General features: G+C 59.7%; 54 protein-coding genes (1 of these 54 only partly in view). 26 read left to right on the top strand and 28 right to left on the bottom strand.

Going from position 1 to position 57,370, the window contains the following annotated elements:
* Positions 1–56 precede the first annotated feature (56 nt).
* Positions 57–1,217 (top strand): Do family serine endopeptidase AlgW, encoded by a 1,161-nt coding sequence (gene algW, locus KW839_RS23075; RefSeq protein WP_060542994.1) that lies wholly within the window; start codon positions 57–59, stop codon positions 1,215–1,217.
* Between the two features lie 129 nt (positions 1,218–1,346).
* Here algW and hisC read toward each other — a convergent pair whose 3' ends face one another.
* The 10 genes from hisC to KW839_RS23125 all read right to left on the bottom strand — a co-directional run bounded on the left by hisC (position 1,347) and on the right by KW839_RS23125 (position 9,286).
* On the bottom strand, positions 1,347–2,399 hold the full coding sequence (hisC, locus tag KW839_RS23080) for a histidinol-phosphate transaminase (RefSeq protein WP_218425611.1): 1,053 nt from the start codon (positions 2,397–2,399) through the stop codon (positions 1,347–1,349).
* A gap of 2 nt (positions 2,400–2,401) precedes the next feature.
* Entirely contained in the window at positions 2,402–3,727 is a 1,326-nt protein-coding gene (hisD, locus tag KW839_RS23085) for a histidinol dehydrogenase (RefSeq protein WP_218425612.1), read from the bottom strand.
* Between the two features lie 125 nt (positions 3,728–3,852).
* Positions 3,853–4,488: an ATP phosphoribosyltransferase gene (hisG, locus tag KW839_RS23090; RefSeq protein ID WP_060542991.1), complete on the bottom strand. Its 636-nt coding sequence runs from the start codon at positions 4,486–4,488 to the stop codon at positions 3,853–3,855.
* A 127-nt stretch (positions 4,489–4,615) separates the two neighbouring features.
* The gene (murA, locus tag KW839_RS23095; RefSeq protein ID WP_060542990.1) at positions 4,616–5,881 is read right to left on the bottom strand and encodes a UDP-N-acetylglucosamine 1-carboxyvinyltransferase; all 1,266 of its coding nucleotides are present in this window, start codon (positions 5,879–5,881) and stop codon (positions 4,616–4,618) included.
* A 22-nt stretch (positions 5,882–5,903) separates the two neighbouring features.
* Positions 5,904–6,143: a BolA family protein gene (locus tag KW839_RS23100; protein ID WP_007912386.1), complete on the bottom strand. Its 240-nt coding sequence runs from the start codon at positions 6,141–6,143 to the stop codon at positions 5,904–5,906.
* A 114-nt stretch (positions 6,144–6,257) separates the two neighbouring features.
* Positions 6,258–6,563 (bottom strand): lipid asymmetry maintenance protein MlaB, encoded by a 306-nt coding sequence (locus tag KW839_RS23105; RefSeq protein WP_060542989.1) that lies wholly within the window; start codon positions 6,561–6,563, stop codon positions 6,258–6,260.
* The gene (locus KW839_RS23110) at positions 6,560–7,201 is read right to left on the bottom strand and encodes a phospholipid-binding protein MlaC (RefSeq protein ID WP_060542988.1); all 642 of its coding nucleotides are present in this window, start codon (positions 7,199–7,201) and stop codon (positions 6,560–6,562) included. Before KW839_RS23110 ends, KW839_RS23105 begins: the two co-directional genes overlap by 4 nt.
* 11 nt (positions 7,202–7,212) lie before the next feature.
* On the bottom strand, positions 7,213–7,680 hold the full coding sequence (mlaD, locus tag KW839_RS23115; RefSeq protein WP_060542987.1) for an outer membrane lipid asymmetry maintenance protein MlaD: 468 nt from the start codon (positions 7,678–7,680) through the stop codon (positions 7,213–7,215).
* Complete coding sequence (mlaE, locus tag KW839_RS23120) at positions 7,680–8,477, bottom strand: lipid asymmetry maintenance ABC transporter permease subunit MlaE (RefSeq protein ID WP_060542986.1); 798 nt, start codon at positions 8,475–8,477, stop codon at positions 7,680–7,682. The genes mlaD and mlaE overlap by 1 nt, the downstream gene beginning before the upstream one ends.
* Positions 8,477–9,286 carry an ATP-binding cassette domain-containing protein gene (locus tag KW839_RS23125; RefSeq protein WP_060542985.1) on the bottom strand — a complete coding sequence of 270 codons (810 nt, stop codon included), beginning with the start codon at positions 9,284–9,286 and terminating at the stop codon, positions 8,477–8,479. Before KW839_RS23125 ends, mlaE begins: the two co-directional genes overlap by 1 nt.
* Positions 9,287–9,563: 277 nt before the next feature.
* Between KW839_RS23125 and KW839_RS23130 the strand changes: the two genes are divergently transcribed.
* From KW839_RS23130 to KW839_RS23175, 10 genes are all read left to right on the top strand, one after another.
* A complete protein-coding gene (locus KW839_RS23130) occupies positions 9,564–10,538 on the top strand; it encodes a KpsF/GutQ family sugar-phosphate isomerase (RefSeq protein ID WP_060542984.1) in 975 nt (324 codons plus the stop codon).
* On the top strand, positions 10,538–11,062 hold the full coding sequence (locus KW839_RS23135; RefSeq protein ID WP_060542983.1) for an HAD family hydrolase: 525 nt from the start codon (positions 10,538–10,540) through the stop codon (positions 11,060–11,062). The genes KW839_RS23130 and KW839_RS23135 overlap by 1 nt, the downstream gene beginning before the upstream one ends.
* 7 nt (positions 11,063–11,069) lie before the next feature.
* Complete coding sequence (lptC, locus tag KW839_RS23140) at positions 11,070–11,642, top strand: LPS export ABC transporter periplasmic protein LptC (protein WP_060542982.1); 573 nt, start codon at positions 11,070–11,072, stop codon at positions 11,640–11,642.
* A complete protein-coding gene (gene lptA / locus KW839_RS23145) occupies positions 11,629–12,177 on the top strand; it encodes a lipopolysaccharide transport periplasmic protein LptA (RefSeq protein WP_060542981.1) in 549 nt (182 codons plus the stop codon). The genes lptC and lptA overlap by 14 nt, the downstream gene beginning before the upstream one ends.
* Positions 12,177–12,902, top strand: coding sequence for an LPS export ABC transporter ATP-binding protein (gene lptB / locus KW839_RS23150; protein ID WP_007970262.1), 726 nt, complete (start codon positions 12,177–12,179; stop codon positions 12,900–12,902). Before lptA ends, lptB begins: the two co-directional genes overlap by 1 nt.
* Before the next feature lie 184 nt (positions 12,903–13,086).
* Positions 13,087–14,580 carry an RNA polymerase factor sigma-54 gene (locus tag KW839_RS23155; protein WP_060542980.1) on the top strand — a complete coding sequence of 498 codons (1,494 nt, stop codon included), beginning with the start codon at positions 13,087–13,089 and terminating at the stop codon, positions 14,578–14,580.
* 74 nt (positions 14,581–14,654) lie between these two features.
* Positions 14,655–14,963, top strand: coding sequence for a ribosome hibernation-promoting factor, HPF/YfiA family (hpf, locus tag KW839_RS23160; RefSeq protein WP_060542979.1), 309 nt, complete (start codon positions 14,655–14,657; stop codon positions 14,961–14,963).
* A 12-nt stretch (positions 14,964–14,975) separates the two neighbouring features.
* Positions 14,976–15,440, top strand: a complete 465-nt coding sequence (gene ptsN / locus KW839_RS23165) for a PTS IIA-like nitrogen regulatory protein PtsN (RefSeq protein ID WP_060542978.1) — start codon at positions 14,976–14,978, stop codon at positions 15,438–15,440.
* 2 nt (positions 15,441–15,442) lie between these two features.
* Positions 15,443–16,300, top strand: coding sequence for an RNase adapter RapZ (gene rapZ / locus KW839_RS23170; protein WP_060542977.1), 858 nt, complete (start codon positions 15,443–15,445; stop codon positions 16,298–16,300).
* 15 nt (positions 16,301–16,315) lie between these two features.
* Positions 16,316–16,588 carry an HPr family phosphocarrier protein gene (locus KW839_RS23175; protein ID WP_060542976.1) on the top strand — a complete coding sequence of 91 codons (273 nt, stop codon included), beginning with the start codon at positions 16,316–16,318 and terminating at the stop codon, positions 16,586–16,588.
* Positions 16,589–16,732: 144 nt separating this feature from the next.
* Here KW839_RS23175 and pmbA read toward each other — a convergent pair whose 3' ends face one another.
* Entirely contained in the window at positions 16,733–18,079 is a 1,347-nt protein-coding gene (gene pmbA, locus KW839_RS23180; RefSeq protein WP_060542975.1) for a metalloprotease PmbA, read from the bottom strand.
* A gap of 108 nt (positions 18,080–18,187) precedes the next feature.
* Between pmbA and yjgA the strand changes: the two genes are divergently transcribed.
* Positions 18,188–18,712 (top strand): ribosome biogenesis factor YjgA, encoded by a 525-nt coding sequence (gene yjgA / locus KW839_RS23185; protein WP_218425613.1) that lies wholly within the window; start codon positions 18,188–18,190, stop codon positions 18,710–18,712.
* 122 nt (positions 18,713–18,834) lie between these two features.
* Here yjgA and tldD read toward each other — a convergent pair whose 3' ends face one another.
* From tldD to mreB, 8 genes are all read right to left on the bottom strand, one after another.
* Complete coding sequence (gene tldD, locus KW839_RS23190; protein WP_218425614.1) at positions 18,835–20,277, bottom strand: metalloprotease TldD; 1,443 nt, start codon at positions 20,275–20,277, stop codon at positions 18,835–18,837.
* 12 nt (positions 20,278–20,289) lie between these two features.
* Positions 20,290–21,144, bottom strand: a complete 855-nt coding sequence (locus KW839_RS23195) for a carbon-nitrogen hydrolase family protein (RefSeq protein ID WP_218425615.1) — start codon at positions 21,142–21,144, stop codon at positions 20,290–20,292.
* A gap of 197 nt (positions 21,145–21,341) precedes the next feature.
* Positions 21,342–25,145 carry a YhdP family protein gene (locus tag KW839_RS23200; RefSeq protein WP_218425616.1) on the bottom strand — a complete coding sequence of 1,268 codons (3,804 nt, stop codon included), beginning with the start codon at positions 25,143–25,145 and terminating at the stop codon, positions 21,342–21,344.
* Positions 25,146–25,221: 76 nt separating this feature from the next.
* Entirely contained in the window at positions 25,222–26,679 is a 1,458-nt protein-coding gene (gene rng / locus KW839_RS23205; protein WP_060542970.1) for a ribonuclease G, read from the bottom strand.
* Between the two features lie 67 nt (positions 26,680–26,746).
* The gene (locus KW839_RS23210; protein WP_060542969.1) at positions 26,747–27,334 is read right to left on the bottom strand and encodes a nucleoside triphosphate pyrophosphatase; all 588 of its coding nucleotides are present in this window, start codon (positions 27,332–27,334) and stop codon (positions 26,747–26,749) included.
* A gap of 85 nt (positions 27,335–27,419) precedes the next feature.
* Positions 27,420–27,911: a rod shape-determining protein MreD gene (mreD, locus tag KW839_RS23215; protein ID WP_060542968.1), complete on the bottom strand. Its 492-nt coding sequence runs from the start codon at positions 27,909–27,911 to the stop codon at positions 27,420–27,422.
* On the bottom strand, positions 27,911–29,032 hold the full coding sequence (gene mreC, locus KW839_RS23220) for a rod shape-determining protein MreC (protein WP_218425632.1): 1,122 nt from the start codon (positions 29,030–29,032) through the stop codon (positions 27,911–27,913). The genes mreD and mreC overlap by 1 nt, the downstream gene beginning before the upstream one ends.
* Positions 29,033–29,175: 143 nt before the next feature.
* Positions 29,176–30,213, bottom strand: a complete 1,038-nt coding sequence (mreB, locus tag KW839_RS23225) for a rod shape-determining protein MreB (protein WP_002555108.1) — start codon at positions 30,211–30,213, stop codon at positions 29,176–29,178.
* Positions 30,214–30,424: 211 nt separating this feature from the next.
* On the opposite strand from mreB, the gene gatC reads away from it, so the two are divergent.
* The 6 genes from gatC to KW839_RS23255 all read left to right on the top strand — a co-directional run bounded on the left by gatC (position 30,425) and on the right by KW839_RS23255 (position 35,722).
* Positions 30,425–30,712, top strand: a complete 288-nt coding sequence (gene gatC / locus KW839_RS23230) for an Asp-tRNA(Asn)/Glu-tRNA(Gln) amidotransferase subunit GatC (RefSeq protein ID WP_007976465.1) — start codon at positions 30,425–30,427, stop codon at positions 30,710–30,712.
* Between the two features lie 16 nt (positions 30,713–30,728).
* On the top strand, positions 30,729–32,180 hold the full coding sequence (gene gatA / locus KW839_RS23235; RefSeq protein ID WP_218425617.1) for an Asp-tRNA(Asn)/Glu-tRNA(Gln) amidotransferase subunit GatA: 1,452 nt from the start codon (positions 30,729–30,731) through the stop codon (positions 32,178–32,180).
* A gap of 10 nt (positions 32,181–32,190) precedes the next feature.
* Complete coding sequence (gatB, locus tag KW839_RS23240) at positions 32,191–33,636, top strand: Asp-tRNA(Asn)/Glu-tRNA(Gln) amidotransferase subunit GatB (RefSeq protein ID WP_060542965.1); 1,446 nt, start codon at positions 32,191–32,193, stop codon at positions 33,634–33,636.
* A gap of 225 nt (positions 33,637–33,861) precedes the next feature.
* Positions 33,862–34,233: a septal ring lytic transglycosylase RlpA family protein gene (locus KW839_RS23245; RefSeq protein WP_060542964.1), complete on the top strand. Its 372-nt coding sequence runs from the start codon at positions 33,862–33,864 to the stop codon at positions 34,231–34,233.
* Positions 34,234–34,283: 50 nt separating this feature from the next.
* Entirely contained in the window at positions 34,284–35,345 is a 1,062-nt protein-coding gene (locus KW839_RS23250; RefSeq protein WP_060542963.1) for a calcium/sodium antiporter, read from the top strand.
* Positions 35,342–35,722 (top strand): carboxymuconolactone decarboxylase family protein, encoded by a 381-nt coding sequence (locus tag KW839_RS23255; protein WP_060542962.1) that lies wholly within the window; start codon positions 35,342–35,344, stop codon positions 35,720–35,722. Before KW839_RS23250 ends, KW839_RS23255 begins: the two co-directional genes overlap by 4 nt.
* Positions 35,723–35,877: 155 nt before the next feature.
* Here the strand turns inward: KW839_RS23255 and KW839_RS23260 are convergent, their stop codons facing one another.
* From KW839_RS23260 to kdgD, 5 genes are all read right to left on the bottom strand, one after another.
* Positions 35,878–36,819: an AEC family transporter gene (locus KW839_RS23260; RefSeq protein WP_218425618.1), complete on the bottom strand. Its 942-nt coding sequence runs from the start codon at positions 36,817–36,819 to the stop codon at positions 35,878–35,880.
* A 185-nt stretch (positions 36,820–37,004) separates the two neighbouring features.
* Positions 37,005–38,558, bottom strand: a complete 1,554-nt coding sequence (gene garD / locus KW839_RS23265; protein ID WP_218425619.1) for a galactarate dehydratase — start codon at positions 38,556–38,558, stop codon at positions 37,005–37,007.
* An 11-nt stretch (positions 38,559–38,569) separates the two neighbouring features.
* Positions 38,570–39,937: an MFS transporter gene (locus KW839_RS23270; protein WP_218425620.1), complete on the bottom strand. Its 1,368-nt coding sequence runs from the start codon at positions 39,935–39,937 to the stop codon at positions 38,570–38,572.
* Positions 39,938–40,103: 166 nt separating this feature from the next.
* Complete coding sequence (locus KW839_RS23275; RefSeq protein WP_218425621.1) at positions 40,104–41,549, bottom strand: aldehyde dehydrogenase family protein; 1,446 nt, start codon at positions 41,547–41,549, stop codon at positions 40,104–40,106.
* Between the two features lie 60 nt (positions 41,550–41,609).
* Positions 41,610–42,521: a 5-dehydro-4-deoxyglucarate dehydratase gene (gene kdgD / locus KW839_RS23280; RefSeq protein WP_060542957.1), complete on the bottom strand. Its 912-nt coding sequence runs from the start codon at positions 42,519–42,521 to the stop codon at positions 41,610–41,612.
* A 383-nt stretch (positions 42,522–42,904) separates the two neighbouring features.
* Here kdgD and KW839_RS23285 point away from each other — a divergent pair, with 383 nt between their 5' ends.
* Complete coding sequence (locus KW839_RS23285; protein ID WP_060542956.1) at positions 42,905–43,261, top strand: hypothetical protein; 357 nt, start codon at positions 42,905–42,907, stop codon at positions 43,259–43,261.
* A gap of 25 nt (positions 43,262–43,286) precedes the next feature.
* Here the strand turns inward: KW839_RS23285 and KW839_RS23290 are convergent, their stop codons facing one another.
* From KW839_RS23290 to KW839_RS23305, 4 genes are all read right to left on the bottom strand, one after another.
* A complete protein-coding gene (locus tag KW839_RS23290; protein ID WP_218425622.1) occupies positions 43,287–44,036 on the bottom strand; it encodes a FadR/GntR family transcriptional regulator in 750 nt (249 codons plus the stop codon).
* Positions 44,037–44,182: 146 nt separating this feature from the next.
* Entirely contained in the window at positions 44,183–45,910 is a 1,728-nt protein-coding gene (locus KW839_RS23295) for an ABC transporter ATP-binding protein/permease (RefSeq protein WP_060542955.1), read from the bottom strand.
* A 97-nt stretch (positions 45,911–46,007) separates the two neighbouring features.
* Positions 46,008–46,568, bottom strand: coding sequence for a response regulator transcription factor (locus tag KW839_RS23300; protein WP_060542954.1), 561 nt, complete (start codon positions 46,566–46,568; stop codon positions 46,008–46,010).
* A complete protein-coding gene (locus KW839_RS23305) occupies positions 46,561–47,823 on the bottom strand; it encodes an ATP-binding protein (protein ID WP_060542953.1) in 1,263 nt (420 codons plus the stop codon). The genes KW839_RS23300 and KW839_RS23305 overlap by 8 nt, the downstream gene beginning before the upstream one ends.
* 410 nt (positions 47,824–48,233) lie before the next feature.
* Here KW839_RS23305 and KW839_RS23310 point away from each other — a divergent pair, with 410 nt between their 5' ends.
* The 7 genes from KW839_RS23310 to KW839_RS23340 form a co-directional block, all read left to right on the top strand.
* Positions 48,234–48,950, top strand: a complete 717-nt coding sequence (locus KW839_RS23310) for an SIMPL domain-containing protein (RefSeq protein ID WP_218425623.1) — start codon at positions 48,234–48,236, stop codon at positions 48,948–48,950.
* 468 nt (positions 48,951–49,418) lie between these two features.
* Entirely contained in the window at positions 49,419–51,050 is a 1,632-nt protein-coding gene (locus KW839_RS23315; RefSeq protein ID WP_218425624.1) for an ABC transporter substrate-binding protein, read from the top strand.
* A 302-nt stretch (positions 51,051–51,352) separates the two neighbouring features.
* Positions 51,353–52,954 (top strand): ABC transporter substrate-binding protein, encoded by a 1,602-nt coding sequence (locus KW839_RS23320; RefSeq protein ID WP_218425625.1) that lies wholly within the window; start codon positions 51,353–51,355, stop codon positions 52,952–52,954.
* Positions 52,955–53,127: 173 nt separating this feature from the next.
* Entirely contained in the window at positions 53,128–54,561 is a 1,434-nt protein-coding gene (locus KW839_RS23325; protein ID WP_218425626.1) for an OprD family porin, read from the top strand.
* A gap of 79 nt (positions 54,562–54,640) precedes the next feature.
* Positions 54,641–56,236: an ABC transporter substrate-binding protein gene (locus tag KW839_RS23330; protein ID WP_218425627.1), complete on the top strand. Its 1,596-nt coding sequence runs from the start codon at positions 54,641–54,643 to the stop codon at positions 56,234–56,236.
* 72 nt (positions 56,237–56,308) lie between these two features.
* Complete coding sequence (locus KW839_RS23335) at positions 56,309–57,319, top strand: ABC transporter permease subunit (RefSeq protein WP_060542947.1); 1,011 nt, start codon at positions 56,309–56,311, stop codon at positions 57,317–57,319.
* Positions 57,320–57,329: 10 nt separating this feature from the next.
* Positions 57,330–57,370, top strand: partial view of an ABC transporter permease subunit gene (locus KW839_RS23340; protein ID WP_218425628.1) — the start only. 883 nt of this gene lie beyond the right edge of the window; 41 of the gene's 924 nt are visible here — the first part of the coding sequence; the start codon lies at positions 57,330–57,332; its stop codon lies beyond the right edge, outside the window.

Genomic DNA, 57,370 nt, shown 5'->3' on the forward strand with positions numbered 1-57,370 from the left:
ATGCGCGACATTATGAGCGGTCTCATTCCGCCTGCAACTCTCTCAGGACGTGCTTAATGCTCAAGGCGCTGCGTTTTTCCGGCTGGCCGCTGTTGGCCGGCGTGCTTGTCGCTCTGTTAATCATCCAGCGTTACCCGCAGTGGGTCGGGCTCCCGAGCCTCGACGTCAATCTGCAACAAGCCCCGCAAACCACCAGCGTACAGCAAGGGCCGGTGTCTTACGCCGACGCGGTGACCACGGCCGCGCCGTCGGTGGTCAACCTCTACACCACCAAGGTCATTAACAAACCCTCCCATCCGCTGTTTGAAGACCCGCAGTTCCGGCGCTTTTTCGGCGACAACTCGCCCAAGCAAAAGCGCATGGAGTCGAGCCTGGGTTCCGGCGTGATCATGAGCCCGGAAGGCTACATCCTGACCAACAACCACGTGACCAGCGGTGCCGACCAGATTGTCGTGGCGCTCAAGGACGGGCGTGAGACCCTGGCCCGGGTGATCGGTAGCGATCCGGAAACCGACCTTGCGGTGCTGAAGATCGATCTGAAAAGTTTGCCATCGATCACGGTTGGCCGTTCCGACAACATCCGCATCGGCGACGTCGCGCTGGCCATTGGCAACCCGTTCGGCGTCGGCCAGACCGTGACCATGGGTATTATCAGTGCCACCGGGCGCAACCAGCTGGGCCTGAACAACTATGAAGACTTCATCCAGACCGATGCGGCGATCAACCCCGGCAACTCCGGTGGTGCGCTGGTGGATGCAAGCGGCAACCTGACCGGCATCAATACGGCGATTTTCTCCAAGTCCGGTGGCTCCCAGGGCATCGGCTTCGCGATCCCGGTGAAACTGGCGATGGAGGTGATGAAGTCGATCATCGAACACGGCCAGGTGATTCGCGGCTGGCTGGGCATTGAAGTGCAGCCGTTGACCCAGGAACTGGCCGAGTCCTTTGGCTTGTCGGGACGTCCGGGAATTGTCGTTGCGGGAATTTTCCGCGACGGTCCGGCGCAGAAAGCCGGCCTGCAACTGGGCGATGTGATTCTTGCCATCGACGGCGAGCCGGCGGGTGATGGTCGCCGTTCGATGAATCAGGTGGCGCGGATCAAACCGACCGACAAGGTGTCGATCCAGGTGATGCGCAACGGCAAGGAACTCAAGCTGAGCGCGGAAATCGGCCTGCGTCCGCCGCCGGCTCCGGTCAAAGAGAAAGAAGAAAACTGAAGCCGTATACAAGAACCAATGTGGGAGCGGGCTTGCTCGCGAAAGCGGTCGATCAGCCAACATTTCTGTTGAATGAAAAACTGTATTCGCGAGCAAGCCCGCTCCCACATCAGGGTTAGTCGTCGTGGGTTAAAGATCGCCAAGACCGTCAATCAGCGCCTGGTTCTGCTCAGGTGTGCCGATGGAGATCCGCAGGAACTGCGCAATCCGCTCCTGCTTGAAGTGGCGCACGATCACGCCCTGCTCGCGCAGTTTCGCCGCCAGCCCTGCCGCGTCATGCTGCGGATGCCGGGCAAAAATGAAGTTCGCTGCCGACGGCAACACTTCAAAGCCCTTGGCCTGCAACTGCGCGATCACCCACTCACGGCTCTCGATGACCAGACGGCAAGTCTTGTCGAAGTACTCGCGATCCTCGAACGCCGCCGCCGCGCCGACATTCGCCAGACGGTCCAGCGGATAGGAGTTGAAGCTGTTCTTGATCCGCTCCAGCGCCTCGATCAGCTCCGGGTGCCCAACCGCCAGGCCAACCCGCAGGCCCGCCAGCGAACGGGACTTGGACAGGGTTTGAGTCACCAGCAGGTTCGGATAACGGTCCACCAGACTGATCGCGGTCTCGCCGCCGAAGTCGATATAAGCCTCATCCACAACCACCACCGAGTTCGGGCTGGCCTTGAGGATTTGCTCGACCGCGTCCAGTGCCAGCAGGCAACCGGTCGGCGCGTTCGGGTTAGGGAAAATGATCCCGCCGTTCGGCTTGGCGTAGTCCGCCGGGTTGATCTGGAATTCCTCATCCAGCGGCACTGCATCGAACTTGATGCCGTACAGCCCGCAATACACCGGGTAGAAGCTATAGCTGATGTCCGGGAACAGAATCGGCTGCTCGTGTTGCAACAGACCGTGGAAAATGTGCGCCAGCACCTCATCCGAACCGTTGCCGAGGAACACCTGATTGCTCTGCACGCCGTAATACCTGGCGACTGCATTTTTCAGCAGATCGCTGTTCGGGTCCGGGTACAGGCGCAGGTTGTCATTGAGTTCGGTCTGCATCGCCGCCAAGGCTTTTGGCGACGGACCGTACGGGTTCTCATTGGTGTTGAGCTTGACCAGTTTGGTCAGCTTCGGCTGCTCACCCGGCACATAAGGCACCAGATCCTTGACGAACGGGCTCCAGAATTTGCTCATGCTCAGTTCCCCTTCGCTTCGTCTTTGATGCGGTATTCGGCGCTACGTGCGTGAGCGCTCAGCGATTCGCCACGGGCCAGCACGGAAGCGGTCTTGCCCAGTTCTGACGCGCCTTGCTCGGAGCAGAAGATGATCGACGAACGTTTCTGGAAGTCGTAAACACCCAGCGGCGAGGAGAAACGCGCAGTACCGGAGGTCGGCAACACGTGGTTGGGACCTGCGCAGTAGTCGCCCAAGGCCTCAGAGGTGTGGCGACCCATGAAGATTGCGCCAGCGTGTCGGATCTGCGGCAGCCAGGCTTGCGGATCGGCGACCGACAACTCCAGGTGTTCCGGAGCAATGCGGTTGGCGACTTCGATGGCCTGCTCCATGTCGCGAACCTTGATCAGTGCACCACGGCCATTGATCGAGGTTTCGATGATCGCGGCACGCTCCATGGTCGGCATCAGCTTGTCGATGCTGGCGGCAACCTTGTCGAGGAACTCGGCATCCGGGCTGACCAGAATCGCCTGAGCGTCTTCGTCGTGCTCGGCCTGGGAAAACAGGTCCATGGCGATCCAGTCCGGATCGGTCTGACCGTCACAAACCACGAGAATTTCCGAAGGGCCGGCAATCATGTCGATACCGACCTGGCCAAACACGTGGCGCTTGGCGGTGGCGACATAGATGTTGCCCGGGCCTACCACCTTGTCGACCTTCGGCACGCTTTCGGTGCCGTAAGCCAGCGCGGCAACCGCTTGGGCACCACCGATGGTGAACACACGGTCAACGCCGGCGATGCAAGCGGCGGCCAGTACCAGCTCGTTGATTTCACCGCGCGGAGTCGGTACGACCATGACCACTTCGGTGACACCGGCGACCTTGGCCGGAATCGCGTTCATCAACACCGACGACGGGTACGATGCCTTGCCACCCGGGACGTACAGGCCGGCACGGTCCAGCGGCGTGACTTTCTGGCCCAGCACGGTGCCGTCGGCCTCGGTGTAGCTCCAGGAGTCCTGCTTCTGCTTTTCGTGATAGCTGCGCACACGGGCGGCGGCGACTTCCAGGGCTTCGCGCTGGGGCACGGAGATACGGGTCAGTGCCAGTTCCAGACGCTCGCGCGGCAGGATCAGGTCGGCCATGGACGCTACGTCCAGGCCGTCGAACTGGCGGGTAAAGTCCACCAGTGCCGCGTCGCCACGCTCACGCACAGCCTTGATGATGTCCAGCACCCGCTGATTGACCGAGTCGTCAGACACACTTTCCCAGCTCAGCAGATGATCCAGATGATGCGCGAAATCCGGGTCAGCAGCGTTGAGTCGGCGAATTGCAGTCGGTGCGGTCATAGCGAGAGCCTCATAGGAATGGCAAAAACTCAGGCGCCCTAACTTAGCAGTCGTTTCCGCTTGGGCACCTGAGATTCTGGCTATGAGGCGGATAGACGGGCGCAACTTAACGTCGCGCAGGTGAATCAGCCGCGGTGTCGAGACTCCACTGCCTTGCGCAGGGTGTCGATCAACGCCTGGATACGGGCGTGCTGCATTTTCATCGAAGCTTTGTTGACGATCAGCCGGGAGCTGATGGCAGCAATGAAATCCTGTGGCTCCAGGCCATTGGCCCGCAGCGTGTTACCGGTGTCGACAACGTCGATGATCTTGTCCGCCAGGCCGATCAGCGGCGCCAACTCCATCGAGCCGTAAAGCTTGATGATATCGACCTGACGACCTTGCTCGGCGTAGTAGCGCTTGGCGACGTTGACGAACTTGGTGGCGATGCGCAGGCGGCCCTTGGGCTCGATCGCCCCGACTTTACCGGCGGTCATCAGCTTGCATTGGGCGATCTGCAGGTCCAGTGGCTCGTACAGGCCCTGGCCGCCATATTCCATCAGCACATCCTTACCGGCCACGCCGAGGTCCGCGGCACCATGTTCGACGTAGGTCGGCACATCGGTAGCGCGCACGATCAGCAGACGTACATCGTCCTGGGTCGTGGGGATGATCAGCTTGCGGCTCTTGTCCGGATTCTCGGTCGGCACGATGCCCGCTTCAGCCAGAAGCGGCAAGGTGTCGTCAAGGATGCGGCCCTTGGACAGTGCGATAGTCAGCATGGGAAACGTCAGCCCTTAATCAGCAATCTTATGCCCGGACGCAATCGGCGCCGGACACGCATCGAGCCGGAAACCGGCTCGACTTATATCAATCCAACAGGCACGTCCCTGTGCCCATGCAGCACTACTAGCCCGGAACGCGACGGATCTTGGCGCCCAGCATCTGCAGTTTCTCTTCGATGCACTCGTAGCCACGGTCTATGTGGTAGATGCGATCGATCAAGGTATCGCCTTCGGCAACCAGGGCCGAGATCACCAGGCTGGCCGAAGCACGCAAGTCGGTCGCCATGACTGGCGCGCCCTTGAGTTTTTCGGTGCCGGTGACGATCGCAGTGTTGCCTTCGACCTGGATTTTGGCGCCCATGCGGTGCAGTTCGTAAACGTGCATGAAACGGTTTTCGAAGATCGTCTCAATCACGGCGCCCGTGCCTTCGGCAACGGCGTTGAGGGATATGAACTGCGCCTGCATGTCCGTCGGGAACGCCGGGTACGGAGCGGTCCGCACGTTGACGGCCTTGGCCCGCTTGCCGTGCATGTTCAGTTCGATCCAGTCTTCGCCGCAAGTGATTTCGGCACCCGACTCGCGCAGCTTTTCCAACACCGCCTCGAGAATGGTCGGATCGGTGTCCTTGACCTTCACACGACCGCCAGTCACGGCCGCCGCCACCAGGTAGGTGCCGGTTTCGATACGATCGGGCATGACCTTGTAGGTGGTGGTGTGCAGACGCTCGACGCCATCGATGGTGATGGTGTCGGTGCCGGCGCCGGAAACCTTGGCGCCCATGGCGTTGAGGAAGTTGGCCAGGTCGACCACTTCAGGCTCGCGAGCGGCGTTTTGCAGTACGCTGCGGCCCTTGGCCAGAGCGGCCGCCATCATGATGTTCTCGGTACCGGTCACGCTGACGGTGTCGAAGAAGAAGTGCGCACCGCGCAGGCCGCCTTCAGGCGCCTTGGCCTTGATGTAGCCGCCTTCGACATCGATGACCGCGCCCATGGCTTCCAGGCCACGGATGTGCAGGTCGACCGGACGCGAACCGATGGCGCAACCGCCAGGCAACGCGACTTCGGCTTCACCAAAGCGGGCAACCATCGGGCCCAGCACCAGAATCGAAGCACGCATGGTTTTAACCAGTTCGTACGGAGCGATCAGGGTCTTGATGGTGCGCGGGTCGATTTCGACGCTGAGTTTTTCGTCGATCACCGGCTCAATGCCCATGCGACCGAACAGCTCGATCATCGTGGTGATGTCGTGCAGGTGCGGCAGGTTGGCCACGGTTACCGGGCCGTCGCACAGCAGGGTGGCAGCCAGGATCGGCAGGGCAGAGTTCTTTGCCCCGGAGATGCGGATTTCGCCATCAAGACGAACGCCACCGGTAATAATCAATTTATCCATAAGAATCTCGACGCCCTTGGGCTCAGGTGCGCTCGGCCCAGGCCGCGCTGCTGAAAAATTTCATAGTGACCGCATGGATGCTGCCATCGGTGATCCATGGGTTCAAATGGGCATAGATCTGCTGCTGACGCTTGACCGGGCTCAATGCCGCCAGTTCATCGCTAATCACGTTCAGCTGGAAATTGCAGCCTTCGCCCTCAACTTCTACCAACGTTCCGGGCAGCTTTCCTTCAAGGAAGCTCTTCACTTCTACGGCCTGCATGCTCAACCTCAATCGGCGCCCTGTGCGCGCGGGTCGGACATCATACAAAAAAGCCCCGCGCCTGCGAACCCCGCCAAGCAGGACTCGGACGGGGGGCTTGTTTGTCGATGCGGGTTAGGGATGCGCCAACAGCTCGGTCAGCTCACTGACCTGGGCGATTTCGCGCATGTCTTCTGGCATCCCGCGGATGCTCAACGGCTTGCCGGCCGCCTGCGCATCGCGCATGAAGCACAGCAGCAGCGACAGGCCGATGCTACTGGACTTCGTCACCGCCGAACAATCAACCACCAGCGCAGCAGCCTTGCTCGCCTTGATCAGCGCCTGGCCCTGCTCGCGCAGGCCCGGGCCGCTGCGATAATCCAGCACACCGCTGAGCTGTAGCTCGCCAGCCTCGTTCATTTGAACGGCGGACTCACTCATTGGCTTTGTTTCTCGGTGGACTGCTTGGCCTTGGCAACTTCTCCGGCCCAACCATTGATGGTCTTGTCCAGATCATTGCCATTGCGCTGCATCGCGTCAGCGAACTGGTCACGGAACAGTTTGCCTATGTTGATGCCATTGATGATCACGTTGCGCAGTTTCCATTCGCCATTGATCTTTTCCAGCGTGTAGGAAACCGGGTAGATCGCGCCGCTGCTGCCCTTGACCGTCATGCCGACGCTGGTGCGGTCGCCCGACTCGTCCTTGGGCGGGTCAACGGTGATGCCCTGATTGTTGTACTCCAGCAAGGCATTGCCATAGAACTGAAACAGACCTTTCTTGAAGTTCTCTTCAAAGGTTTTCATCTGCGCAGGCGTAGCCTTGCGCGAGTACTTGACCGTCATGATGCTCTTGGAAATACCCTCGGCATCCACGACAGGACCGACAATGCTGTCGAGCGCCGCATAAAAGTCCTGCGGATCCTGCTTGTACTTTTCTTTGTTGGCCGCCAGATCGGCAAGCATACGATTGGTAGTGTCCTGTACCAGATCGTGTGCCGAAGGCGCCGCCACTGCGTTGGCCACCAACGGCAGCGCCGCGAGCATTACCAACAGGCCACGTCGCAAGATAGAGATCATTTAACAGTTCCTCATTTAGCTTCTTTGCTAACGGTGTTGAGCAGGAATTTACCGATCAGGTCTTCCAGCACAAGCGACGACTGGGTGTCGTGGATGGTTGCGCCATCCGCGAGCAGACTTTCTTCCCCGCCGACACTGATGCCAATGTACTTCTCGCCCAACAGGCCCGCAGTCAGGATAGAGGCGGTGGAGTCAGACGGCAGGTTATCGACGCGTTTTTCCAGCTCCATGGTCACCCGACCGGTAAAGCTGTCGCGATCCAGATCGATCGCGGTCACCTTGCCGATGGTTACACCGGCCATGGTCACCTTCGCTCTGACCGTCAAACCGGCGATATTGTCAAAATATGCGTAAAGTTTATAAGTGTCAGTGCTCGGGCTCGGCGACAGGCCGCTGACCCGCAACGCCAGCAACAACAAAGCCAGGATGCCAGCCAGCAGGAAAAGGCCGACACCGATTTCCAGGGTGCGGTTTTGCATCAGAAATCTCCAAACATCAAGGCGGTCAGAATAAAGTCCAGGCCGAGTACAGCCAACGAGGCGTACACAACGGTCTTGGTAGTGGCACGACTGATCCCTTCGGAAGTGGGTTCACAATCATAGCCTTGGAATACGGCGATCCAGGTCACGACAAAGGCAAAGACAACACTTTTGACGATCCCGTTCAGGACATCATCGGCGAATGTCACGCTGTTCTGCATGTTCGACCAGTAGGAGCCCTCATAGACGCCCAGCCAGTCCACCGCCACCCACGAACCACCCCAGATGCCCACCACGCTGAAAATCATCGCCAGCACCGGCAGGGAAATGAAGCCGGCCCACAGGCGCGGGGCAATGATGTACTTGAGCGGGTCGACCCCGATCATTTCAAGACTGGACAACTGCTCGGTGGATTTCATGTTGCCGATTTCGGCTGTCAACGCCGAACCGGCACGCCCGGCGAACAGCAAGGCCGTCACCACCGGCCCCAGTTCACGCAACAGCGTCAGCGCAACCATCTGCCCGACAGCCTGCTCGGAACCATAGCTGGACAGGATGTTGAAGCCTTGCAGGGCCAGCACCATGCCGATGAACACCCCGGAGACCACGATGATCACCAGGGACATGACGCCCACCGAATGCAGCTGCTTGATCAGCAACCCGAAACCGCCGCCAATGCCACCGCGACCGAGCAGGGCATGAAACAGGAACAGCGTCGCACGCCCGAACACCGCCAGCGCATCAATGGCTGCGTGGCCGAACCGGCGTACACGTTCTATTAATGAAGTTTTGCGCATCAGCGCTTCCCCAGAAGATCTGCGCGGTAATCCGTCGCTGGAAAGTGATACGGCACCGGCCCATCAGGCTCACCGGTCATGAACTGGCGAATCCGTGGGTCATCCGAGTTCATCAACTCGTCTGGCGTGCCCTGCCCCAGCACCTGGCCATCGCCCACCACATAGATGTAGTCGGCAATGCTCGCGGTCTCGGCCAGATCGTGGGAAACCACGATGCTGGTGATACCCAGCGCATCGTTGAGCAAGCGGATCAAGCGCACCAGAACGCCCATCGCGATAGGGTCCTGGCCGACAAAGGGCTCGTCATACATGAGGATCTGCGGATCCAGGGCAATCGCCCGGGCCAGCGCGACACGACGCTTCATGCCACCGGACAGTTCGTCGGGCATCAGGTCGATAGCGCCACGCAGGCCCACGGCCTGCAATTTGAGCAGAACGATGTCGCGGATCATTTCTTCCGGCAGCCGGGTGTGGACCCGCAGAGGAAAGGCGACGTTCTCGAACACATCGAGGTCGGTAAACAATGCGCCGCTCTGAAACAGCACGCCCATATGCTTGCGCGCATCGAACAGGTCGCTGCGCGAAAGCTCCGGCAAATTCTGCCCATTGACCCAGACTTCGCCGCTGGTAGGCCGCAACTGGGCGCCCATCAAACGCAGGAGCGTGGTCTTGCCGCACCCGGAAGGCCCCATGATGCCGGTGACCTTGCCGCGCGGTATGCGAATATCAACGTTATTGAAAATGCTCCGCGCACCGCGCTTGAAGGTCAGTCCCTTCAGCTCGACCGCGTAGGCGTTATCGGCACTCATCTAAACTCCTTGCGATGCAGCCTCTTGCTCGGGCGCCTGGCTTTCCAGCGAAAGCACATACCTCCCGGGCAGGCCGAACAGGCGGCGAACTATATCACTGCAAAGGCCACGCGCCCAAGGCTAAAGCCGGGCCATGTGCAACAACATGAATGACTGAAAGCTTCTTTATAGAGGCTTCGTGGTAACAAGGAGTGACAATGCGCGACGAACTAGCGTGAGGGATTCGATCATAACCGCTATAATCGCCGCCTTTTCATCGGGCTATACGATTTCAGACATGAGCCAATCCAGCGACCTGATTCAATCGGCACAACGCACCATCCGCCTCGAGGTAGAGGCCGTACAAGGCCTGCTGCCCCATATCGACGCGGATTTCGTACGCGCTTGCGAGATGATTCTGGCCAGCAAAGGCCGCGTGGTGGTGGTCGGCATGGGCAAATCCGGGCACGTCGGCAACAAGATCGCCGCCACCCTGGCCAGCACCGGCACAACGGCTTTTTTCGTGCACCCGGCCGAAGCCAGCCATGGTGACATGGGCATGATCACCCGTGACGACATCATTCTGGCGCTCTCGAACTCCGGCTCCACCAATGAAATCGTCACCCTGCTGCCACTGATCAAGCGCCTTGGCATCAAGCTGATCAGCGTGACCGGCAACCCCGAGTCGGCGCTGGCCAAGGCTGCCGAGGTCAACCTCAATGTTCACGTCGAGCATGAAGCCTGCCCATTGAACCTGGCGCCCACCTCGTCGACCACCGCAGCACTGGTCATGGGCGATGCCCTGGCTGTTGCGCTGCTGGAAGCCCGCGGCTTTACCGCCGAAGACTTCGCCTTTTCCCACCCCGGTGGTGCACTGGGTCGACGGCTGCTGCTGAAAGTGGAAAACGTCATGCACGCCGGCCAGGAGCTGCCACAGGTGCAACGCGGCACCCTGCTCAAGGACGCGCTGATGGAAATGACCCGCAAGGGCCTGGGCATGACCGTGATCCTGGAAGCCGACGGCAAACTGGCGGGGATCTTCACCGACGGTGATTTGCGCCGAACCCTGGACCGCAGCATCGACATCCACAGCGCCACCATCGACCAGGTCATGACCGCCCATGGTAAGACTGCCCGGGCCGAGATGCTCGCGGCCGAAGCACTGAAAATCATGGAAGACCACAAGATCAACGCGCTGGTCGTGGTCGACGGCGACGACCGCCCGGTCGGTGCCTTGAACATGCACGACTTGCTGCGCGCAGGAGTAATGTAATGACCATTGACCTGATGCAACGTGGCAAGCAGATCAAACTGGCGGTTTTCGACGTCGACGGCGTCCTCACCGACGGGCGCCTGTACTTCCTCGAAGACGGCAGCGAGTTCAAGACCTTCAACACCCTCGACGGCCAGGGCATCAAGATGTTGATGGCAGCCGGCGTACAGACAGCTATCATCAGTGGCCGCAAGACCCCGGTGGTCGAGCGACGGGCCAAGAACCTCGGCATCCCGCACCTTTATCAGGGACGAGAGGATAAACTGGTGGTACTGGACGAACTTCTCGCCCAACTCAATCTAAGCTATGAACAGGTCGCCTATCTTGGCGACGACCTGCCGGACCTGCCGGTGATTCGCCGCGTAGGCCTGGGTATGGCGGTGGCCAACGCCGCCAGCTTCGTGCGCGAACACGCCCACGGCATTACCGTTGCCCGTGGCGGCGAAGGTGCCGCACGCGAATTCTGCGAATTGATCCTGCGCGCCCAGGGCCGCCTCGATGCGGCCAACGCTGCGTACCTGTGAGCCCACTATGCTGAGCAAAAAGTTTCGCAACACACTACTGTTCGGTTGCATCGCTGCGATATTCGCCGCGGTCGGCTATTGGAACATCAGCCCTGAACGTTTCCTCGACAAGCCGGTTGTGCCTGTCGATGAAAGTGCCATCGACTATTACGCCATCAATGCGCACAGTGTGCAGTTCCTGCCGGACGGCGGATTGCAATACGAAATGACGTCGGACAAGGTCGAACACCTCAAGGCGACCGAAGTGACACTGCTGACCAACCCCGACCTGAATATGTTTCGCGGTACGGAGTTTCCATGGCATGTCCAGAGTTTGCGCGCTGAAGTAAACCCGGACGGCACGGAAGTCGAATTGATCGATGACGTGCGCATCACTCGCTTCGACGAGAAAAACCGAAGAACCCTGATCACCAGCACCCGCATGACGGTGTTCCCGCAGCAAGAATATGCGCAGACCGAGCAAGACGTTAGAATCGACGGCGCTGGCGGTGTATCGACTGGCAAGGGAATGAAAGCGTATTTGAAAGAAAGCAGGATACACCTGCTATCGAACGTAAGAGGACAGTATGAGGCTCGTTAAAACCCTTCCGATTTTGCTCAGTCTGGGCGCAGCACTGGGAAGCGTGAGCGCCTGGGCTCTGCCGGACGATCAACAACAGCCTATTCGCATTCAGGCCGACGACGCCCAACTGGACGACAAGAACGGTGTTGCCACCTACACCGGCGACGTAATCATCACCCAGGGCTCGATGAAGGTTACCGGCAACAAGGTAACCATGACCCGCACCCCCAACGGTGACATCGACGTGGTGACCTCGGTGGGCAATCTGGCCTACTTCGAGCAGTTGCAAACGGCTGGTGATACCAAGCCTGTGCAGGGCTGGGGCGTGACGATCCAGTACCACGCCGCGCAAAATCGCGTCGTGCTGATCGACAAGGCCAAAGTTGTCGACAAGGACAACAACATCACCCAGGGCGAGAAAATCGTCTACGACACCGAGAAGAAGCTCGCCAGCGCCGGTCGCGCTACCGGCAGCAAGGTGACCGAGTCGCGCCCGCGCATCGACATGGTTATCCAGCCGAAGAAGAAAACCGACGAGAAAAAGGCCCAGTAATGGCAACTCTGAAAGCTCAGCATCTGGCCAAGAGCTACAAGAGCCGCCAGGTCGTACGTGATGTCAGCCTGTCCATCGACAGCGGTCAGATCGTCGGCCTGCTCGGCCCCAACGGCGCCGGCAAGACCACCTGTTTCTACATGATCGTAGGCCTGGTGCAGGCTGATCAGGGTCGCGTGCTGATCGACGACCTGGACGTCAGCCACCAGCCAATGCACGGCCGTGCAAAGGCCGGCATCGGCTATCTGCCGCAGGAAGCATCGATCTTTCGCAAACTCTCGGTGGCCGACAACATCATGGCGATCCTCGAGACCCGCAAGGAGCTCGACAAGGCCGGTCGCCGCAAGGAGCTGGAAAGCCTGCTGCAGGAATTCCACATCAGCCACATCCGCGACAACCTCGGCATGAGCCTGTCCGGCGGTGAGCGCCGCCGCGTGGAGATCGCCCGGGCACTGGCCACCAACCCGAAATTCATCCTCCTGGATGAACCTTTCGCCGGCGTCGACCCGATTTCGGTGGGCGACATCAAACAGATCATCTACCACCTCAAGGCCAAGGGCATTGGCGTGCTGATCACTGACCACAACGTCCGTGAAACCCTGGATATCTGCGAAACCGCCTACATCGTCAACGATGGCCAATTGATCGCCGAGGGCGACGCCGAGACCATCCTGGCCAACGACCTGGTGAAGGAAGTTTACCTGGGCCATGAGTTCCGCCTGTAAGCGCTGAGGTGTCTGGCAGGTCGCCAGAGTGCTTATCTCGATAAAAAATCAACACTTTTTTATTGTTACAGCGCTCTAGGCAAACACTGCAGTTTCGGGCATATAATTTGCTTATGTTTGGCGCTTCGGCGCCCTGTAGTGGATGGCGCATGTGCGCCGGCGAATAAGGTGTTAAGCCCCTGCCATGAAACCATCGCTAGTCTTGAGAATGGGCCAGCAGCTGACGATGACACCGCAGCTGCAACAGGCCATCCGCCTGCTCCAATTGTCGACCCTGGACCTGCAACAGGAAATCCAGGAGGCGCTGGAGTCCAATCCGATGCTCGAACGCCAGGAAGAAGGCGACGACTTCGACAACTCCGACCCCCTGGCCGACAGTGCCGAACAGAAGCCCAATACCGACATTCAGGAGCCTTCCTACCAGGAAAGCGCCCCCACGGTGGATAACCTGGAGGAAGGCGACTGGAACGAGCGCATTCCCAACGAGCTCCCCGTCGATACAGCGTGGGAAGACGTTTATCAGACCAGCGCCAGCAGCCTGCCAAGCAACGATGACGACGAATGGGATTTCACCACCCGCACATCGGCTGGCGAAAGCCTGCAAAGCCACCTGCTGTGGCAGTTGAATCTGGCGCCGATGTCCGACACCGATCGGCTGATAGCCGTCACCCTGATCGACTGCATCAACAATCAGGGCTACCTGGACGAGACACTCGAGGAAATCCTCGAAGCCTTCGATCCGGAGCTGGACATTGAACTGGACGAAATCGAAGCCGTCCTGCACCGCATCCAGCAATTCGAGCCCGCTGGCATCGGCGCCCGCAACCTGAGCGAGTGCCTGCTGCTGCAATTGCGCCAGTTGCCGGCCAAGACCCCTTGGCTGGCCGAGGCCAAGCGCCTGGTCAGCGACTACATCGACCTGCTGGGCAGCCGCGACTACAGCCAGCTGATGCGCCGCATGAAACTCAAGGAAGATGAGCTGCGCCAGGTGATCGAACTGGTTCAGAGCCTCAACCCTCGGCCCGGCTCGCAGATCGAGTCCACCGAAGCCGAGTACGTCGTACCGGACGTCATCGTGCGCAAGGACAACGAGCGCTGGCTGGTCGAACTGAATCAGGAGTCGGTGCCACGCCTGCGCGTCAACGCCCAGTACGCCGGTTTCGTGCGCCGCGCCGACACCAGCGCCGACAACACCTTCATGCGTAACCAGTTGCAGGAAGCCCGCTGGTTCATCAAGAGCCTGCAAAGCCGCAACGAGACCCTGATGAAAGTGGCGACCCAGATCGTCGAGCACCAGCGCGGTTTTCTCGAGTACGGCGATGAAGCCATGAAGCCGCTGGTCCTGCATGACATCGCCGAAGCGGTGGGCATGCACGAATCGACGATTTCCCGGGTCACCACCCAGAAGTTCATGCACACCCCTCGGGGAATATATGAACTGAAATACTTTTTCTCCAGCCACGTCAGCACCTCCGAAGGCGGTGAATGCTCGTCTACGGCGATCCGCGCGATCATCAAAAAACTGGTTGCCGCGGAAAATCAGAAAAAGCCATTGAGTGACAGCAAGATCGCTGGTTTACTGGAAGCACAAGGCATTCAGGTGGCTCGCCGCACCGTCGCCAAATACCGCGAATCCCTCGGGATCGCGCCTTCGAGCGAACGTAAGCGGTTGATGTAGAGCCACGCCACAGCGTTCCAGTGGTAGATCATCTGATCTACCGCTTTATGCACTGGCAACGAAGGAGAAGCTGTATGCAAGTCAATATCAGTGGACACCAACTGGAAGTGACCGAACCTCTTCGCACCTACATCGGCGAAAAACTCGAACGATTGGAAAGGCATTTCGACAAGATCACCAACGTGCAGGTCACGATGACAGTCGAAAAGCTGAAGCAGAAAATCGAAGCCACCTTGCATATTCCCGGTAGTGAAGTAGTCGCAAACGCAGAACATGACGACATGTATGCGGCTATCGACTCACTCACCGACAAGCTGGATCGCCAACTCAAAAAGCATAAGGAAAAGACCCAGAGCCTCCTTCAGGGCGCAACCGGTCGTTAACACTCCCAACCCATGATCCGACTTGAAAGTATCCTGACCCCCGGCCGTTCCCTGGTGAACGTGCCGGGCGGCAGTAAAAAGAAAGCCCTCGAACAAATTGCCAATCTGATCGCCCGCGAAGTGCCGGGCATGGAGATGCAAGATGTCTTCGAGGCATTGATTGCCCGTGAAAAACTCGGTTCCACCGGGTTTGGCAACGGCATCGCCATTCCCCATTGCCGCCTCAAGGGCTGCAATTCGCCCATCAGTGCCTTGATGCACCTGGACGCACCCATCGATTTCGACGCCATCGACGGCGCACCGGTTGACCTGCTGTTCGTACTGCTGGTCCCGCAAGCCGCTACCGATGCGCACCTTGAGTTGCTGCGGCAGATCGCCAGCATGCTCGACCGCAAGGAAGTACGGGAAAAGCTGCGTAGCGCCCCAAGCAACGAAGCCTTGTATCAGGTTGTCCTGGACGAGCAGAACGGTCAGTAATCATGCGCTTGATCATCGTCAGTGGCCGTTCCGGCTCAGGTAAAAGTACCGCCCTCGATGTACTCGAGGACAACGGCTATTACTGTATCGACAACCTGCCTGCCGGGCTGCTGCCGGAACTCGCGCAAACAGCGCTGATCCACACTGAACTGACTCAGCCGCTGGTGGCCGTATCCATCGACGCGCGCAACCTGCCAAGCCACCTGTCGCGCTTTCCCGACCTGCTCGAGGAAGTTCGCAGTCGCCATATCCATTGCGATGTCCTGTACCTGGACGCTGACGAAGAGACCCTGCTCAAGCGCTTCTCGGAAACCCGCCGGCGCCACCCACTGAGCAATGCCAACCGTTCGCTGGCCGAAGCCATCAGCGTCGAGAGCCTTCTGCTCGGGCCCATCGCTGACCTCGCCGACCTGAAAATCAACACCACCAGCCTGAACCTGTATCAGCTGCGCGATGCCATCAAGCTGCGCCTGCTGAACCAGCCGGAACCCGGCACCGCGTTTCTGGTGGAGTCTTTCGGATTCAAGCGCGGCATGCCGGTGGATGCCGACCTGGTGTTCGATGTGCGCTGCCTGCCAAACCCCTATTGGAAACCGGAATTGCGCGAGCAGTCCGGTCTCGATCAGCCGGTTGCCGAATACCTGGCAGCGCAGCCGGATGTCGAAGAGATGTTCCAGGATATTTCCACATATCTGCTAAAGTGGCTGCCGCGTTTTGCCGCCAGCAACCGCGCGTACGTCACCATTGCCATTGGCTGCACCGGCGGGCATCACCGCTCCGTGTACCTGACCGAACGTCTTGGCCAGGTCCTGCAACAATCTCTGAAGAACGTCCAGGTTCGCCACCGCGACCTCAGCTAAAGGATTCACACCGCGATGCCTGCTCTGGAAATCGAAATCATCAACAAGCTGGGGCTGCACGCCCGCGCTTCTGCGAAATTTGTTGGGGTGGCAGGTCAGTACCCGTGCCAGATCCGGGCCGGTCGCACACCCACGTCGATGGTCGATGGCAAAAGCATCATGGCCATGATGATGCTCGCGGCTGGCAAAGGCACAACGATTCATTTGAGTACTGAAGGCGAGCAGGAAGATGAAGCGCTGGCCGCGCTGGTGGCGTTGATCAACAACTTCTTCGACGAAGGCGAGTAACAGTCAGGATCAAGATCAAAAGATCGCAGTCTTCGGCAGCTCCTGCATTGGATTACTTGCAGGAACTGACGAAGGCCGCGATTTTTTGATCTAAAAAAAAGCGCCACCCGATGGGTGACGCGCCTTTTGTGTTGCGACCGGGAATCAGCTACCCGCCACCATCATCCGCTCGATCAACACAGAACCCGTGCGAATGTTGCTGCGCAGCTCCAGATCATTACCGACCGCGACAATCTGCTTGAACATGTCGCGCATGTTGCCGGCGATGGTCACTTCCTGCACCGCGAACTGGATTTCGCCGTTCTCGACCCAGTAACCCGCCGCTCCACGGGAATAATCGCCGGTGACCATGTTCAGTCCCTGGCCCATCAACTCGGTGACCAGCAGGCCGCGCCCCATACGGCGCAGCAAGGCCGCCTGGTCTTCATCGCCATGGGTGACGAACAGGTTGTGCACGCCGCCAGCGTTAGCGGTGCTCGGCATGCCGAGCTTGCGGCCGGAGTAGGTGCCAAGGATGTAGGACACCAACTCGCCTTTTTCGACGAACGGCTTGGCATAGGTCGCCAGGCCATCACCGTCGAACGCGGCGCTGCCCATGGCACGCATCAGGTGTGGACGCTCATCGATGGTCAGCCACTCCGGAAACAGCTTCTGGCCCAGGGTGCCTTCGAGGAAGGATGACTTGCGATACAGGCTGCCACCGGAAATCGCCGACAGGAAACTGCCAAACAGACCACCGGCCAATTCAGCGGAAAACAGCACCGGTACTTCGCAGGTCGGCACCGGACGCGCGCCCAGACGACTGGCTGCGCGTTGCGCGGCACGCTGGCCGATGCTCACCGGGTCAGCCAGCAAGTTGCCCTGGCGATTGACGTCGTACCAGTAGTCGCGCTGCATCTGACCGTCGGCCTCGGCAATCATCACGCAGCTCAGGCTGTGCCGGGTCGACGCATAGCCACCGACAAACCCGTGGCTGTTGCCATAGACACGGCAGCCCTGATGGGTATTGAGCGTGGTGCCGTCGGCATTCTTGATCCGGCTATCGGCCGCAAACGCCGCCGCTTCACAGGCCAGGGCCTGCTCGATGGCCTGTTCCGGGGTGATATCCCATTGGTGGAACAGGTCGAAATCCGCCAGGTCCTTGGCCATCAGCGCGGCATCTGCCAGGCCCGAGGCCTCGTCTTCCGAGGTGTGTTTGGCGATGGCCAGGGCGGCGGCGACGGTTTCGCGAATCGCGTCCGGACCGCTGGCCGAGGTGCTGGCCGAGCCTTTACGCTGGCCGACGTACAGGGTGATACCAAAGCCCTGGTCGCGATTGAACTCGACCGTTTCGACTTCACGCTGGCGCACCGTGGTCGACAGGCCTTGCTCCAGGGACACCGCGACTTCACAGGCACTGGCGCCCTGGCGCTTGGCTTCAGCGATGATCTGCTCGACTTGTTCCTGCAGTGCCGGCAACGCTTGTGGGCCGACGCTTTCAACTGCACTCATGCTGTTCTCCACTCAAATTCTGCTTTCGGTAACGGTCATCGAGCGACCGGGCCGGACAAGCGGCCCCCGACTGGTTATCATGGCGGCGTTTCTTTGCGGACGGCCACCATGGTTGATTCTTACGATGACTCCCTCGATACGGGAGAAAAAAGCAAATCCCAGGTTAAACGCGAGCTGCATGCTCTGGTTGACCTCGGCGAGCGCCTTACAACACTCAAGCCTGACTTGCTGGCAAAACTGCCCCTGACCGACGCATTGCGCCGGGCTCTGGCCGATGCGCCCAAGCACACCGCGAATATCGCGCGTAAACGGCACCTTCAGTTCATCGGCAAACTGATGCGCGATCAGGACATTGACGCCATTCTGGTTCTGCTCGACCAACTTGATGCCTCCACTCGCCAATACAACGAACGTTTCCATAACCTGGAGCGCTGGCGCGATCGATTGATCGCCGGCGACGACGCGGTACTGGAAAAATTCGTCGTCGAATACCCGGACGCGGATCGCCAGCAATTGCGTTCCCTGGTCCGTCAGGCCCAGCACGAGGTTGCGCAAAACAAGCCTCCTGCTTCCAGCCGTAAAATCTTCAAGTACATCCGTGAACTGGACGAGACTCAACGCGGTCTGCGCTGAGCCCCGCCCTCTGTAGGAGCGAGCATGCTCGCGATGAACTCAATGACACCGCTGGGTGTCAGGACGCCAGCGTTATCGTTGACGTCCATCGCGAGCATGCTCGCTCCTACAGGGGTATCCCCTTATGCGCCCGTGCCACCCACGGTAATTGCATCAATCTTCAGCGTTGGCTGACCGACACCCACCGGCACCGACTGCCCGTCCTTGCCACACGTCCCCACACCGCTGTCCAGCGCCAGGTCGTTACCGACCATCGACACTTTGCTCATGGCTTCAGGACCGTTGCCGATCAGGGTCGCGCCTTTGACCGGAGCGGTAATCTTGCCGTCCTCGATCAGATAAGCCTCGCTGGTGGAGAACACGAACTTGCCGCTGGTGATGTCCACCTGACCGCCGCCGAGGTTGGCGCAGTAGATGCCACGCTTCACCGAGGCGATGATTTCCGCCGGGTCACTTTCACCACCGAGCATGTAGGTGTTGGTCATGCGCGGCATCGGCAGATGCGCGTAGGATTCACGCCGACCGTTGCCGGTACGGGCCACGCCCATCAGGCGCGCGTTGAGTTTGTCCTGCATGTAGCCTTTGAGTACGCCGTTTTCGATCAGCGTGGTGCACTCGGTCGGGGTGCCTTCATCGTCCACGCTCAGTGATCCGCGACGGCCGACCAGGGTGCCATCATCGACGATGGTGCAGAGTTTCGACGCAACCATTTCACCCATGCGCCCGCTATAGGCGGAACTGCCCTTGCGGTTAAAGTCGCCTTCCAGACCATGGCCGACGGCTTCATGCAGCAGCACGCCCGACCAACCGGACCCAAGCACCACCGGCAAGGTACCCGCCGGTGCCGGGATGGCTTCGAGGTTGACCAGGGCCTGGCGCAACGCTTCGCGGGCGTAGCTCATGGCGCGGTCTTCGCCGAGGAAATAACGGTAATCGGTCCGCCCGCCACCGCCATGGCCGCCGCGTTCGCGGCGGCCGTTCTGTTCGACGATCACACTGACGTTGAAGCGCACCAATGGCCGCACATCCGCCGCCAGGCCGCCGTCGGTGGAGGCCACCAGAATCCGTTCCCAGACACCGGCCATGCTCACGGTAACCTGCTGGATGCGTGGATCCAGGGCGCGGGTTGCGGCGTCGACGCGCTTGAGCAAATCGACTTTTTCAGCGCGGGTCAGGACTTCCAGCGGATTATCCGGACCGTACAGCTGGGCCACATCCTGGGTGGTGAAGGCCTGGACGGTACCGCTTTGCCCCGCGCGTGAGATCGAACGGGCCGCTCGCGCTGCCGCCCCGAGGGCTTCCAGCGTGATGGCATTGCTGTAGGCGAAACCGGTTTTCTCACCCGATTGCGCGCGCACGCCGACCCCTTGGTCAAGGTTGAAGCTGCCTTCCTTGACGATGCCGTCTTCGAGGGCCCAGGACTCGGATATCTGCCCCTGAAAATACAGGTCGGCGGCATCGATGCCCGGGCCGGCCAGATCGCCGAGCACGCCTTGCAAGCTCTCGATCGTCACGCCGCCGGGCGCCAGGAGGTGTTCACTGACTGAGGACAACAACTCGCTCATATGCTTTACGCCTTAAATTCGTCGTTCTGATGCAGGTCGCCGGGCGCCCTGCGAGAAAAAGCGCCGGTGACTGGACACCGGCATCCGCGCCCGGATGGACGCCTGTTCGCTGCTGTCACGCTCGGCCAGCAGCACGGCTTCACCTTGGTCCTGTTGCGCCAGCACTCGCCCCCAAGGGTCGATGATGGCGGCATGCCCGAAGGTTTCCCGCGGCCCCGGGTGTGTTCCACCCTGGGCAGCCGCGAGGACATAACATTGAGTCTCGATGGCCCGAGCACGGATCAGTACGTCCCAATGCGCCGCACCGGTTACCGCGGTAAACGCCGACGGTGCAGTAATCAACTCCGCCCCGGCGGCACGCAATTCGCTATACAACTCGGGGAAGCGCAGGTCATAACAAACCGTCAGGCCGACGCGACCGACCGGCGTGTCCGCCACCACTACCCCGCTGCCATAAGCATAGTCATCGGATTCGCGATAACGGCCACGATTGTCCGCCACATCCACGTCGAACAGGTGCAACTTGTCATAGCGCGCAACAATTTCGCCCTGATCATCGACCAGTAACGAGCAGGCATGCACCTTGGCCGTCGGTTGATCCACCGGCGGCAACGGCAAGGTGCCGGCCACTATCCATAACTTGAGGTCGCGCGCGGTCTGTTTCAACCAGGGCAGGATCGGGCCTTCGCCCTGCGCTTCGGCCCGGCCGATGTCGGCGATGTCGCGCCGGCCCATGGCGGCGAAGTTTTCCGGCAGGACAGCCAGCTTCGCGCCGCCTTGCGCCGCTTGCTCCAGCAGGCGGCGGGCCTGGGCCAGATTGGCCAGCACATCGCTCTGACTGACCATTTGTATCACCGCTACCGACATGGCCTGTTCCTTATCGAGATCATTACATACCTGTAGGAGCGAGCTTGTTGCGCGGTGGCAGTCCGACGATGAAATTGAAACTGAGCTGTTTCAGGTAGCACGCGTAATCGTTCACGTCCATCGCGAGCGGGCTCGCTCCTACAGGGGTAAGCGATGGACTATGACCATGCTACTCCATAGGTCCGGAAAATGGTTTCTCAAAAAGGTTTGTCGAAGGTGATCTGCGGTTCTTTCCAGGGCCCCTTGACGGTGTATTTCACACTGGCGAAACGGGACACGCGATCACCGATCAACTTGTCGATCAGGAACAGCGCGCCGCCGATGGCCGGTGCGCCGACGATCAATGCGGCGATCGGCAAGTTGTTGGTGACCGGCAAGGTCACCAGCAGTTTCGCGTCGATCCGGTCGGCCACTGCGTTCAGGGTGCCATCGAGTTCAATATTGCTCGAAGGACCGGTCATCCGGATTGGCTCACGGGTGACGTACACGCCGTTGTCCGCCACCAGCAGGCCCTTGACCCGGTCATAGCTCAAGCCCTTGCCGAACAGGTCGGAGAAGTCCAGGCGCAAGCGCCGGCCAATCGAGTTGAAGTTGAGCAGGCCAAACACTCGCAACGCAGAAGCACTACCCTCTACCTCGACGAATTGACCTTCGTTGAGCGAAGCATCGAGGGTACCGGAGAAGCGCTTGGTCGCCAGCCATGCCGGGGAACCCGGCCAGCGCCCATCGACATCCATATGGAACTCCTGGCTGGTGACGCTCGGTGCATAGCCCCAGCCCTTGAGCACATCGGCGAGATTCTTGCCGCTGATCCGGCCCTTGTACCAGCTGGAACTCGCTCCGGGTTTGCCTTCCCAACCACCGCTGCCCGCCAGCATGATTCCCTTGAGGCCCAGGTCCAGCGCATTCAGGACGATGCCCTTGGCCGTCGGACGAATCTTCAGTGACCAGGCGCCCACCAGGTCCTGGCCCTGTAACAACTGCTTGATGGTGATGTCCATCGCCGGGATTTTCGTCGGGTCCACCGAGGCCAGCGGGTCCGGTGAGTTTTCATCGGCCAGCACGGTCGGGTCCGGTGCCGGCAGGCGCACGTATTGCAGATTGATCACAATCGGCGCGCCACTCGCATCGGGAACAGCCGCGCTGCCCTTGACCTGCTGACTGTCGAGTTGCAGCGCCCAGGACGCCGGCTTACGTGTCAGTTGAACCGATGCCTGATCGAGGGTCGTGCCGATGCCACTGAGCTTGCCGACCTTGATGTCCGCGCCGCTGAGCAATTGCTTGGCACTGCCGGTGGGGTCCTGGCCGGCGTACTTGTCCAGCAGATCCTTCCACGGGCCAACATCCAGCTCAGACAGTTCACCCCGTATCCGCAGGCCCTTTGTTCCGGGTAAAACCGCATTGCCACCGCCCAGGAAAAGCTCCCCGCGACCATCGCCGAAGTTGCCGGCAGGGGCAGCAAAGGTAAAGTTCGCCAGATCGGCGTAGTTGACCCAATAGCGTCGCTCTTCGCCCTGCAATGTCATGCGAAATGTCGTATCGCGCCCGGCATCGGCCGCCAGCCCGAACGGCGCCGGCAGATCCACCGCCACCCCCTTGAGGCTGGAATTGACCATCAACTGGCTGTCGGCACCGTCGAGGGTCAGTTGCAGTTGATAGGGAATCACGCCACTGACCGGCAGCGGCTGGGTCACACTCAGCCATTCGCTGAGTTTCTTCACCTCGACCTGACCGGAAGCGGTGACACGGGTATTAAGCTTGCCGGCGCGGCCATCGGCAAAAATCTGCGCGGTCACCGGTTTGTCGAAGGCTCTCGCGCTGATGTTTTGCCCGCTCAGACCCTTGGTGCTGTCAAAACGGAAATCACCTTTGAGCTGGGTCAATTCCAGTGGCGGCTCGGCCAATTTCAAGCGCGCCTTGGCGGTCTTGAAGTCGACGAGAATTTTCGGCTCCTCGCCTTTGGCCAATGGAATATCCAGCTTGAGCTTGCCTTGCAGTTCACCCTCGCCTTCCCAGCCGGCAAAGGTGTCGGCAGTTCCGATCGGCGCTTCCTTGAGGATTTTCAGGCCGTCGCCCAATCCACCCGAAAAACCGCCATCGAGGAACAAATGAACGTTCTGCCCGTCAGGCACATGGGGAATGTTGACGTAAACGTCGCTGACCTGGGTGTCGAGCAGTTGGCCCTTGCTGGCCAGCACCCGCACTCCGCTGTCTTCAACGAACACGTCACCTGTGACCTTGCTGACGTGCGGCCAGCCCGGCTGGAACGCCAACTCGGCATCGTGCACTTTGAAAAACAGACTGATACTGCGCGCCGTTTCCGCCGCGCCGTGATTCAACGATCCCTGGTACTGAAAGAAACCTTCATCCACCGCGCCCTTGAGAATCGCTGTGCGCAACCATCCATCCAGCGCCGGGCTGAGGACTGCCGGCAGATACTTGGCGGTATAGCGACCATCGCCCTCCACCATGCCCACACGCAGGTCCATGTAGTCTTCCTGGGCGGGATCGAAAAACAGACGGATCAGGAAGTCGCCGGCAATCTTGCCTTCTTCGCCCAGCACCTTCAGATACGGCGCGACGAGGGTGAAACTGTCTTTGTCGAGCTTCCAGGTCAACCGTGCATTGGCCTGAATGTATTGCCATGGTTTAGCGAATATCGGGTCCAGGTGCAGCATGAAATCCTTGCTGTCCATGCGCAATTCCCCGTGCCCCAGGTCACCGCTGATGCTGCCCGTGACATTTCGTGCCGCCGGGGCGCCGTGATAGGCGTCGAAGCCCACCTGATCGAGGTTGGCGGCAAAGCTGAGCTTGCTGTCGTCGGTAGCGTTGGGACGAACATCAATCAGCACGTTACGCAGGCTGCCAATGACTTTGAGACGCTCGACCGTCTTGGCCAGCCCCTCTGGTAATGGCGCCAAGGCGTTGAGCAACGGCGTGAGTGGCGTGAGGTCGAGTCGATCCGCTTGCAGGTGCCAGAGTTCCAAGGACTTGTCGGTGGCGGCGCTTTGCTTGAGCTGCAGATGCGTTTCCCAGCGGGTCTCGCCAAAGTTCATGGCCAGGGAGTCGAGGCTCACCAACACACCTTCGCTGCTGCGCTGGAAATAGCCGTTGAGCGCCAGATTGTGGATCTGGATCGGTTTGCGTTCGGCGTAGGCCCCCTTGAGTTGCGGCGCGTTCAGTCGCACAGCGCCGCTCTGCATGGCACCCTCGCTCCAGTTCAGCCACAGCTCGCCGCCAGCCTTGAACTCGGAGAAATTCCATTGCTGGGTCAGGGTTTCAGGCAACCATTTCGACCAGTCGCTTTGCGGCAGGCTCACATAAACCTGCGCTTCGCCGTCTTTCCAATGGCTGGCACGAATGCGCGTACGCAGGCTCATGGCTACCGGCTGACCATCGGGCAGGGTCAAGCGGGCATCCAGGCGTTGACGGGAAGGACCGGTTTTCAGGTTCAAGCCGACGTACTTCAGGGTCAGCGGCGATTCTCCCCACGGCTGCAAAGTGATCTGGCTATCGAGTACCGACAACCGCTGAATCATTTGCATACGATTGAGCAACTGTTCCGGGTCGAGGGGCTGGTCGTCCTTCACCGGCAAGCCTTCCAGGGACCACCGACCGTCATCACCTTGCTTGAGGCTGATTTTCAGGCCATTGAGCTCCAGATGAGCGATCCGCACTTCACGCGCCAGCAAGCTGCCCCAAAGGTCCGGAACGGCGCGCACTTTTTCCAGGTGCAGTGCGTTGGCGCCGTCGCCGACCGTCACATCATGAGCGGAAAGGATGGGGGCGAGCCCGCTCCAGTTGCCTTCCAGTTCGCCAATCTGAAGCGGCATGCCCAAGGCTTGGGTGGCTCTGGTTTCGATTTCGCCACGGTATTCGGCCACCAGCGGCGTCAGCTCTCGCCCGAGGCTGACATAGAGCGCCATCACCACCAAAACCAACGCGCACAGGCCCAGACCCCAGCGGATCAGTGCGGCCAAAATGCGTGTCAGACGGTCCATGTCGGATGGCTCCCATGGCAAAAAAATTTGCAAAAAGCTGAGGCCAGCCTTTGTGGAACGGTTGCAACGTAGGGATTCAGAGCAACACCACGTCGTATTGTTCCTGGGAATACATGGTTTCTACCTGAAAGCGAATGGTGCGCCCGATAAATCCTTCCAGCTCGGCGACATTGCCCGACTCTTCATCAAGCAGGCGGTCGACGACTTTCTGGTTCGCCAATACACGATAGCCTTCCGCCTCATAGGCGCGAGCCTCCCGCAGGATTTCCCGGAAGATTTCGTAGCATATGGTTTCGGCGGTCTTGAGCTTGCCGCGGCCCTGGCAACAGCTGCATGGCTCGCACAGCACTTGCTCAAGGCTTTCGCGGGTGCGCTTGCGGGTCATCTGCACCAGGCCCAACTCGGTGATACCGATGATGTTGGTCTTGGCGTGATCGCGCTCCAGTTGCTTCTCGAGCGTGCGCAGCACCTGCCGCTGATGCTCTTCGTCTTCCATGTCGATGAAGTCGATGATGATGATGCCGCCCAGGTTGCGCAGGCGCAGTTGACGGGCAATAGCGGTGGCGGCTTCGAGATTGGTCTTGAAGATGGTTTCTTCGAGATTGCGATGACCGACGAATGCCCCGGTGTTCACGTCAATGGTAGTCATTGCCTCCGCCGGATCCACTACCAGATAGCCCCCGGACTTGAGCGGGACTTTGCGCTCGAGGGCTTTCTGGATTTCGTCTTCGACGCCGTACAGGTCGAAAATAGGCCGCTCACCCGGATAGTGCTCCAGACGATCGGCAATTTCCGGCATCAATTCGGCGACGAACTGTGTGGTTTTCTGGAAGGTTTCCCGCGAATCGATACGGATCTTCTCGATCTTCGGGCTCACCAGGTCTCGCAGGGTGCGGAGCGCCAGGCCGAGGTCTTCGTAAATCACGCTCGGCGCACTGATGGTTTTGATCTGGGCGTTGATCTGGTCCCACAGGCGGCGCAGGTAGCGGATGTCCATGAGAATTTCATCGCCCCCGGCACCTTCGGCCGCCGTGCGCAGGATGAAACCACCGGCTTCCTTGATGCCTTCCTTGGCCACGCAATCGGTGACCACTTGCTTGAGGCGCTCGCGCTCGGCTTCGTCTTCGATCTTCAGGGAAATGCCGACGTGGGCGGTGCGCGGCATATACACCAGATAACGCGACGGGATCGACAACTGAGTGGTCAGGCGCGCGCCCTTGGAGCCAATTGGGTCCTTGGTGACTTGCACCACCAGACTCTGGCCTTCGTGTACCAGCGCGCTGATGCTCTCGACTGCCGGGCCTTCACGCAGGGAAATTTCCGAAGCATGAATGAACGCGGCCCGATCAAGGCCGATGTCGACAAAAGCCGCCTGCATACCCGGCAATACCCGCACGACTTTGCCTTTGTAGATATTGCCGACGATTCCGCGTTTCTGCGTTCGCTCGACATGGACCTCTTGCAGCACACCGTTTTCGACCACCGCCACACGCGATTCCATCGGCGTGATGTTGATCAGGATCTCTTCACTCATGGCAGGGTCTCGCTCAGGCATGTTCACGATAATGGCCGCATCTTGTCAGTACGACGCTCAGCGCGCGTTAAAGGGTTTGCCAACAGGGTATGCCGAAATGGCCGAGCAACTCGAAGGTTTCGCACAGCGGCAATCCGACCACCGCCGAATAACTTCCTGCAAGCCCGGCGACGAACACTGCACCCAGGCCTTGAATACCGTAGCCTCCAGCCTTGTCACGTGGCTCGCCGCTGGCCCAGTAGGCCGCCGCTTCATCGCGACTGATGTCACGAAAACGCACCTGACTGGTGATCACCCGGGATTCGCAACGCTCGCCATCGAGTACGGCAATCGCGGTCAAGACCTGATGCTCACCACCGGACAGCATCATCAGCATGGCGCATGCGTCGGCTTCATCCAGCGGTTTGCCGAGAATTTTTCCGTCGAGCACCACGGCGGTATCGGCGCCGAGCACACAAAACGGATTTTCAGACACCACAGCATCGTATCCGGCCCTGGCCTTGCCCCGCGCCAGCCGCTCGACATAGGCCGGTGGGGATTCTTGATGCAAGGGGGTTTCATCGATGTCCGCACTGACAGCGGCGAACGGCACGCCGATCTGCGTGAGCAGTTCACGCCGACGCGGCGAGCCAGAGGCGAGGTACAGCTGTTTCATCGAGACATCTCCCTGTTTAGTGCCCTGCTCACCAATACTGTTCCTTTTTGGCGGCGTCACCGGTGCGGGCCAATGCCTGACCGAATCAATTGATTTTGTAGCGTCGACTTAATCCGCGCAAACCGAAACTGATCCAGGGCCACAGCAATGCGCTGACCAATGCCGGCAGCACCAGCGCCAGGGTTGGCTGACGGTTGCCGGTCAAGGCGCTCAGCCATAGCTGAACCAGCTGCGCGAGGCCGAAAATCACCAGGATCACCAGGCTCTGTTGCCACATCGGGAACATGCGCAGTCGTTGCTGCAGCGCCAGCACCAGGTAAGTGATAAGGGTCAGGATCAATGCGTTCTGCCCCAGCAACGTGCCGTACAGCACGTCTTCAGCCAGGCCCAGGCACCACGCGGTCGCCATGCCGACTTTCTGCGGCAGGGCCAGCGCCCAGAAAGCCAGCAGCAAGGCCAGCCACAGCGGGCGCAGGACTTCCATGAATTGTGGCAACGGCGAAACGCTGAGCAACAGGCCGACGGCGAACGTCAGCCAGACTATCCAGCCGTTACGGGATGCTTTGACACCAGCCATTATTCTCTTCCCCCTGGAGTGGCCGGCGCGGAGACTGGCGGTTTGACAGCTGGCTTCACGACAGCGGGTGGCTTCGCCGGAGCGGCGGCAGCCGGTTTAGCCGGGGTGACTGCCGGGGCTGTAGCAGCAGGTGCAGCGGCCGGAGCTGTGGCAGCAGGTGCAGCGGCCGGAGCGGCTGGCGTAACCGCAGCGGCCGGACTGACCAGTTTCGGCACGGTCGCCGGAATGACCGGACCACCGCCCTGCGCGTCCAGACTTTCCTGGGCCTGGGCGGCGTCGTTGGCACGCTCTTCCGGGGTACGGGTGTCGCTGAACACCAGCAGCAGGTAACGGCTGCGGTTCAAAGCAGCGGTCGGTACGGCTCGGACGATGGCAAATGGCTGGCCGGAATCATGAATCACTTCCTTGACGGTCGCGACCGGGTAACCTGCCGGGAAACGTTGACCCAGGCCCGAGCTGACCAGCAGATCGCCTTCCTTGATGTCAGCGGTGTCCGCCACGTGGCGCAACTCCAGGCGTTCCGGGTTACCGGTGCCGCTGGCAATAGCGCGCAGACCGTTGCGGTTTACCTGTACCGGAATGCTGTGGGTGGTATCGGTCAGCAACAGGACACGGGAGGTATACGGCATCAACTCGACCACCTGCCCCATCAGGCCACGGGCATCGAGCACCGGCTGACCGAGGATCACGCCGTCGCGCTCACCCTTGTTGATGATGATGCGATGGGTGAACGGGTTGGGATCCATGCCGATCAACTCGGCCACTTCGACCTTCTCGTTGACCAGCGCGGATGAGTTGAGCAACTCGCGCAGCCGAACGTTCTGCTCGGTCAGGGCGGCAAGCTTCTGCATGCGCCCCTGCAACAGCAGGTTTTCGGTCTTGAGTTTTTCGTTTTCGGCGACGAGTTCGGTCCGGCTGCCAAACTGGCTGGCGACACCTTGCCATAGCCTCTGCGGCAGGTCGGTGATCCAGTAAGACTGCATCAATACCAGCGACATTTGGCTACGCACTGGCTTGAGCAGTGTGAAGCGGGCATCGAACACCATCAGCGCGACCGACAGCACGACCAGCACCAACAAGCGCACGCCCAGTGAGGGACCCTTGGTGAAAAGCGGTTTAATAAGCCGCTCCTCCCAGGCAAATATTTTCTTTATTCATACGGCATCAAACCGGCCTGGATGCAGAGTGACAGAAGATAAACGCCAACAGGCAGCACTGCAAAGTGCCGCCTGCGCGCTCAACAGCATAGAGGCAATCCGGCGACTTATTCGCTGGAGAGCAGATCCATGGTGTGTTTATCCATCATTTCCAATGCACGGCCACCACCGCGAGCAACGCAGGTCAGTGGGTCTTCGGCGACGATCACCGGCAGACCGGTTTCCTGGGCCAGCAACTTGTCGAGGTCACGCAGCAAGGCGCCACCACCGGTCAGCACCAGGCCACGCTCGGCGATGTCGGAAGCCAGTTCCGGCGGCGATTGCTCCAGGGCGCTTTTCACGGCTTGAACGATAGTGGCCAGGGACTCTTGCAGAGCTTCCAGCACTTCGTTGGAGTTCAGGGTGAATGCGCGTGGAACGCCTTCAGCCAGGTTACGGCCACGAACGTCGACTTCACGAACTTCGCCGCCCGGGTAGGCAGTACCGATTTCCTGCTTGATGCGCTCGGCGGTGGATTCGCCGATCAGGCTGCCGTAGTTGCGACGCACATAGGTGATGATCGCTTCGTCGAAGCGGTCGCCGCCAACCCGTACGGATTCGGCGTAAACCACACCGTTCAGGGAGATCAGCGCGATTTCAGTGGTACCACCACCGATATCCACGACCATCGAACCGCGAGCTTCCTCAACCGGCAGGCCGGCACCGATCGCAGCGGCCATTGGCTCTTCGATCAGGAACACTTCACGGGCACCGGCACCGAGGGCCGATTCACGGATGGCACGACGCTCAACCTGGGTGGATTTGCATGGAACGCAGATCAGCACACGAGGGCTGGGCTGCAGGAAGCTGTTTTCGTGAACCTTGTTGATGAAGTACTGCAGCATCTTTTCGCAGACACTGAAGTCGGCGATCACGCCGTCCTTCATCGGACGAATGGCAGCAATGTTGCCCGGCGTTCGGCCCAACATGCGCTTCGCTTCGGTGCCGACAGCTACGACACTTTTCTGGTTACCGTGTGTCCGAATAGCCACAACCGATGGCTCATTCAGGACGATACCGCGCTCGCGCACGTAAATAAGGGTGTTGGCAGTGCCCAGGTCAATGGAAAGATCGCTGGAAAACATGCCACGCAGTTTCTTGAACATGGGAAAGGGACCCTAGGCAACGCGTGGGTAAAAAAGTGCGGCAAACTCTAACAACGACAGGGATTTTGGGCAAGGCGCCAATATGTTAAATTGGCCGCTTTTCTGTGCACCAAGCCCCACAATCGCGGCCTTATGACCGTAGAAGTGCGGTAGTGTTCCGACAATCTAACACACGGACGCCGTCCGTTCTGTTTTCCACTGGAGAATCCCAATGGCGCTTGAACGCTCCGACGTGGAAAAAATCGCTCATCTGGCCTGTCTGGGCCTCAATGATGCCGATCTTCCACACATCACTTCGGCCCTAAACAGCATTCTCGGGCTGGTCGACGAAATGCAGGCGGTCAATACCGACGGTATCGAGCCGCTGGCCCACCCACTGGAAGCCAGCCAGCGCCTGCGCGCAGACGTCGTGACCGAGACCAATAACCGCGAGGCCTACCAGTCCATCGCACCAGCGGTCGAAAACGGCCTGTACCTGGTTCCGAAAGTCATCGACTAAAGGGAAAGAGCCTGCAATGCATCAATTGACTCTGGCCGAGATCGCCCGCGGACTCGCCGATAAAAAGTTTTCTTCCGAAGAGCTGACCAAGGTCCTGCTGGCGCGTATCGCCCAGCTCGATCCACAGCTCAACAGTTTCATCAGCCTCACCGAAGACCTGGCGCTGTCGCAGGCGAAAGCCGCTGACGCCCGCCGGGCCAATGGTGAGAGCGGTGCCCTGCTCGGTGCGCCGATCGCCCACAAAGACCTGTTCTGCACCCAGGGCATTCGCACCAGCTGCGGCTCGAAGATGCTCGACAACTTCAAGGCACCCTACGACGCGACCGTCGTCGCCAAGCTGGCCGCTGCCGGGGCCGTGACCCTGGGCAAGACCAACATGGACGAATTCGCCATGGGTTCGGCCAACGAGTCGAGCTACTACGGCGCAGTGAAAAACCCGTGGAACCTGGAACACGTTCCGGGCGGTTCGTCCGGCGGTTCGGCCGCCGCGGTTGCCGCTCGTCTGTTGCCTGCCGCTACCGGCACCGACACCGGTGGTTCCATTCGTCAGCCCGCTGCGTTGACCAACCTGACTGGCCTGAAACCGACGTACGGTCGTGTTTCACGCTGGGGCATGATCGCTTACGCCTCAAGCCTGGATCAGGGCGGACCGATGGCACGCACCGCCGAAGACTGCGCGATTTTGTTACAAGGCATGGCAGGCTTCGATGCAAACGACTCCACCAGCATCGATGAGCCGGTGCCAGACTACAGCGCCAGCCTCAACGGCTCGCTGCAAGGCCTGCGCATCGGCGTGCCGAAAGAGTATTTCAGCGCCGGTCTCGACCCGCGCATCGCCGAGCTGATCCACAACAGCGTCAAGGAGCTGGAAAAGCTCGGCGCCGTGATCAAGGAAATCAGCCTGCCGAACATGCAGCACGCGATTCCTGCGTACTACGTGATCGCCCCGGCGGAAGCTTCTTCCAACCTGTCGCGTTTCGATGGGGTGCGCTTCGGCTACCGCTGCGAGAACCCGGTCAACCTGATCGACCTGTACAAACGCTCCCGTGGCGAAGGCTTCGGCCCGGAAGTACAGCGTCGGATCATGGTCGGTGCCTACGCACTGTCCGCCGGTTACTACGACGCCTACTACCTGAAGGCGCAGAAGATCCGTCGCTTGATCAAGAACGACTTCATGGCTGCCTTCAATGAGGTCGACATCATCCTCGGCCCAACCACGCCGAACCCGGCCTGGAAGCTCGGCGCCAAGAACAGCGACCCGGTCGCTGCGTACCTGGAAGACGTCTACACCATCACCGCCAACCTCGCGGGCCTGCCGGGCCTGTCGATGCCAGCAGGTTTTGTCGACGGTCTGCCGGTCGGCGTGCAGTTGCTCGCTCCGTATTTCCAGGAAGGCCGCTTGCTCAACGTTGCGCACCAGTATCAGTTACACACTGACTGGCACACCCGCACCCCAACCGGCTTCTGAGGAGACACACATGCAATGGGAAGTCGTGATCGGGCTGGAGATTCATACCCAGCTCACCACCCGGTCGAAAATCTTTTCCGGTAGTTCCACCACCTTCGGTTCCGAGCCGAACACCCAGGCCAGCCTGATCGACCTGGGCATGCCCGGCGTGTTGCCGGTGCTGAACCAGGAAGCTGTGCGCATGGCGGTGATGTTCGGTCTGGCGATTGACGCCGAGATCGGCCAGCACAACGTGTTCGCCCGTAAAAACTACTTTTACCCGGACCTGCCCAAGGGCTACCAGATCAGCCAGATGGAATTGCCGATCGTCGGCAAGGGACACCTGGACATCGCCCTGGAAGACGGCACGGTCAAACGTGTCGGCATCACCCGCGCACACCTGGAAGAAGACGCCGGCAAGAGCCTGCACGAAGAATTCAACGGTGCCAGCGGCATCGATCTGAACCGTGCCGGCACGCCGCTGCTGGAAATCGTTTCCGAGCCGGACATGCGCAGCGCCAAGGAAGCCGTGGCTTACGTCAAGGCGATCCACGCGCTGGTGCGTTACCTGGGGATTTGCGATGGCAACATGGCCGAAGGCTCGCTGCGTTGCGACTGCAACGTGTCGATCCGTCCAAAAGGCCAGGTCGAGTTTGGCACCCGCTGCGAGATCAAGAACGTCAACTCGTTCCGTTTCATCGAGAAGGCGATCAACTCCGAGATTCAGCGTCAGATCGAGCTGATCGAAGACGGCGGCAAAGTGATCCAGCAGACCCGTCTGTACGATCCTAACAAGGACGAAACCCGTCCGATGCGCAGCAAAGAGGAGGCCAACGACTACCGTTACTTCCCTGACCCGGACCTGCTGCCAGTCGTGATCGAAAGCTCGTTCCTCGACGACGTGCGCGCCACCCTGCCGGAACTGCCACCGCAAAAGCGCGAGCGCTTCCAGGAGCAGTTCGGCCTGTCGGTCTACGACGCCAGCGTTCTGGCGACCAGCCGCGAACAGGCCGACTACTTCGAGAAAGTCGCGAGCATCGGCGGCGACGCCAAGCTGGCGGCGAACTGGGTGATGGTCGAGTTGGGCAGCCTGCTCAACAAGCAAGGCCTGGACATTGAAGAGTCGCCAGTTTCGGCCGAGCAATTGGGCGGCATGCTGTTGCGCATCAAGGACAACACCATCTCCGGCAAGATCGCCAAGGTCGTGTTTGAAGCGATGGCCAACGGCGAAGGCAGCGCAGACGAGATTATCGACAAGCGCGGCCTCAAGCAGGTTACCGACACCGGCGCCATTTCGGCGGTGCTGGACGAAATGCTCGCGGCCAACGCCGAGCAGGTCGAACAATACCGCGCGGCAGATGAAGCCAAGCGCGGCAAAATGTTCGGCTTCTTTGTCGGCCAGGCCATGAAAGCCTCCAAAGGCAAGGCCAACCCGCAACAGGTCAACGAACTGCTCAAAAGCAAGCTCGAAGGCTGATGCAAATGGAGCCAGCTCTAAAATCTGGCTCCAACCCCCTGTGGGAGCGGGCTTTTGTGGCGAGGGGGCTTGCCCCCGTTGGGTTGCACAGCAATCCCGATACTTGAAAACTCGGTGTGTCAGATAGACTCCGAATGCAGGTATTGGGGCTGCTGCGCAACCCAACGGGGGCAAGCCCCCTCGCCACATTGGCTCTGTCCCACAATAGATTCGGGAAAACCTTGAATGAAACGTCTGCTTGGCGCCTGCGCCCTCCTCTCGTTGCTGGCCGGTTGCGCCAGCACCGACACCGTCGATCCGCATGGCTACGACAAAACTGGCGTAGCCTCGTACTACGGCGCCAAACACCAAGGCAAGCGCACCGCCAGTGGCGAGCGTTTTGACAAGAATTCCATGACCGCCGCCCACCGCCAGCTACCCTTCGGTACACGGGTGAAGGTCACCAATCTGAAAAACGACAAGTCCTGTGTGGTGCGCATCAATGATCGTGGGCCGCACACCCGTGGACGTCTGATCGACCTTTCCCACGAAGCCGCCGAACGCCTGGGCATGGTCAAGAGCGGTACCGCGCGGGTTCGTGTGCAAGCCCTCGACTGATAGACGGAGCCACAACCATTTTCGGATTAGACGACCTACCCCTGATCAGCGTGATCGAATTGCTCAGCGGGCTATGCCTGCTGATAGCCGGCGCCGAACTGATGGTGCGCGCCGCCGTACGCCTGGCCGCACGCTTGCATGTGCGCCCGCTGATCATCGGCCTGACCATCGTCGCCCTCGGCAGCAGCGCCCCGCAGATGGCCGTCAGCCTGCAAGCCACCCTGGCCAACAACACCGACATCGCCGTCGGCAGCGTGATTGGCAGCAGCATTTTCAACATCCTCGTCACGCTCGGGTTGTCTGCGCTGATCATTCCCTTGCGCGTGTCCCGGCAATTGGTGCGCCTGGATATCCCACTGATGATCGGCGCCAGCCTGCTGGTGTCCATACTGGCCTGGAATGAACAACTGACCCGGACCGACGGCGTGGTGCTGCTGATAGCACTGGCGCTGTATCTGGGTCTGTTGCTGCGCCAGTCCCGGCACTCGGCGCGTCCGGTATCGAGCCAGGGACGCAACACGCAAGCACCCTGGTTCAGCAGCTTGCTGATGATCGTTGCCGGACTGGCGATGCTGGTGTACGCCGGGCACCTGCTGCTTGGGGCCGCAGTGGTGGTCGCCACCGATCTGGGGTTGTCGGAGCGCATCATTGGCCTGACCATCGTCGCAATCAGTACATCGTTGCCCGAGCTGGCCACTTCATTGATCGCCGCGCTACGTGGTCAGCGCGATATCGCCGTGGGCAACGTGATTGGCAGTAACCTGTTCAATCTTCTGGGAGTACTCGGTTTCACGGCGCTCGTGGCGCCGTCGCCATTGTCGGTGTCGCCCAATGCACTGGATTTCGACCTGCCAGTGATGCTCGGCGTGGCAGTGCTGTGCCTGCCGTTATTTTATTCCGGCTATCGGGTGACCCGCGCCGAAGGCCTGCTGTTTCTGGGCCTTTATATGGCCTATGGGCTGCACGTGGTGTCGTTCACCACCGGCATGCCCCTGGCCGGCAAGCTTGAGCACCTGATGCTGTTTTTCGTTTTGCCGGCGCTGGTGGCGTTTTTGCTATTCACGTCACTGCGCGCCTGGCGTCGCCAACACCATAAAAAGGAATCGCCATGACCGAGCATAAAAAACCCGGCGTTGAAGTACGCCGCCAAGTGATGGGCGACGCCTTCGTCGACAGGGCACTGGGCAATGCCACCGAGTTCACCCAGCCGCTGCAGGATTTCGTCAATGAACACGCCTGGGGTGGCGTGTGGAATCGCGAAGGCCTGCCGCTGAAGACCCGCAGCCTGATCACCCTCGCCGCCTTGACCGCACTCAAATGCCCGCAAGAGTTGAAAGGTCACGTGCGCGGTGCGCTGAACAACGGTTGCACCGTGGACGAGATTCGCGAGGCGCTGCTGCATTGCGCAGTGTATGCAGGCGTGCCGGCGGCGATCGATGCGTTTCGGGCGGCGCAGGAAGTGATTGATAGTTACCAACAACCCACGTGAGTCATTGGGATTCCGGTTGCCTGATCTGACGCCTTCGCGGGCAAGCCCGCTCCCACAGGTTCCTATGTGGTTCTGAAATTTAATTCACACAAAAGAACCCTGTGGGAGCGGGCTTGCCCGCGAAGAGGCCCGAGAGCACACCACAACACTGCCAGTCAGATCCACCCACCCCACTGCAACAAAAAGATCCCGATATTGGTCGTCACCGCCGCCATCAACGTGGTGATGACGATAATCGCCGCCGCCAGTTCATGATTGCCATCCGCCGCCCGCGCCATGACAAAACTGGCTGCGGCGGTCGGGCTGCCGAAGTACAGGAACAGAATCCCCAGTTCCGCCCCGCGAAAGCCCCATAACCATGCGCCCAGCGTCGCCAGTATCGGCAATCCGAGCATTTTCACCAGGCTGGAACTGAGCGCCATCTTGCCGCTTTTGCGCAGCGCCGCCAGTGACAGCGTGCCGCCGATGCAGATCAGCGCCAGCGGCAAAGTGGTTTGCGCCAGGTATTGGCCGGACGTTTCCAGCCACCCAGGCAAGCCGATCTGGAAATAGGCGAACGGGGCAGCGGCAATCACGCTGATGATCAGCGGATTGCTGAAAACACTTTTGCAGATGCTCCAGGGATCGGACTTGATCACCGGGCTGTATACCGCCAGGACGATGGTCGAGAGCGTGTTGTAGAACAGAATCACCAGCGCCGCGAGAATCGCCCCGAGGGAAATACCGTAGTCGCCGTACATGCTCGCTGCCAGCGCCAGGCCGATCACACCGTTGTTGCCGCGAAAGGCCCCCTGGGTATAAATCCCCCGATCCTCCCGCGGGCACTTGAAGATCGCCCAGCCCCAGGCGATGGCAAAGCACGCCAGGGTCGCCAGGGAGAAGTAGATCAGCAGAGCCGGTTGCAGCGCGGCGTGCAGGTCGGCATGCAGGATGCCCAGAAACAGCAGCGCCGGCATGGTGACGTTGAACACCAGGGACGACGCGGTGTGGATGAAGTTGTCGTTGATCCAGTCGATGCGTTTGAGCAACACACCGAGAAACAGCATGGCGAACACCGGGGCGGTGATGTTCAGGGTTTCGAGGAAAATTGCCAGCATGCCGGAGGGAACCTTGAAGGTGTCGTTAGTTGGCTAATGATAAGCCACCAAGGACTTCGGCGTCTGGGAGATCGCCATCGCCAGCAGGCTAGCTCCCACAGGTGATCTTCACATTTGCACAAACCGTGTAAACACCGAAGATCACTGTGGGAACCAGCCTGCTGGCGATGAACGATAACGCGGTATCAGGTAATCGGCGCCGGATTGAACAACGTGATGTCGTTATGCAGCTTGTGCTTTTCAGCCCAGGTCTGCTGCTTGCCGCTGGCCACATCCAGGTAGTAGTGAAACAGCTCCCAGCCAAGCTCTTCGATGGATGCGCGCCCGGTGGCAATGCGCCCGGCGTCGATATCAATCAGATCAGGCCAGCGCTGCGCCAGTTCGGTCCGGGTCGACACTTTCACCACCGGCGCCATGGCCAGTCCATAAGGCGTACCGCGCCCCGTGGTGAACACATGCAGGTTCATCCCCGCCGCCAGTTGCAACGTACCGCAGACAAAGTCGCTGGCCGGGGTCGCACAAAAGATCAGGCCTTTTTCCTTGAACCGCTCGCCAGGGCCGAGAACCCCCGTGATAGCGCTGCTGCCGGACTTTACGATCGAGCCCAGGGACTTCTCGACAATGTTCGACAACCCGCCCTTCTTGTTGCCTGGCGTGGTGTTGGCGCTGCGATCGGCCTCACCCTTGGCCAGGTAACGGTCGTACCAGTCCATTTCCCGCACCAGTTCCCGGGCAACCTCCTCGGTTTGAGCGCGGGAGGTCAGCAGGTAAATCGCATCGCGCACTTCGGTGACTTCGGAAAACATCACTGTCGCGCCAGCCCGCAGCAGCAGGTCCGAGGCATAACCGAGCGCCGGGTTGGCGGTAATTCCGGAGAACGCATCGCTGCCGCCGCACTGCATACCGAGAATCAGCTCGGACGCCGGCACGGTTTCCCGGCGACGCTGATCGAGCTTCTTCAAACGGGTCTCGGCCAGTTCCATGATCTGCTCGATCATTTCGCTGAAACCGTGGCTGGAATCCTGCAAGCGGTACAGCCATGGCTCGCTGAGATCCACCGAACTGTCGTTCTCGTGCATCACCTGCCCGGCCTGCAATTTCTCGCAGCCCAGGCTGATCACCAGGGCTTCACCGCCCAGGTTCGGGTTGCGTGCCAGATTGCGCACGGTACGGATCGGGATGTACGCATCGGTGGCGGTGATTGCCACACCACAGCCGTAGCTGTGGGTCAGCGCCACCACGTCATCGACGTGCGGATACTTGGGCAGCAACTCGTCCTTGATGCGCTTGACCGCATGATCCAGTACGCCGGTCACGCATTGCACAGTGGTGGTAATGCCGAGGATGTTACGTGTACCGACAGTGCCATCGGCATTGCGATACCCCTCGAAGGTAAAGCCCTCAAGCGCTGCCTGCGTGGCCGGCACTTCGGTGGACAGCGGCAGGCTGTCCAGTGGTGGTGCGGTCGGCATGCGCAGTTGATCTTCCTTGACCCAACTGCCACGGGGAATCGGCTGCAGAGCGTAGCCAATGACCTGACCGTAACGAATCACCTGGCCACCTTCGGGAATGTCTTGCAGGGTGACCTTATGGCTCTGTGGCACGAAGTCAACGGTGACCAGGCCATCGGAAAACTCGGTGCCGGCCGGTACGCCCTGGTCGTTGACCACGATCACAACGTTGTCCCGTTCGTGCAGGCGGATGTAGCGCGGCGAGTCGGAATGTTCAATCAACTGCATGACGCCGCTCCTCAGGAATGCGCTTGAGACAATTTGTTGTTGATTTCAGGACCGCGCACCGGTGGCTCTTTAAGCACCACACGTTTGATCGGACCTACGATGACCAGATAGCTGAACACTGCCACCAGCGCGTTGCAACCGACAAATACCAGCGCCCATTTGAACGAACCCGTGGAGCTGATGATGTAGCCGATGACGATCGGGGTGGTGATCGAAGCGATGTTGCCAAAGGTGTTGAACAGGCCACCACTGAGACCGGCGATCTGTTTTGGCGAAGTGTCGGACACCACCGCCCAACCCAATGCGCCCACGCCTTTGCCGAAGAACGCCAGGGCCATGAAGCCGACGACCATCCATTCAACGTCCACGTAGTTGCAGGCCACGATGCTGCTCGATACCAGCAAACCAGCGATGATCGGCGCCTTGCGGGCGAAAGTCAGGGAATGGCCTTTACGCAGCAGGTAATCGGAAATCACCCCGCCGAGTACACCGCCGATGAAGCCGCAGATCGCCGGCAAGGACGCGATGAAACCGGCCTTGAGGATGGTCATGCCGCGTTCCTGTACCAGGTACACCGGGAACCAGGTCAGGAAGAAGTAAGTGATACCGTTGATGCAGTACTGGCCCAGATACACGCCGAGCATCATGCGGTTGGTCAGCAGTTGGCGGATGTAGTCCCACTTCGGACCGTCGCCCTTTTTGCCTTTGCCCTTGTCCTGGTCCATGTCGACCATGCCGCCGTTGTCAGCAATGTGCTTGAACTCGGCCTCGTTGATCATCGGGTGCTGACGCGGGCTGTAGATCACCTTCAGCCAGATCCCCGAGAAGATGATGCCGATCACGCCCATGACGATGAACACGTGCTGCCAGCCGAAGCTGTAGACGATCCAGCCCATCAACGGTGCGAACAATACAGTGGCAAAGTATTGCGCGGAGTTGAAGATCGCCGAGGCGGTGCCGCGTTCAGCGGTCGGGAACCAGGCCGCGACTATACGTGCGTTACCGGGAAAGGATGGCGCTTCGGCCAGGCCCACGAGGAAGCGCAGCATGAACAGTGCGACCACCGCTGTGGACATGCCGAACTCACCGACATAGCCCTGCAACACGGTGAAGAGTGACCAGGTGAAAATGCTCAGCGCATAGATTTTTTTCGAACCGAATCGGTCCAGTAGCCAGCCGCCGGGGATTTGCCCGGCCACGTAGGCCCAACCGAATGCGGAGAAGATGTAGCCGAGGGTAACGGCGTCGATGCCGAGATCTTTTTGCAGGCTGGAGCCAGCGATTGCGATGGTAGCCCGGTCGGCGTAGTTGATCGTGGTCACCAGAAAAAGCATGAGCAGGATCAAATAGCGGACGTGAGTCGGCTTGGTCGATTGCATGTAAATGTACTCCCACAAATTATTTTTATGCGCGGGTGAATCTGTTACTGCTCCCTGTAGGAGCGGGCCTGCTCGAGATGGTCGTCAACGATGACGCGCGGCATCAGGTTTACCGCCGCGACCTCAAGACCATCGCGAGCACGCTCGCTCCTACAGGGTTTTGCGTTTACGAACCGATGTAGCTGGTTTTCACGACCGTGTAGAACTCTTGCGCATAGCGACCTTGCTCACGTGATCCATAGGATGAACCTTTACGCCCACCGAACGGAACGTGGTAATCCACACCGGCGGTCGGCAGGTTGACCATCACCATCCCGGCCTGGGAGTGGCGTTTGAAGTGGTTGGCGTACTTCAACGAAGTGGTGGCGATACCCGCCGACAGACCGAACTCGGTGTCGTTGGCCATGGCCAGTGCGGCTTCGTAATCGGCGACACGGACAATATTGGCCACCGGGCCGAAGATCTCTTCGCGGCTGATGCGCATCGACGCTTCGCTGTCGGCAAACAGCGTTGGCGCGAGGAAGTAGCCCTCGGTGTCGCAGGTCACCAGACCGCCGCCGCTGACCAGACGTGCACCTTCGGACTGGCCGATGTCGATGTACTTCATGTCCTGTTCAAGCTGGGCCTGGGACACCACTGGGCCGATGTCGGTGCCGGTTTTCAGCGCGTGGCCAACCTTGATCGACTTCATGCGCTCGGCCATGGCTTCGACGAACTGGTCGTGAATCCCGGCGGTGACGATGAAGCGGCTCGAGGCGGTGCAACGCTGGCCGGTGGAGTAGAACGCGCTCTGCACCGACAACTCGACCGCTTGCTTGAGGTCGGCATCGTCGAGAATGATCTGCGGGTTCTTGCCGCCCATTTCCAGCTGGACCTTGGCCTGGCGCGATACGCAGTTGATGGCGATCTGACGACCGACGCCAACGGAACCGGTGAAGCTGATGCCGTCGACTTTCGGGCTTTGGACCAGGGCATCGCCCACCACGCGACCGCTGCCCATCACCAGGTTGAACACACCGGCCGGAAAGCCTGCGCGGGAGATGATTTCAGCCAGGGCCCAGGCACAACCTGGAACCAGGTCCGCGGGTTTCAGCACGACGCAGTTGCCGTAGGCCAGGGCCGGGGCGATTTTCCACGCAGGGATCGCAATCGGGAAGTTCCACGGGGTGATCAGACCGACCACGCCCAGGGCTTCGCGGGTGACTTCAACGTTGACGCCCGGGCGCACCGACGGCAGGTAATCGCCGGACAGGCGCAGGCATTCACCGGCGAAGAATTTGAAGATGTTGCCGGCGCGGGTTACTTCGCCGATAGCTTCGGGCAGGGTCTTGCCCTCTTCCCGGGCCAGCAGGGTGCCGAGTTCTTCGCGACGGGCGAGGATTTCAGTACCGACTTTATCCAGCGAATCATGACGCGCCTGAATGCCGGAAGTCGACCATGCCGGGAACGCGGCGCGGGCAGCGTCGATGGCTGCGTGGACCTGAGCCAGGTCAGCCTTGGCGTAATCGCCAATGGTGTCAGTCAGTTCGGACGGGTTGATGTTGGCCGAATAGTCGCCACCGGCAACCCATTCGCCGTTGATGTAGTTATCGAAACGCTTTGCATCTGCCACGGAAATTTCTCCTCACGCAAAAGGCCGCTGATCACTCAGCGGCCTTACTTAATCGGTGTGTTACTGCGCACCCTGCTTGTCGATCAGCGCGGCGAGCATTTCGTACTCTTCGCCGGTCAGATCGGTCAGTGGCGCACGCACGGGACCGGCGTCATAGCCGGCAATTTTTGCCCCGGCCTTGACGATGCTCACGGCGTAGCCGGCCTTGCGGTTACGGATGTCCAGGTACGGCAGGAAGAAGTCGTCGATGATCTTGCCGACGGTGGCGTGATCTTCGCGAGCGATGGCGTGGTAGAAATCCATCGCGGTTTTCGGGATGAAGTTGAACACCGCCGAGGAGTAAACCGGTACGCCCAAAGCCTTGTAGGCAGCGGCGTAGACTTCGGCGGTCGGCAGGCCACCCAGGTAGCTGAAGCGATCACCGAGGCGGCGGCGGATCGACACCATCAATTCGATATCGCCCAGGCCATCCTTGTAGCCGATCAGGTTCGGGCAGCGCTCGGCCAGGCGTTCCAGCAGCGGCGCGGTCAGGCGGCAGACGTTGCGGTTGTAGACCACGACGCCGATGCTGACCGACTTGCACACCGCTTCAACGTGGGCGGCAACGCCGTCCTGGCTGGCTTCGGTCAGGTAGTGCGGCAGCAGCAACAGGCCTTTGGCGCCCAGGCGCTCGGCTTCCTGTGCATATTCGATGGCCTGGCGAGTAGAACCGCCAACGCCGGCCAGAATCGGCACGCTGGTCGCGCAGGTGTCGACCGCAGTCTTGATGATTTCCGAATATTCGCTGGCCGCCAGAGAGAAGAACTCGCCGGTACCGCCTGCGGCGAACAGAGCCGAGGCGCCGTATGGGGCCAGCCATTCGAGACGCTTGATGTAACCCGCGCGATTGAAGTCGCCCTGGGCATTGAAATCGGTGACCGGGAAAGACAGCAGACCGGAAGAGAGGATGGACTTCAGTTCTTGTGGATTCATTATTCGAACACCCTGGGTTGCGACGTTATGTGTGAGAAAACCGTTCAGCCTGCGCTGAAGTTGTAGGTCATCGTACAACTTAAAAAATAACCGTCAACTGCATTTCATCGACAGGGGTGAAAATTTTGGACAAGGGGCCGTCGACCGACCGCTGCGAGGGGGATGCTATTGGCGTGAGAGAGGCTGCTGCTTCGACGCAAACCTACACAGGACATACGTTGTCCTAAGAGCAGATAGCTCCAGGCCCTGAGGAGAGAACGAGGCACCCAGCACCACTCGTCGAAACTGTTATTTCTTACAGTTTCGACGAAGGCCATGTGGCGCGATAACGCTCTGGTGAACCGCAAACACTACGGCTCAATCGTCGCTTAAGGAGACATCTCATGGCACTTCCCGCCCCCAGTATCAAAGGATTCACCGATGTTGTATCGCTGTCGAAACTAAAGGATCCAGTGGATCTCAGCATCCCGAATGAAGCTGACATACCAACGATGAATGATGTCTTTGCGATACTGGGGAAAAGTCAAGAAACCCCGGACTGGCGCGGCGCCAGGGTTCAGGTGGGACAATGGAACGAAGAAATTGAAGACATTGAAAGAGTGAGGAACCTGAGCGTACCAATCCCCAAGAAAGAGCTGGAGAAGTACCTGAACGGGTCAGTGAGCCTGAGCTACCAAACCAGCGGAGAGTCGGACTTGGCAATCAGCTCGGCTCAGCTCGAGGTGCGGATCGAACCCTGACGCCCCGCCAGACCCTTTTTTGGCATCAGCCGCGCTGCGCCTCAGCCTCTTCGTGGGCTTGGCGCAGCCGCTCGCGGCTGTTGGTCAGGTGCAGGCGCATGGCTGCACGCGCAGCATCGGAGTCTTGGCGGGCAATCGCGTCGTAGATCTCTTCGTGCTCACGACTCAGGCGATTCATGTAGTGCTGCTGGTCGTCATGGGCCAGTCGCGCAGAGTTGAGGCGGGTGCGCGGGATGATGCTGGTGCCCAGGTGGGTCATGATGTCGGTGAAGTAGCGGTTGCCGGTCGCCAGGGCAATTTGCAGGTGGAACTGGAAGTCCGAAGCCACGGCATCGCTGGCGTGGGAAACGCTTTCATTCAGCGCGTCCAGTGCCGCGCGCATCAACGCCAGCTGCTCGGGGCTGCGGCGTTGCGCTGCCAGACCTGCAGACTCCACTTCGAGGCTGATACGCAGCTCGAGAATCGCCAGCACATCGCGCAAGGTGACCACTGTCGCCGGGTCGATACGGAAACCGCTCGGGCTCGGGGTGTCGAGCACAAAGGTGCCGATGCCATGGCGGGTTTCCACCTGCCCGGCCGCCTGCAAACGGGATATCGCTTCGCGCACGACCGTCCGGCTGACGCCATGGGCATCCATGATCGCCGATTCGGTGGGCAATTTGTCGCCACGTTTGAGCTGCCCGTCGCGGATCTGCTCGGACAGCACCGTCACCAGTTCCTGAGCGAGGCTGCGGCGCTTGCGAGGGAGGCGTGGTACGGCGTTCGGGTTTTCCATGGTGAACATCTGTCTCGAAAGAATCGGCTGAAAGTGCATCATAGCTCAAGCGGGTTGTACGATCACCACCGTCCCTTGCAGGAGCTGGCTTGTGGTGAGGGGGCTTGTGGGAACGCCGCATCGCCACAAATCGCGAACAAGAGTGGCTACGCAGTCACGGCCTGATCCACCAGATGGCCATTCTCGATGCGGATGTGCCTTGGATGGAAACGCTTGAGGCTGCTGCGATGACCAACGCTGACAATACTCAGCCCCGGCAACTCATCAATCAGAGCCTGATACAGCGAAGCCTCGTCTTCTTCATCCATAGCCGACGTCGCTTCATCCATGTATAGCCACTGCGGCGCGTACAGCAGAGCCCGGGCAAAGGCCAGGCGTTGCTGCTCACCCGGCGACAACATGCGCTGCCAGTGGTTGGCTTCATCCAGGCGTGCCACCAGATGCGGCAAACGGCAGGTTTCCAGCACTTGGACGTAACGCTCTTGCGGGTAGGTTTCGCCGGGCTGTGGATAACTCAGCGCCTCTCGCAGTGTGCCAATGGGCAGATAGGGTTTTTGCGGCAGGAACAGGTAGCGCGCCGCCGGTAATCGAATGCTTCCGTGCCCCGTCGGCCAAAGGTGCCCCATCGCGCGCAGCAAGGTGGACTTGCCGCTGCCGGAACGGCCGCTGAGCATGACGCGCTCGCCCTCTTGCACGGTCATGTCGGCGCTGGTCAGCAAGTGACGACCGTCAGCCAGATCAAGACCCAAGTCATGCACCTTCAACACCGAGCCCGTGTTTTTCACGTCGATGGCCGGTGCACGCTGCTCGTTGTCGGTCATGGCCTGACGGAAGCTGAGCAGACGATCGCAGGTGGCACGCCACGAGGCGAGGTTCTGGTAGGCAGTGATAAACCAGCTGAAACTGTCCTGGACATTGCCGAACGCCGAGCTGATTTGCATCAGTTCACCGAGCTCGATCTTGCCGGCGAGGTAGCGTGGCGCAGCAACCATGAAAGGAAAAATGACTGCGGCCTGTTCGTAACCGGAAGTGAAGAAGGTGAGACGCTTGGACACTTTCATGATGTCCCAGAAATTATGCCAGACCATGCCGAAGCGGCTGCTCAATCGGCGATTCTCGTTCGGCTCGCCGTTGTACAACGCGATGCTTTCGGCATTCTCGCGGACCCGCACCAGGGAGAAACGCAGGTCGGCTTCGAAACGTTGTTGCCGGTTGTTCAGGCCGATCAAGCGACGACCGATCAAATGCGTCAGCCAGCTGCCCAGCACCGCGTAAACCAGTACGCACCAGAACATGTAGCCGGGAATGGTCACACCGAACACTTCGATGCTACCCGACACCCCCCACAGGATGATCGAAAATGACACGAGGCTGACGACGTTGCGCAGCAGGCCAATGCCCAGGCTCAAGGTATCGGAGGTGAAATTATTGAGATCTTCGGAAATCCGCTGATCGGGGTTATCGGTGTAACCGCCCTGCTCCAGCCGGTAGTAATTCTTGTCGTCGAGCCAGCGAGTGAAGTGTTTTTCGGTGAGCCACGCCCGCCAGCGGATCGTCAGCATCTGCGTCAGGTAGAGCCGGTACACCGCACCGACAATCGCCACCGCGGCAATCCCGCAGAAATACAGAATAAGCCGCCAGAAGGCCGCCTCGTCTTTTTGCTGCAGGGCGTTGTAGAAATCCTTGTACCAGGTGTTGAACCACACCGAGATCCCCACGCTGATCAGCGACAGCGCAATCACAGCGATCAGCAAGGTCCAGGCCTTGCCCTTTTCTTCACTTCGCCAGTAAGGCGTGATCATCGCCCACACTTTGCGAAAAAACTGCCCGCGCACAGCATCGTTGACCGCGGAGTACTCAGCGTTCTGATTCATGGAAAAGGCTCGATAGAGAAAAGTACACGCACGAACCGATCATAGATGATCGGTTCGGTTTGTCGCGAGCAGCGGCCGGCATTCGTTCAGCGCAGGTTCAGCGGCGAACGGGACGCTTCTGCAATTTGCGCTGCAAGGTGCGCCGATGCATGCCCAGGGCGCGGGCGGTGGCGGAGATGTTGCCTTCGTGTTCGGTCAGAACGCGCTGAATGTGTTCCCACTGCAGGCGGTCCACGGACATCGGGTTTTCCGGCACCAGGCTGTCCAGGTCGGCGTGTTCGGACAGCAGCGCTGCCAGCACGTCGTCGGCATCGGCCGGTTTGCACAGGTAGTTGCAGGCCCCGCGCTTGATCGCTTCAACAGCGGTGGCAATGCTGGAATAGCCGGTGAGAATCACCACGCGCATTTCCGGATCCATTTCCAGCAACTTGGGCAGCAGCACCAGGCCGGAATCGCCATCCATTTTCAGGTCCAGCGCAGCGTAGTCCGGCAGATCGGCCTTGGCCAGTTCCAGCCCTTCTTCGGCAGAGCCGGCCGTACTGACACGAAACCCACGGCGAGCCATGGCACGGGCCATGACGCGGGTGAACGTGGCGTCGTCATCGACCAGCAGCAAGTGCGGCAGTTCTTCGCCTTCAACCTGGATATCGTCACTCATGTTCGTCTCCTCGGGCGACACGGGGCAGGCGCAGCTCGGTGAGCGTACCGCCTTCCTCATGACTGTAGAGTTTTACTGAGCCGCCAGCGCGAGTCACGCTGGCCTTGCTCAAAAACAGGCCCAGGCCGAAACCTTTGCCCTTGGTGGTAAAAAACGGCTTGCCGATTTGCTCGGCAATGGCCAATGGCACACCGGCGCCATGGTCGCGAATGCTGATGGTCAGGTTTTCCGCGTCCCAGTCCAGCGTCACTTGCAGCCCCTCGGGACACGCATCGGCGGCGTTATTGAGCAAGTTTAACAAGGCCTGGGTCAGGTCCGGCGGCGGCGCCATGCGTGGAACCGCGCCCTGGCCGAGTCGCTGGAAGCGATAGCTGGCTTCGGGGCGCATCAGGTGCCAGCGATTCAATGCCTCGTCGAGCCAATCGGTAACGTCTTGCATTTCCACGGCAAGACGCCGGTTGGCCTCGGCGGCGCGCACCAGATGCTGCAAGGTTTCCTTGCATAGCTTGACCTGATCCTGCAGCACACTGAGGTCGTCCTGCAACATCGGGTCGTGATGGTCCTGGCGCATTTCCTTGAGCAGTACGCTCATGGTTGCCAACGGCGTGCCCAATTCATGAGCGGCACCGGCCGCCTGGGTTGCGACCGCCAGCAACTGCTGATCACGCAGGCCTTCTTCACGACGTATGGCGCGCAGTTCCTCCTGGCGACGCAACTCCTCGGCCATGCGTGCGGCGAAGAAGGTGATCACCGCTGCGGCGAGGGCGAAGCTCAGCCACATGCCGTACACCTGCAGGTTTTCCCGGGCAATGGGAAAGGTTTGCAGTGGATAGAACCGCGCCAGCAGCAGGGTGTACATCGTCAACGCGATGCCCGACAGGATCACCGAATAGCGCCACGGCAGCGTCACCGCGGCGATGGTCAGCGGCACCAGGTAATAAGAGACGAAGGGATTGGTCGAACCACCGGAGAAGTACAGCAAGGCGCTGTGGATAAACAGATCGCAGGCCAGTTGTACGGCGTATTCAAGCTCGGTCACTGGCCACGAAGTGCGCAGGCGAATTGCCGTGAACGCGCACAGCAGCATTGAGCAAGCAAGGGTAGCGGCCAGTTGAAACCAGGGCAGCGGCAACAACTCGAGCCAGTAGGCCAGCCCCACGGAACCGGCCTGAGCGGCCAGCACCAACGTGCGGATGAAGGTCAGCCGCCAGAGGTTCTGGCGAGTGGCGGAGGTGATTTGAACGGGGGCGAGCATGAGCTCTCCTGATGAGCGCTCCAGGCGGATCGCTGGGAGTATAACCAAGCGCGGGGGCTGGCAGGCAAAAGTGCGGCAAACGGCCACAGTGCTACCCATGATTTCCCGGGCGATGACAACTGTGGCGAGGGGGCTTGCCCCCGTTCGGCTGCGAAGCAGTCGTGGATTGCCTCACCTGGTACGGCAGATAAAATGCGGCGGCAGGGTTGGGGGGACTGCTTCGCAGTCCAACGGGGGCAAGCCCCCTCGCCACAACAAGCCCTCTCGCCACAGCAAGCCCCTCGCCACAGGGCCACCTGAGTTACATCTGTATAGAAGTTGTAACTATGCGAACCCGACCATCAAAGCTAGAGTCTGATGGTTTCACGCAGGCCCTGACCATACCCCTGCGCACCTTTCAAGGAGCCTTCATGTACACATTCCGCCGCAGCGCCGCCCTCCTCGCCCTGGGCGTTGGCACCCTCGCCAGCCTCCCGGCCCTGGCGGCCGACGAGCTTCATTACAACCAGATTTCCCTGCGCGCCGAAGTCAGTCAGGAAGTGGCCCGCGACCTGATGATCGTGACCCTCTACACCGAAGAACAGAACAGCGACCCGGCCAAACTCGCCGCCGACGTCAGCACCACCATGAACAAGGCGCTGGCCCAGGCCAAGCAAGTCAAAGACATCACGCTGCGACAAGGCAGCCGCAACAGCTACCCGATCTACGACACCAAGGGTCAGAAGATCACCGGCTGGCGTGAACGCGCCGAACTGCGCCTGGAAAGTGCGGACTTCGCCGCACTGTCGAAACTGACCGGCGAACTGCTCACCAATCTGAAAATGGGCGGCATGGACTTCGCCATCGCGACGCCGACCCGCAAGGCCAGCGAAGACGCCCTGCTCAAAGAGGCCGTAAGCGCCTTCAAGGCCCGTGCTCAACTGGCCACCGATGCCTTGGGCGGCAAGAGCTACAAAATCGTCAACCTGAACCTCAACAGCAACGGTTATCCACAACCCTATATGCGCGGGCCGATGATGATGAAAGCCGCCGCCATGGATGCCGCACCGGTCACTCCGGAAGTTGAAGCCGGTACCAGTCAGGTCAGCATGACCGCAGACGGCTCTATTGAAGTGCTGATGCCTTGATTCGCTGACTCGAATACCCAAACGGCGATCATCGAAAATGATCGCCGTTTTTTTGCAGCGGTTTTCCCGTGAGCTATAAATGAATAGGTGTACTGGCAAAGCCAGTGGTTGTACCCGGTATCACTCAGACTTGTCTGCGCAACCCGGGTGCAACAATAACCAGCCGCACTTGTGCCATACCCACCCCAGTGCCAAGGGTATAAATAAGTAACACCCGCCCCAACCGGGAGCATCCCGCTGGGTGCGACGCACGACAAAAGTGCGCGAGTTGCACCGCAAAAACGCCGCGCAAACGTTCAAATGCGTCAAAAATTATACATATGCGACATTAAGGTACGTTCGTGCCACCGTTTAAGGCTTGTAGTCACTCTGGATCTTGCATTGGGTATGGCCCCTGCATAAGTATCCGCAGGCACGACTCACGAGGTCGTCCTCTAATTCGAAAAATGACAACAATCTGAGGCCACCATGCTTAAACACGCGGTCATTCCGTTTTTAGTCGGCGCCAGCCTATTGGCCAGCGCACCTTTCGCTCAAGCTGCGACTAACCTGGTGTTCTGCTCCGAAGGGAGCCCGGCCGGTTTCGATCCAGGTCAATACACCACCGGAACCGACTTCGACGCCTCTGCAGAAACCATGTTCAACCGCTTGACCCAGTTCGAGCGCGGCGGCACCGCCGTGGTTCCTGGTCTGGCCACCAGCTGGGACATTTCCCCGGACGGGTTGACGTACACCTTCCACCTGCGCGAAGGCGTCAAGTTCCACACCACCTCGTACTTCAAGCCGACTCGTGAGTTCAACGCCGACGACGTGCTGTTCACCTTCAATCGAATGATCAACAAGGATGATCCGTTCCGTAAGGTGTACCCGACCGAATTCCCGTACTTCACCGACATGGGGATGGACACCAACATCACCAAGATCGATAAAGTCGACGACAAAACCGTCAAGTTCACCCTCAAGGAAGTTGATGCCGCGTTCATCCAGAACATGGCCATGAGCTTCGCTTCGGTGCAGTCCGCCGAGTATGCAGCCCAGTTGCTGAAAGAAGGCAAGGCCGCCGACATCAACCAGAAGCCGGTTGGCACTGGTCCGTTCGTGTTCAAGAGCTACCAGAAAGACTCCAACATCCGCTACACCGGGAACAAGGACTACTGGAAGCCTGAAGACGTGAAGATCGACAACCTGATCTTCGCCATCACCACCGACCCGTCGGTACGTATACAGAAGCTGAAGAAGAACGAGTGCCAGATCACTCTGTTCCCGCGTCCGGCTGACCTGAAGGCGCTGAAAGAAGACAAGGCCCTGAAAGTGCCTGACCAGGCTGGTTTCAACCTGGGTTACATCGCCTATAACGTGATGGACAAGGTCAAGGGCAGCAACGAGGCGAACCCGCTGGCCCAGCTGAAAGTGCGTCAGGCACTGGACATGGCCGTCAATAAACAGCAGATCATCGACTCGGTTTACCAGGGCGCGGGCCAACTGGCCGTAAACGCCATGCCGCCGACCCAGTGGTCCTACGACACCACCATCAAGGATGCCAAGTACGACCCTGAGAAAGCCAAAGAGCTGCTCAAGGAAGCTGGCGTCAAGGAAGGCACCGAAATCGTTCTGTGGGCGATGCCGGTGCAGCGTCCGTACAACCCGAACGCCAAACTGATGGCTGAAATGCTGCAGTCCGACTGGGCCAAAATCGGTCTCAAAGTGAAAATTGTCAGCTACGAATGGGGCGAGTACATCAAGCGCTCCAAGGGTGGCGAGAACCAGGCGATGATCATCGGCTGGAGCGGTGACAATGGTGACCCGGACAACTGGCTCAACGTGCTGTTCGGCTGCGACTCGCTGGAAGGCAACAACTTCTCCAAATGGTGCGACAAGAAATTTGACGGCATCGTCAAGGAAGCCAAGCGCACAACCGACCAGGCCAAGCGCACCGAACTGTACAAGCAGGCGCAACACGTCCTCAAAGATGCAGTTCCAATGACACCTATCGCTCACTCGACGGTGTTCCAGCCTATGCGCGACAACGTGCAGGACTTCAAGATCAGCCCGTTTGGCTTGAACTCCTTCTACGGCGTCAGCGTCAGCGTCAGCAAATAAGGTTATGCAACGGCGACGTTTTTGACGTCGCCGTTGCATATCTGCCGATAAAGCAGGAATTTGCCTACATCCCAATCCGCAGCTGGCTACAGGCACCGGGTTAGCGATGTTTCTATTTCCTACAAGACTTTAGGACCTTTCGCATTTACTGCCGGACCCACGACTCATACCGTCGGGGTCTGACCAGCGACTGCGTGGGTCATCGGTCATTGCCGCGCGTATGGCTTGAGATCAGTGATGCCTCTACGTCCAGGGATGGGATGACGGCTCATTGCCAATCACTTAGAGAAAAAGGGAGCGTTATGCGCCATACCTTGATTTTATCCGCATTGCTGGGCACCGGCCTGTTGGCCGCCGCCTCCATCAGCCAGGCCGCCAGCAACAGCCTGGTATTCTGCTCCGAAGGCAGCCCCGCCGGTTTCGACACGGCGCAGTACACCACGGCGACCGATAATGATGCCGCCGAGCCGCTATACAACCGCCTGGCAGAGTTTGAAAAAGGCGCGACCAACGTCGTACCGGGCCTGGCTACCAGCTGGGATATTTCCGAGGACGGCCTCAAGTACACCTTCCACCTGCGCGAAGGCGTGAAGTTTCACACAACCAAATACTTCACCCCGACCCGTGACTTCAACGCCGACGACGTGCTCTTCACCTTCAATCGCATGCTCGATCCGCAACAACCATTCCGCAAGGCTTATCCGACCGAGTTTCCGTACTTCAACGGCATGAGCCTGAACAAGAACATCGCCAAGGTCGAAAAGACCGGGCCATTGACCGTGGTCATGACGCTCAACAGCGTCGATGCCGCGTTCATCCAGAATATCGCCATGAGCTTCGCCGCCATCCTGTCCGCCGAATACGCCGACAAACTGCTGGCCGAGGGCAAGCCGAGCGACATCAACCAGAAACCGATCGGCACCGGGCCATTCGTGTTCAAGAGCTACCAGAAAGACTCGAACATCCGCTACACCGGCAACAAGCAGTACTGGGACCCGAGCCGGGTCAAGCTCGACAACCTGATTTTCGCCATCAACACCGACGCGTCGGTACGCGTACAGAAGCTCAAGGCCAACGAGTGCCAGATCACCCTGCATCCGCGCCCTGCCGACGTGACCGCGTTGAAAAGCGACCCGGCCCTGAAGCTCATTGAAAAGCCCGGTTTCAACCTTGGCTACATCGCCTACAACGTGCGCCACAAACCATTCGACCAGCTCGAAGTGCGCCAGGCGCTGGACATGGCGGTGAACAAGCAAGGCATTCTCAACGCCGTTTACCAGGGCGCGGGCCAACTGGCGGTCAATGCCATGCCGCCAACCCAATGGTCCTACGACGAGACCATCAAGGATGCCGCCTACAACCCGGAAAAAGCCCGGGAATTGCTCAAGGCCGCCGGCGTCAAGGAAGGCACTGAAATCACCCTCTGGGCCATGCCGGTTCAGCGTCCGTACAACCCCAACGCCAAGTTAATGGCCGAGATGCTCCAGGCCGACTGGGCGAAAATCGGCCTCAAGGTCAAGATCGTCAGCTACGAATGGGGCGAGTACATCAAGCGCACCAAGAATGGCGAGCATGATGTCAGCCTGATCGGCTGGACCGGGGACAATGGGGACCCGGACAACTGGCTGGGCACGCTGTACAGCTGCGATGCCATTGGCGGCAACAACTACTCCATGTGGTGTGATCCGGCTTACGACAAGCTGATCAAGCAGGCCAAGGTCGTCACCGACCGCGACCAGCGCACCGTGCTCTACAAACAGGCGCAGCAGTTGCTCAAGCAGCAAGTGCCGATCACGCCGGTCGCCCACTCCACGGTCAACCAGCCGTTGAGTGCCAAAATCGAAGGGTTCAAGGTGAGCCCGTTCGGTCGCAACGTGTTCTCGGGTGTCAGCCTGGAAAAATAACCGTTTTGTCAGAAACGCCGGGGGGCGAATTTTTCGCCCCCATGCAAGCGTATTGCCGTAATTCGCCAATTTGGCCAATAGCAAACGTTTGCAGTGCCATGCATGAGTTCTAAACCAAAAAGCCGGATCACAAGAAGAGACCGGAATACAAAAAGAAAGTGAGGAGCTTCACCATGAAACTGAGTAGCACCGCGTTATTGGCCTTGGCCATCAGCAGCATAACCGCCACGGCGTACGCAGAAACCCAGAGCCAGGAATTCACCCCGGTTACCGTCAAAGATAAAAGCGCCCAGAGCGAAGCGACCGGCTTCATCGAGGGGCAGTCGATCAGCGGCACTACCCGTAACTGGTACGCCAACGAACAACTCAAGCGCGGCGCCAAGTTTTCCTACAAGAAAGACGGCGTGTCGACCCCGACCGATCGCCGGATCAACTGGGTCCAGGGCACCATCGTCAAGTACAACTCGGGCTTCACCGAAGGCACCGTTGGTTTCAGCACTGAAGTGGCGGCCTACAACGCCATCGCCCTGGATCAGGACCGCAAGGATCTGGCATCCAACAATGGCGGCGCACCCGGCACTCGTCCAGGCGCCGGCAACAACCGTACGCTGACCAAAGAAGGCGGTGACGCCCAGGGCCAGTGGAGCAAACTGGGCCTGGCCAACGTCAAGGCCCGTGTGTCCAACAGCACCCTGACCGCCGGCCGCATGAACTTCAGCAGCCCGCAGGTCGACGTCATCGGCAACCGTGCGCTGCCTTCGAGCTTCCAGGGTGTGGCGCTTCACAGCGAAGAGCTGAACAACCTGGCCTTCGACCTGGCCACTTTCGATCGCAACTCACCGCGTACCGAAGAAAGCCTGAGCAAATTCCGCACTGAATACGCCAACGGCATCGTTGAAACCGATCACGTCAACACCGCCGGCATCACCTACACCCCACTCGCCAGCCTGACCACCAGCCTTTGGGCGACCCAGGCTGAAGACATCTGGAACCAGTACTACTTCGGCGCCACCCACGTACTCGGTGACAGCCAGGTGCTGAGCCTGACCACCGGCCTGAACTACTACAAGACTCAGGACACCGGCAAGGCCCTGATCGGCGACATCGACAACGACACCTACTCCCTGTCGTTCGGCCTGACCCACCTGGCCCACACCCTGACACTCTCCTACCAGCAAGTGAACGGTAACGAGTACTTCGACTACCTGCACGAAACCAACGGCATCTACCTGGCCAACTCCCTGCTCTCGGACTTCAACGGCCCGAACGAGAAATCCTTCCAGGTCGCCTACGGTCTGAACATGGCCGAATACGGCGTGCCAGGCCTGAAATTCAACATCTACCAGGCTCGCGGCTGGGGCATCGACGGTACGCACTACACCGGCAACGGCGGCGTGGCCGGCAAGGGTTACGACGGCATCCAGGCCCAGGATGGCGAACACCACTATGAATACGGTATCGGTGCGACCTACGCCGTGCAGAGTGGCCCGCTCAAGGCCACCACTGTGCGCGCTACCTACACCGCCCACCGTGCCAGTGAAAACCAGAATGACGGCAGCATCAACGAGTTCCGTCTCGTGACCACGGTTCCGTTCAACATCCTGTAATGCACCGGTCGAACGGCTGATTCAGTGACGAATCGGCCGTTCGGCTTTTGTCCTTCTAACCGATTGCAGAGGGTTCTTGATGAAAATACTTCCCCTACGTGCGGCCCTCGCGGCTGCGTTGCTGAGTGTTGCGGTTGGCGTATCGGCCAAACCTTTGGTGGTCTGCACCGAAGCCAGTCCGGAAGGCTTCGACATGGTCCAGTACACGACTGCAGTCACCGCCGATGCGGTGGCCGAGACCATCTTCAATCGTTTGGTGGACTTCAAACCCGGCACCACTGATGTGATTCCGGCACTGGCCGAATCCTGGGACATCAGCGAGGACGGCCTGAGCTACACCTTTCACCTGCGCAAAGGCGTCAAGTTTCACACCACCGAATACTTCAAGCCGACCCGCGACATGAATGCCGACGACGTGGTCTGGAGCTTCCAGCGACAGCTGGACCCGAATCATCCATGGCACAAACTGTCGAGCGTGGGCTTCCCGTACTTTGAAAGCATGGGCTTCAAGGAACTGCTCAAAAGCGTCGAGAAGGTCGACGACAACACGGTCAAATTCATCCTGACCCGTCGCGAGGCGCCGTTCCTGGCCGACATCGCCATGGCGTTCTCCTCGATCTACTCCGCCGAGTACGCCGACCAGTTGCTCAAGGCCAACAAGACCGGCGACCTGAACAACAAGCCTGTCGGCACCGGCCCGTTCGTTTTCCAGCGTTACAACAAGGACGCCCAGGTTCGCTTCAAGGCCAACCCGGATTACTTCCGTGGCAAGCCACCGGCTGATGCGCTGATCCTGGCCATCGCTACCGACAACAACGTGCGCCTGCAGAAACTCAAGGCCAACGAGTGCCAGATCGCGCTGTATCCGAAACCGGATGACATCCCGAGCATCAAGAAAGACCCGAACCTGAAGGTCGACGAGCTGAACGCGATGACCGTTTCGTACATCGCCATGAACACCACGCACAAGTACATGAGCGACGTGCGAGTGCGCAAAGCCATCGACATCGCCTTCGACAAGGAGGCCTACGTCAACGCACTGTTCGGCAAAGGCAATGCGACAGTGGCGGTGAACCCGTACCCGGACACCCTGCTGGGCTACAACCACAACCTGAAGAACCCGCCTCGCGATCTGGACAAGGCCCGCGCCCTGCTCAAGGAAGCCGGCGTTCCCGAGGGCACCACGTTCACCCTGTTCACTCGCAACGGTGGCGGCCCGACCAACCCCAACCCGATGCTTGGCGCGCAGATGATGCAGGCCGACCTGGCCAAGGTCGGCATCAAGATCGACATCCGCGTGATGGAATGGGGTGAAATGCTCAAGCGCGCGAAAAACGGTGAGCACGATATGGTTTCCGCCGGATGGGCGGGCGACAACGGCGACCCGGATAATTTCCTTACGCCTATGCTCAGTTGTGAAGCGGCGAAGAACGGAGAAAACTACGCGCGCTGGTGCAATGACAAGTTCCAGACGCTGATCGACCAGGCCCGGGAAAAAACCGATCCGGCCGAACGTGCAGCGCTTTACGAACAGGCTCAGGTTATTTTTAACCAGGACCAGCCATGGATCAGCATGGCACACACTAGAATGTTCACCGCAATGCGCAACAACGTAGAGGGCTACCACATTAGCCCACTCACCACTAATAACTTCGCCACCACCCAGGTGAAGTAGATAAGAAACTCCCGGCATGGCTGACCCAGGCATGCCGGGCACGCCTAACCGGCTGATGAGGTACACCACACGATGTTTAGTTTTATTGCCCGCCGACTGGGGTTACTGATCCCCACGTTCTTCGGCATCACCTTGCTGACTTTCGCGTTGATTCGCATGATCCCCGGCGACCCAGTGGAAGTCATGATGGGAGAACGCAGGGTTGACCCTGAAATGCACGCTCAGGCAATGGAACGCCTAGGTTTGAACAAACCCCTGTACGCCCAGTACCTGGACTACATCGGCAAGCTGGCCCAGGGCGATCTCGGTGAGTCCCTGCGTACCCGTGAAAGCGTGTGGAGCGAGTTCACTTCCCTGTTCCCCGCGACCCTGGAACTGTCCATGGCCGCCCTGTTGTTCGCCGGCATCCTGGGCCTTCTGGCCGGGGTGATCGCGGCACTCAAGCGAGGATCCCTGTTCGACCATGGGGTGATGGGCATCTCCCTGGCGGGATACTCGATGCCGATCTTCTGGTGGGGCCTGATCCTGATCATGTTCTTCTCGGTAAGCCTGGGCTGGACTCCGGTTTCCGGGCGGATCGACCTGCTGTACGACATCGAGCCACGCACCGGCTTCATGCTCATCGATACGCTGCTGGCCGACGAGCCGGACGCCTTCTTCGACGCCCTGCACCACCTGATTCTGCCGGCCATTGTGCTCGGCACCATTCCGCTGGCAGTGATCGCGCGGATGACCCGTTCGTCGATGCTCGAAGTGCTGCGCGAGGACTACATCCGCACCGCCAAGGCCAAGGGCCTGTCGCCGGCACGCGTGGTGTTCGTACACGGCCTGCGCAACGCACTGATCCCGGTACTCACCGTGGTCGGCCTGCAAGTCGGTACCCTGCTGGCCGGTGCGGTCCTGACTGAAACCATCTTCTCCTGGCCCGGCATCGGCAAATGGCTGATCGAAGCCATTGGCGCCCGGGACTATCCGGTTGTGCAGAACGGCATCCTGTTAATCGCCTGCCTGGTGATTGTGGTCAACTTCGTAGTGGACATCCTCTACGGCTTTGCCAACCCACGCATCCGTCATCAGCGCTGAGATCATGACCATGACCACTCCAGCTACAACTCCAAATCAAGCGGTAACAGT

The organism is Pseudomonas sp. PDM31 (assembly GCF_019218965.1).
In the GTDB taxonomy this organism is placed as follows: domain Bacteria; phylum Pseudomonadota; class Gammaproteobacteria; order Pseudomonadales; family Pseudomonadaceae; genus Aquipseudomonas.

Bases quoted from the DNA above. Each gene is read 5' to 3' on its own strand.
- algW (WP_060542994.1), top strand. From the start codon at position 57: ATGCTCAAGGCGCTGCGTTTTTCCGGCTGGCCGCTGTTGGCCGGCGTG.
- hisC (WP_218425611.1), bottom strand. From the start codon at position 2,399: ATGAGCAAATTCTGGAGCCCGTTCGTCAAGGATCTGGTGCCTTATGTG.
- hisD (WP_218425612.1), bottom strand. From the start codon at position 3,727: ATGACCGCACCGACTGCAATTCGCCGACTCAACGCTGCTGACCCGGAT.
- hisG (WP_060542991.1), bottom strand. From the start codon at position 4,488: ATGCTGACTATCGCACTGTCCAAGGGCCGCATCCTTGACGACACCTTG.
- murA (WP_060542990.1), bottom strand. From the start codon at position 5,881: ATGGATAAATTGATTATTACCGGTGGCGTTCGTCTTGATGGCGAAATC.
- KW839_RS23100 (WP_007912386.1), bottom strand. From the start codon at position 6,143: ATGCAGGCCGTAGAAGTGAAGAGCTTCCTTGAAGGAAAGCTGCCCGGA.
- KW839_RS23105 (WP_060542989.1), bottom strand. From the start codon at position 6,563: ATGAGTGAGTCCGCCGTTCAAATGAACGAGGCTGGCGAGCTACAGCTC.
- KW839_RS23110 (WP_060542988.1), bottom strand. From the start codon at position 7,201: ATGATCTCTATCTTGCGACGTGGCCTGTTGGTAATGCTCGCGGCGCTG.
- mlaD (WP_060542987.1), bottom strand. From the start codon at position 7,680: ATGCAAAACCGCACCCTGGAAATCGGTGTCGGCCTTTTCCTGCTGGCT.
- mlaE (WP_060542986.1), bottom strand. From the start codon at position 8,477: ATGCGCAAAACTTCATTAATAGAACGTGTACGCCGGTTCGGCCACGCA.
- KW839_RS23125 (WP_060542985.1), bottom strand. From the start codon at position 9,286: ATGAGTGCCGATAACGCCTACGCGGTCGAGCTGAAGGGACTGACCTTC.
- KW839_RS23130 (WP_060542984.1), top strand. From the start codon at position 9,564: ATGAGCCAATCCAGCGACCTGATTCAATCGGCACAACGCACCATCCGC.
- KW839_RS23135 (WP_060542983.1), top strand. From the start codon at position 10,538: ATGACCATTGACCTGATGCAACGTGGCAAGCAGATCAAACTGGCGGTT.
- lptC (WP_060542982.1), top strand. From the start codon at position 11,070: ATGCTGAGCAAAAAGTTTCGCAACACACTACTGTTCGGTTGCATCGCT.
- lptA (WP_060542981.1), top strand. From the start codon at position 11,629: ATGAGGCTCGTTAAAACCCTTCCGATTTTGCTCAGTCTGGGCGCAGCA.
- lptB (WP_007970262.1), top strand. From the start codon at position 12,177: ATGGCAACTCTGAAAGCTCAGCATCTGGCCAAGAGCTACAAGAGCCGC.
- KW839_RS23155 (WP_060542980.1), top strand. From the start codon at position 13,087: ATGAAACCATCGCTAGTCTTGAGAATGGGCCAGCAGCTGACGATGACA.
- hpf (WP_060542979.1), top strand. From the start codon at position 14,655: ATGCAAGTCAATATCAGTGGACACCAACTGGAAGTGACCGAACCTCTT.
- ptsN (WP_060542978.1), top strand. From the start codon at position 14,976: ATGATCCGACTTGAAAGTATCCTGACCCCCGGCCGTTCCCTGGTGAAC.
- rapZ (WP_060542977.1), top strand. From the start codon at position 15,443: ATGCGCTTGATCATCGTCAGTGGCCGTTCCGGCTCAGGTAAAAGTACC.
- KW839_RS23175 (WP_060542976.1), top strand. From the start codon at position 16,316: ATGCCTGCTCTGGAAATCGAAATCATCAACAAGCTGGGGCTGCACGCC.
- pmbA (WP_060542975.1), bottom strand. From the start codon at position 18,079: ATGAGTGCAGTTGAAAGCGTCGGCCCACAAGCGTTGCCGGCACTGCAG.
- yjgA (WP_218425613.1), top strand. From the start codon at position 18,188: ATGGTTGATTCTTACGATGACTCCCTCGATACGGGAGAAAAAAGCAAA.
- tldD (WP_218425614.1), bottom strand. From the start codon at position 20,277: ATGAGCGAGTTGTTGTCCTCAGTCAGTGAACACCTCCTGGCGCCCGGC.
- KW839_RS23195 (WP_218425615.1), bottom strand. From the start codon at position 21,144: ATGTCGGTAGCGGTGATACAAATGGTCAGTCAGAGCGATGTGCTGGCC.
- KW839_RS23200 (WP_218425616.1), bottom strand. From the start codon at position 25,145: ATGGACCGTCTGACACGCATTTTGGCCGCACTGATCCGCTGGGGTCTG.
- rng (WP_060542970.1), bottom strand. From the start codon at position 26,679: ATGAGTGAAGAGATCCTGATCAACATCACGCCGATGGAATCGCGTGTG.
- KW839_RS23210 (WP_060542969.1), bottom strand. From the start codon at position 27,334: ATGAAACAGCTGTACCTCGCCTCTGGCTCGCCGCGTCGGCGTGAACTG.
- mreD (WP_060542968.1), bottom strand. From the start codon at position 27,911: ATGGCTGGTGTCAAAGCATCCCGTAACGGCTGGATAGTCTGGCTGACG.
- mreB (WP_002555108.1), bottom strand. From the start codon at position 30,213: ATGTTCAAGAAACTGCGTGGCATGTTTTCCAGCGATCTTTCCATTGAC.
- gatC (WP_007976465.1), top strand. From the start codon at position 30,425: ATGGCGCTTGAACGCTCCGACGTGGAAAAAATCGCTCATCTGGCCTGT.
- gatA (WP_218425617.1), top strand. From the start codon at position 30,729: ATGCATCAATTGACTCTGGCCGAGATCGCCCGCGGACTCGCCGATAAA.
- gatB (WP_060542965.1), top strand. From the start codon at position 32,191: ATGCAATGGGAAGTCGTGATCGGGCTGGAGATTCATACCCAGCTCACC.
- KW839_RS23245 (WP_060542964.1), top strand. From the start codon at position 33,862: ATGAAACGTCTGCTTGGCGCCTGCGCCCTCCTCTCGTTGCTGGCCGGT.
- KW839_RS23255 (WP_060542962.1), top strand. From the start codon at position 35,342: ATGACCGAGCATAAAAAACCCGGCGTTGAAGTACGCCGCCAAGTGATG.
- KW839_RS23260 (WP_218425618.1), bottom strand. From the start codon at position 36,819: ATGCTGGCAATTTTCCTCGAAACCCTGAACATCACCGCCCCGGTGTTC.
- garD (WP_218425619.1), bottom strand. From the start codon at position 38,558: ATGCAGTTGATTGAACATTCCGACTCGCCGCGCTACATCCGCCTGCAC.
- KW839_RS23270 (WP_218425620.1), bottom strand. From the start codon at position 39,937: ATGCAATCGACCAAGCCGACTCACGTCCGCTATTTGATCCTGCTCATG.
- kdgD (WP_060542957.1), bottom strand. From the start codon at position 42,521: ATGAATCCACAAGAACTGAAGTCCATCCTCTCTTCCGGTCTGCTGTCT.
- KW839_RS23285 (WP_060542956.1), top strand. From the start codon at position 42,905: ATGGCACTTCCCGCCCCCAGTATCAAAGGATTCACCGATGTTGTATCG.
- KW839_RS23290 (WP_218425622.1), bottom strand. From the start codon at position 44,036: ATGGAAAACCCGAACGCCGTACCACGCCTCCCTCGCAAGCGCCGCAGC.
- KW839_RS23295 (WP_060542955.1), bottom strand. From the start codon at position 45,910: ATGAATCAGAACGCTGAGTACTCCGCGGTCAACGATGCTGTGCGCGGG.
- KW839_RS23300 (WP_060542954.1), bottom strand. From the start codon at position 46,568: ATGAGTGACGATATCCAGGTTGAAGGCGAAGAACTGCCGCACTTGCTG.
- KW839_RS23305 (WP_060542953.1), bottom strand. From the start codon at position 47,823: ATGCTCGCCCCCGTTCAAATCACCTCCGCCACTCGCCAGAACCTCTGG.
- KW839_RS23310 (WP_218425623.1), top strand. From the start codon at position 48,234: ATGTACACATTCCGCCGCAGCGCCGCCCTCCTCGCCCTGGGCGTTGGC.
- KW839_RS23315 (WP_218425624.1), top strand. From the start codon at position 49,419: ATGCTTAAACACGCGGTCATTCCGTTTTTAGTCGGCGCCAGCCTATTG.
- KW839_RS23320 (WP_218425625.1), top strand. From the start codon at position 51,353: ATGCGCCATACCTTGATTTTATCCGCATTGCTGGGCACCGGCCTGTTG.
- KW839_RS23325 (WP_218425626.1), top strand. From the start codon at position 53,128: ATGAAACTGAGTAGCACCGCGTTATTGGCCTTGGCCATCAGCAGCATA.
- KW839_RS23330 (WP_218425627.1), top strand. From the start codon at position 54,641: ATGAAAATACTTCCCCTACGTGCGGCCCTCGCGGCTGCGTTGCTGAGT.
- KW839_RS23335 (WP_060542947.1), top strand. From the start codon at position 56,309: ATGTTTAGTTTTATTGCCCGCCGACTGGGGTTACTGATCCCCACGTTC.